Annotated in this window: 35 protein-coding genes, 1 tRNA gene and 1 riboswitch (1 of these 37 running past the window's edge); of the genes, 20 read left to right on the forward strand and 16 right to left on the reverse strand. The window is 53.5% G+C overall.

Annotated features, from left to right (window positions below; all coding sequences use genetic code 11):
* From PORUE0001_RS08695 to sprA, 3 genes are all read left to right on the forward strand, one after another.
* Positions 1 to 470: T9SS type A sorting domain-containing protein (locus PORUE0001_RS08695; RefSeq protein ID WP_007366108.1), on the forward strand; the 470-nt coding region annotated here is incomplete at its 5' end.
* 482 nt (positions 471 to 952) lie between these two features.
* On the forward strand, positions 953 to 1,561 hold the full coding sequence (ruvA, locus tag PORUE0001_RS08705; protein WP_007366102.1) for a Holliday junction branch migration protein RuvA: 609 nt from the start codon (positions 953 to 955) through the stop codon (positions 1,559 to 1,561).
* A gap of 197 nt (positions 1,562 to 1,758) precedes the next feature.
* Entirely contained in the window at positions 1,759 to 9,234 is a 7,476-nt protein-coding gene (gene sprA, locus PORUE0001_RS08710) for a cell surface protein SprA (protein WP_100067386.1), read from the forward strand.
* Between the two features lie 267 nt (positions 9,235 to 9,501).
* On the opposite strand, the gene PORUE0001_RS08715 is transcribed toward sprA, so the two are convergent.
* Complete coding sequence (locus PORUE0001_RS08715) at positions 9,502 to 9,942, reverse strand: DUF6078 family protein (RefSeq protein ID WP_039865843.1); 441 nt, start codon at positions 9,940 to 9,942, stop codon at positions 9,502 to 9,504.
* A 529-nt stretch (positions 9,943 to 10,471) separates the two neighbouring features.
* Between PORUE0001_RS08715 and PORUE0001_RS08720 the strand changes: the two genes are divergently transcribed.
* From PORUE0001_RS08720 to PORUE0001_RS08755, 8 genes are all read left to right on the forward strand, one after another.
* On the forward strand, positions 10,472 to 11,089 hold the full coding sequence (locus PORUE0001_RS08720; protein ID WP_007366087.1) for a TetR/AcrR family transcriptional regulator: 618 nt from the start codon (positions 10,472 to 10,474) through the stop codon (positions 11,087 to 11,089).
* Positions 11,090 to 11,152: 63 nt separating this feature from the next.
* A complete protein-coding gene (locus PORUE0001_RS08725; protein ID WP_039865844.1) occupies positions 11,153 to 13,651 on the forward strand; it encodes a TonB-dependent receptor domain-containing protein in 2,499 nt (832 codons plus the stop codon).
* 49 nt (positions 13,652 to 13,700) lie between these two features.
* Positions 13,701 to 16,025: a TonB-dependent receptor gene (locus tag PORUE0001_RS08730; protein ID WP_007366095.1), complete on the forward strand. Its 2,325-nt coding sequence runs from the start codon at positions 13,701 to 13,703 to the stop codon at positions 16,023 to 16,025.
* 169 nt (positions 16,026 to 16,194) lie between these two features.
* Positions 16,195 to 17,250 carry a DNA cytosine methyltransferase gene (locus PORUE0001_RS08735; RefSeq protein ID WP_007366083.1) on the forward strand — a complete coding sequence of 352 codons (1,056 nt, stop codon included), beginning with the start codon at positions 16,195 to 16,197 and terminating at the stop codon, positions 17,248 to 17,250.
* A complete protein-coding gene (locus PORUE0001_RS08740) occupies positions 17,247 to 18,932 on the forward strand; it encodes an ATP-binding protein (protein ID WP_007366081.1) in 1,686 nt (561 codons plus the stop codon). Before PORUE0001_RS08735 ends, PORUE0001_RS08740 begins: the two co-directional genes overlap by 4 nt.
* A 265-nt stretch (positions 18,933 to 19,197) precedes the next feature.
* Positions 19,198 to 19,872 (forward strand): phosphatidylserine decarboxylase family protein, encoded by a 675-nt coding sequence (locus PORUE0001_RS08745; RefSeq protein WP_007366099.1) that lies wholly within the window; start codon positions 19,198 to 19,200, stop codon positions 19,870 to 19,872.
* Between the two features lie 39 nt (positions 19,873 to 19,911).
* Positions 19,912 to 20,673, forward strand: coding sequence for a CDP-alcohol phosphatidyltransferase family protein (locus PORUE0001_RS08750; protein WP_007366104.1), 762 nt, complete (start codon positions 19,912 to 19,914; stop codon positions 20,671 to 20,673).
* Between the two features lie 22 nt (positions 20,674 to 20,695).
* Complete coding sequence (locus PORUE0001_RS08755; RefSeq protein WP_081454318.1) at positions 20,696 to 20,977, forward strand: DUF4834 family protein; 282 nt, start codon at positions 20,696 to 20,698, stop codon at positions 20,975 to 20,977.
* A gap of 91 nt (positions 20,978 to 21,068) precedes the next feature.
* Here the strand turns inward: PORUE0001_RS08755 and dprA are convergent, their stop codons facing one another.
* From dprA to gcvT, 5 genes are all read right to left on the reverse strand, one after another.
* Entirely contained in the window at positions 21,069 to 22,223 is a 1,155-nt protein-coding gene (gene dprA, locus PORUE0001_RS08760) for a DNA-processing protein DprA (protein WP_007366094.1), read from the reverse strand.
* Between the two features lie 17 nt (positions 22,224 to 22,240).
* Entirely contained in the window at positions 22,241 to 25,942 is a 3,702-nt protein-coding gene (gene purL, locus PORUE0001_RS08765; protein WP_007366110.1) for a phosphoribosylformylglycinamidine synthase, read from the reverse strand.
* A 75-nt stretch (positions 25,943 to 26,017) separates the two neighbouring features.
* Entirely contained in the window at positions 26,018 to 26,740 is a 723-nt protein-coding gene (locus PORUE0001_RS08770) for a 2-phosphosulfolactate phosphatase (RefSeq protein WP_007366106.1), read from the reverse strand.
* 16 nt (positions 26,741 to 26,756) lie between these two features.
* Entirely contained in the window at positions 26,757 to 28,727 is a 1,971-nt protein-coding gene (locus tag PORUE0001_RS08775) for a DUF262 domain-containing protein (protein ID WP_232501444.1), read from the reverse strand.
* 349 nt (positions 28,728 to 29,076) lie between these two features.
* Entirely contained in the window at positions 29,077 to 30,168 is a 1,092-nt protein-coding gene (gcvT, locus tag PORUE0001_RS08780) for a glycine cleavage system aminomethyltransferase GcvT (protein WP_007366101.1), read from the reverse strand.
* 267 nt (positions 30,169 to 30,435) lie between these two features.
* Here gcvT and PORUE0001_RS08785 point away from each other — a divergent pair, with 267 nt between their 5' ends.
* The 8 genes from PORUE0001_RS08785 to PORUE0001_RS08820 all read left to right on the forward strand — a co-directional run bounded on the left by PORUE0001_RS08785 (position 30,436) and on the right by PORUE0001_RS08820 (position 39,586).
* Positions 30,436 to 32,856 (forward strand): TonB-dependent receptor, encoded by a 2,421-nt coding sequence (locus PORUE0001_RS08785; RefSeq protein WP_007366105.1) that lies wholly within the window; start codon positions 30,436 to 30,438, stop codon positions 32,854 to 32,856.
* Between the two features lie 122 nt (positions 32,857 to 32,978).
* A tRNA-Ala gene (locus tag PORUE0001_RS08790) sits at positions 32,979 to 33,052 on the forward strand.
* A gap of 1,155 nt (positions 33,053 to 34,207) precedes the next feature.
* A riboswitch (cobalamin riboswitch) is annotated at positions 34,208 to 34,391 on the reverse strand.
* A 237-nt stretch (positions 34,392 to 34,628) separates the two neighbouring features.
* Positions 34,629 to 35,645, forward strand: a complete 1,017-nt coding sequence (locus PORUE0001_RS08795; protein ID WP_007366107.1) for an aspartate-semialdehyde dehydrogenase — start codon at positions 34,629 to 34,631, stop codon at positions 35,643 to 35,645.
* 23 nt (positions 35,646 to 35,668) lie between these two features.
* Positions 35,669 to 36,217 (forward strand): DUF5063 domain-containing protein, encoded by a 549-nt coding sequence (locus PORUE0001_RS08800; protein WP_007366079.1) that lies wholly within the window; start codon positions 35,669 to 35,671, stop codon positions 36,215 to 36,217.
* Between the two features lie 38 nt (positions 36,218 to 36,255).
* Positions 36,256 to 36,876 carry a 3'-5' exonuclease gene (locus PORUE0001_RS08805; protein ID WP_007366111.1) on the forward strand — a complete coding sequence of 207 codons (621 nt, stop codon included), beginning with the start codon at positions 36,256 to 36,258 and terminating at the stop codon, positions 36,874 to 36,876.
* Positions 36,877 to 36,913: 37 nt separating this feature from the next.
* Positions 36,914 to 38,134 carry a class I SAM-dependent rRNA methyltransferase gene (locus PORUE0001_RS08810; RefSeq protein WP_007366082.1) on the forward strand — a complete coding sequence of 407 codons (1,221 nt, stop codon included), beginning with the start codon at positions 36,914 to 36,916 and terminating at the stop codon, positions 38,132 to 38,134.
* Positions 38,135 to 38,137: 3 nt separating this feature from the next.
* Positions 38,138 to 39,148, forward strand: coding sequence for a tetratricopeptide repeat protein (locus PORUE0001_RS08815; protein WP_007366089.1), 1,011 nt, complete (start codon positions 38,138 to 38,140; stop codon positions 39,146 to 39,148).
* Positions 39,149 to 39,187: 39 nt separating this feature from the next.
* Positions 39,188 to 39,586 carry an OsmC family protein gene (locus PORUE0001_RS08820; protein ID WP_007366100.1) on the forward strand — a complete coding sequence of 133 codons (399 nt, stop codon included), beginning with the start codon at positions 39,188 to 39,190 and terminating at the stop codon, positions 39,584 to 39,586.
* A gap of 95 nt (positions 39,587 to 39,681) precedes the next feature.
* Here the strand turns inward: PORUE0001_RS08820 and PORUE0001_RS08825 are convergent, their stop codons facing one another.
* From PORUE0001_RS08825 to PORUE0001_RS08855, 7 genes are all read right to left on the reverse strand, one after another.
* The gene (locus PORUE0001_RS08825; protein ID WP_007366097.1) at positions 39,682 to 42,255 is read right to left on the reverse strand and encodes an adenosylcobalamin-dependent ribonucleoside-diphosphate reductase; all 2,574 of its coding nucleotides are present in this window, start codon (positions 42,253 to 42,255) and stop codon (positions 39,682 to 39,684) included.
* Between the two features lie 808 nt (positions 42,256 to 43,063).
* Positions 43,064 to 45,700, reverse strand: a complete 2,637-nt coding sequence (locus PORUE0001_RS08830) for a DUF5686 family protein (RefSeq protein ID WP_007366086.1) — start codon at positions 45,698 to 45,700, stop codon at positions 43,064 to 43,066.
* A gap of 7 nt (positions 45,701 to 45,707) precedes the next feature.
* Positions 45,708 to 47,186: an RNA polymerase factor sigma-54 gene (gene rpoN / locus PORUE0001_RS08835; RefSeq protein ID WP_007366109.1), complete on the reverse strand. Its 1,479-nt coding sequence runs from the start codon at positions 47,184 to 47,186 to the stop codon at positions 45,708 to 45,710.
* A complete protein-coding gene (locus PORUE0001_RS08840) occupies positions 47,180 to 48,550 on the reverse strand; it encodes a UDP-N-acetylmuramoyl-tripeptide--D-alanyl-D-alanine ligase (protein ID WP_007366080.1) in 1,371 nt (456 codons plus the stop codon). Before PORUE0001_RS08840 ends, rpoN begins: the two co-directional genes overlap by 7 nt.
* A 24-nt stretch (positions 48,551 to 48,574) precedes the next feature.
* Positions 48,575 to 49,039, reverse strand: coding sequence for a pantetheine-phosphate adenylyltransferase (coaD, locus tag PORUE0001_RS08845; RefSeq protein ID WP_007366103.1), 465 nt, complete (start codon positions 49,037 to 49,039; stop codon positions 48,575 to 48,577).
* A 28-nt stretch (positions 49,040 to 49,067) separates the two neighbouring features.
* Positions 49,068 to 51,089 carry a toprim domain-containing protein gene (locus PORUE0001_RS08850; protein ID WP_007366078.1) on the reverse strand — a complete coding sequence of 674 codons (2,022 nt, stop codon included), beginning with the start codon at positions 51,087 to 51,089 and terminating at the stop codon, positions 49,068 to 49,070.
* A gap of 27 nt (positions 51,090 to 51,116) precedes the next feature.
* The gene (locus tag PORUE0001_RS08855) at positions 51,117 to 52,244 is read right to left on the reverse strand and encodes a hypothetical protein (protein WP_007366098.1); all 1,128 of its coding nucleotides are present in this window, start codon (positions 52,242 to 52,244) and stop codon (positions 51,117 to 51,119) included.
* Positions 52,245 to 52,879: 635 nt separating this feature from the next.
* On the opposite strand from PORUE0001_RS08855, the gene PORUE0001_RS08860 reads away from it, so the two are divergent.
* The gene (locus PORUE0001_RS08860; protein WP_007366092.1) at positions 52,880 to 53,461 is read left to right on the forward strand and encodes an outer membrane beta-barrel protein; all 582 of its coding nucleotides are present in this window, start codon (positions 52,880 to 52,882) and stop codon (positions 53,459 to 53,461) included.
* Here PORUE0001_RS08860 and yihA read toward each other — a convergent pair.
* The 3 genes in view from yihA to PORUE0001_RS08875 are tightly spaced (at most 37 nt apart) and all read right to left on the reverse strand, a layout consistent with a single transcriptional unit that may run on beyond the window.
* On the reverse strand, positions 53,458 to 54,069 hold the full coding sequence (gene yihA, locus PORUE0001_RS08865) for a ribosome biogenesis GTP-binding protein YihA/YsxC (RefSeq protein WP_007366088.1): 612 nt from the start codon (positions 54,067 to 54,069) through the stop codon (positions 53,458 to 53,460). The two genes, PORUE0001_RS08860 and yihA, sit on opposite strands and share 4 nt — an antisense overlap.
* A gap of 37 nt (positions 54,070 to 54,106) precedes the next feature.
* Positions 54,107 to 54,667, reverse strand: a complete 561-nt coding sequence (locus tag PORUE0001_RS08870) for an HD domain-containing protein (RefSeq protein ID WP_007366091.1) — start codon at positions 54,665 to 54,667, stop codon at positions 54,107 to 54,109.
* On the reverse strand, positions 54,660 to 57,671 hold the 3' portion of the coding sequence (locus PORUE0001_RS08875; RefSeq protein WP_007366085.1) for an MG2 domain-containing protein. 2,715 nt of this gene lie beyond the right edge of the window; the window shows 3,012 of its 5,727 coding nt (coding positions 2,716–5,727); its start codon lies beyond the right edge, outside the window — the gene reads right to left on this strand; it ends in the stop codon at positions 54,660 to 54,662. The genes PORUE0001_RS08870 and PORUE0001_RS08875 overlap by 8 nt, the downstream gene beginning before the upstream one ends.

A 57,671-nucleotide genomic window follows, 5' to 3' on the forward strand; every position in this document is an offset into this window, starting at 1 on the left:
CAACGGTTGGTACCGAGGCTAAGGCTATCCAGAGCAAGGATCAGGTAGAGCAGGGTGCTGTTATTACCTTTACCGCTACGCCTAAGGAGGGCTATGAGCTAGACCACTGGATGGTCAATGGCAAGCCTGCCGTCGCTGGTGCCGATACGAAGATCGAGGGCAATAAGCTCATCGTCACTCTAGGCGACCAGGACCTCAAGGTCGAGGCTACCTTCAAGAAGGTAAATGCTATCTCTCAGATCTCTGAGGCAGAGCTAGCTGTCTATCCTAACCCCTTTGCAGAGCGTATCGTCATCACGGTACCAGCAGAGTGTATCGGTCAGACAGCCTACCTAACCTCTATGCAGGGAGAGGTCGTCTTGCAGATGACTCTAGAGCAGACTGAGACCGTCCTCTACACAGACGCGCTCAGCCAAGGCACCTACCTGCTACGAGTAGGTAGTCACTCACAGCTACTGATTAAAGAGTAATGATGCCAGACAGGCACCTTACCGTCTAAGCCCCTGAGACTGCTCTCATAGTAGTCTCTACAATACGAGGGAGGAGATACCGTATTTGGTGTATCTCCTCCCTTATTCTATATGTTCGTCGGTACAGGCGTAGCGCCCCTTCCCAGAGACTAGATGTTCCCAACGGTGGAAAGCAAACTTTCCAAGGCTGGAAAACGAACATTTCCCACGGAGACGGGATATAAAAGTTCGGAAGAATGAAATGAAACTTCGGAAGAATGATTTCGAAGTTCCGAAGAATTTGTCCGTTCCTCGGTGGATATTTCCGATTTCCTACCGAGGAAATCGGATTTTCCTCCGCATGAAAATGGATTTTCATGGGCATGAAACTAGAGTTTCTCCCGCATGAAACTGGAGTTTCTCCCGATGAAACTCTGGGGGCTTCGTACCCTTTGGTTAATTACCACTAACTTTGCGGTGATTTACCTCTAGATACTACGATTATGATTGCATACTTGCGTGGCACGATAGATACGCTTACACCGACCAATGCCTATGTGGACTGTAGCGGGGTGGGCTACGATGTCAATATATCGCTCTCTACTTATGATACGCTGCATGGGCTGGAGCGTGATGCTCCTGTGCGGCTCTGGATCACGGAGGTGATGCGGCAGGGGGAGGTGTGTGACCTGTACGGCTTCTACACGAGGGAGGAGCAGGCGCTCTTTGCGAAGTTGATCACCGTGTCTGGCGTGGGACCCGCTACGGCTCGTGTGATCCTCTCTAGTCTGGCACCGCTGGAGCTGGCGGAGGTGATCGAAAGTGGCGATGACAAGCGCCTCAAGATGGTCAAGGGCATAGGACTCAAGACAGCACAGCGCATCATCGTAGATCTCAAGGGCAAGCTCCCCGAGACGCTGACGGATCGTGACGATGTGACGGCGGGTATCGGTTCGCGGGCAGCTCGTGAGGTGGCTGAGGAGGCGATCTCGGCACTTAAGATGCTGGGCTTTGCGGAGGCCAATGTGCGCAAGGTGGTGAAGCAGATTATGACTGTCAAGCCCGACACACCTGTCGAGCAGGTGATCAAGCAGGCGCTGGCGCAGCTCTGATCTTAGAGGTTAGAAATTAGAGGTTAGACTTTAGATATTAGAGGGTTAGAGGCTTTGGTACAACAAAACGAGCGCCCGAACGTTACATAACTGACTCTATAATTATAGACAGACACTAGATGGTCCCTAGGCGCAGGATACTATGTGCATGGCTGGCTTTGCTCTGCGCATTGGTGGGTGTGGTGAGATTGCTCGCTATGCCAGCCCTCTCGGTATCTGCTACGGAGCATCCTGCGCAACCGGATAGTCTGCGCTACCCTGTGCAGCCGACAGCTCCTGAGTCGTATGAGTGGCTCGAGCAGGAGTCGCCTCTGGATCTGCGCACACCGAGCGTGGTGACGCACGAGTTCGTCTACAATCCCGCCACGGGGCTTTATCTGCTGGTCACCAAGATTGGAGGCAAGCAGGTGGGCACGCCGATCCCCTACACGCTGGAGCAGTACATTGCCTATGTGGAGCGCAATGGCGTGCAGAGCTACTTCCTGGAGCGTGCAGCGCAGGATGAGAAAGAGCAACAGGGCAAGGGATTCAACCCGTTTGACTTTGGCTTCGAGCTAGGCCCTGCGGAGAAGATCTTTGGCCCAGGTGGCGTACGGGTGCGGACACAAGGCTCTGCGGAGGTGTCGATGGGTGTCAAGAGCAATGCCACGGACAATCCCTCCATACCGATTCGCTCACGGAGACATACCTTCTTTGACTTCGATCAGAAGATCCAGGCTAATGTGCAGGCGTCGGTGGGTACGAAGCTCAACTTTAACCTAAACTACAATACGCAGGCTACCTTTGACTTTGACAGTAAGAAGCTCAAGCTAGCCTACGAGGGCGAGGAGGATGACATAATCAAGGTGCTAGAGGCGGGCAATGTGTCGCTACAGTCGAAGAACTCGCTGATACAGGGCGGTGCGTCGCTCTTCGGTATCCACAGCAAACTGCAGTTTGGCAAGCTTGACGTGGACTTCGTCGTGAGCCAGCAGGAGGCGGAGACGAAGCGCGTCTCGACAGATCGTGGGGCACAGACGACACCCTTTGAGTTTTCGGCCAATAAGTATGACGAGAATAGGCACTTTTACCTAGGGCACTACTTCCGCGACCACTACAACAAGGCGATGTCTACGCTGCCTTTTATCTCTTCGGGTGTTAAGATCAACCGCATCGAGGTTTGGGTGACCAATAAGCGGGGCAACTTTGACGAGGCTCGCAACATTGTCGCTTTTACCGACCTGGGTGAGGCGGAGCGTGTGGCGGCTCGTGGCGTCACGACGAATGGATCGACGCAGGGACTGCCTGCCAATCAGGCGAACTCGCTCTACAGCTGGCTGCTCGGACAGCCGGCTCTGCGCCAAGTGGATCAGGTGAGCCAGTTGCTAGAGGGACAGCTGCGTGGCGGTGATGACTATGCGAAGATAGAGAGCGCTCGCCGTCTGAATGCCAATGAGTACCGCATCAATGACCAGCTCGGTACGCTCTCGCTGCAGGTGCGTCTCCAGCCGGATGAGGTGGTGGGTGTAGCCTTTGAGTACACTTATCAGGGGAAGGTCTATCAGGTGGGTGAGTTTAGCTCGGATCGCTCGGATCGTACGGCGGACAATCTTTTTGTCAAGCTACTCAAGGGCGCATCGATGACTCCGACGGCTCCTTACTGGCAGTTTATGATGCGCAACGTCTACAGCCTTGGGAGTAGCGTTTACAATCTTAAGGCGGAGAACTTCAAGCTCGATGTCTTCTACCGCAACGATAGCACTGGCACCGCTGTACCTTATATCAATGAGGGCAAGGTGGCGGGGCAACTCCTCACACGGGTCTTGGGGATGGATCGTCTAGATTCGCGCAATGAGCCACACCCTGATGGCGTCTTTGACTTTGTACCAGGCTATACGGTCGATGCGGAGCGTGGGCTCGTTATCTTTACCTCTACGGAGCCTTTTGGTAGTTACTTGGCGGAGCAGATAGGAGACCCCACCATTGCCGAGCGATACGTCTATCGTGAGATTTACGATACGACGATGGTCGCAGCGCAGCAAGTGGCCGAGCGCGATAAGTTTATCTTGCGAGGCGAGTACCAAGCGGCAAATAGCGGGCAGATCTCGCTCGGGGCGATGAATGTGACCCCGGGGTCGGTGCGTGTGACGGCTGGCGGAGCGACGCTCGTGGAGAATGTGGACTACACGGTCAACTACGCCATGGGTACCGTCACGATCCTCAACGAGGCAATCCTCAACAGTGGTACGCGTGTCGATGTCTCTCTGGAGAATAGGGGCTTCCTCAACTTGCAGCGCAAGACGGTGCTGGGACTGGACCTGAACTATCACTTTACGCCAAACTTAACGCTGGGCGGTACCTTCATGTATCTCAGCGAGATGCCACTGACTGCCAAGCCTGCCATGGGACGTGAGTCAATGCAAAACAGCCTTTGGGGACTTAATCTCTCGTGGCGCACCGAGTCTCAGTGGCTGACGCGTATCCTTGACTACATTCCGCTCCTAGACTTGACCAAGCCGTCGGAGATTGCGCTCAACATGGAGTTTGCCCACCTGATTCCAGGGCACTACGAGGGACGCTACACCAAGGGACATAGCTATATTGACGACTTTGAGACTTCGCAGAGCAGCATTGACTTGCTCAATCCCTACGCCTGGATGCTCAGCTCTACGCCGTGGCACGACCCAGCGGACGGGGTGGCGGACCTCTTCCCCGAGGCTCGCATGGTCAATGATCTGCGCTACGGCAATCGGCGAGCCTTGCTCAACTGGTTTTACATAGACCCGATGCTGAATCGTGCTGGCTCTTCGCTGACGCCTTCTTATTTGCGCAACAATCCCGACATGCTCTCGAACCATTACTCGCGAGAGGTGCGCATGGCGGAGCTATTCCCCTATAGAGATGAGAACTTTGCCCAGCAGTCTTACCTTCAGACGCTCTGCCTTGCTTACTATCCCAATGAGCGTGGCCCGTACAACCTCAACAGCGATCAGGTCGGTAGCGATGGTAAGCTCGCTAACCCAACGGAGAACTGGGGCGGTATGATGCGCAAGATAGACCAGAGCGACTTTGAGGCAGCCAATATCGAGTACATCGAGTTCTGGATGATGGATCCTTTCATCTATCCCGAGACGGCTCCGACGAGTGGCAAGCTCTTCTTCAACCTGGGCGAGGTGTCGGAGGAGGTGCTGAAGGATGAGAAGAAGTTCTTCGAGAATGGTATGCCGCTCAACGATGACCCCTCGGCAACCATCGAGACGGTCTGGGGACGCGTGCCTATTCGTCAGACGGCTGGCTACTCTTTTGACAATGCTGCTGGGGCGCGTAGCAAGCAAGATGTGGGCTTCAATGGACTAACCTCTGAGCAGGAGAAGGCTTTCCCCGCTTATGCCAACTATCTCTCCGCAATCCGTGGCAAGGTGTCGGGCGAAGTGCTCGAGCAGTGGCAGGGCGATCCGATGAGTCCGCTGAATGACCCGGCGGGTGATAGCTTCCGCCACTACCGTGATGAGCGATATGACCAGCTACAGTCGCCGATCCTCGAGCGATACAAGTACTACAACGGGGTCGAGGGCAATAGTGCTGAGGCAACCAATGAGACTGGCTCCTACAGCGTGGCGAGCCGTGTCGTACCGGATGTGGAGGATATCAACCAAGACAACACGCTCAACGAGCAGGAGCGTTACTTCGAGTACGAGATAGCGCTCTCGCCTGCCGAGATGCAGGTGGGGCGCAACTACATCGTTGACGAGCGCTCGGTCAATGTGAAGCTAGCCAACGGCAAGCAAGAGACGGTCAAGTGGTATCAGTTCAAGATCCCCGTACGAGAGCCGACCCGCAGGGTAGGGGGCATAGCCGACCTCAAGAGTATTCGCTTCATGCGCCTCTATCTGACGCAGTGGGACAAGCCTGTGGTCTTGCGCTTTGGTACCTTTAAGATGGTGCGTGGCGAGTGGCGACAGTATGACCGCCCGCTACACGCTCCCTCTGTCACTCCTATATCTAATGGCACGATGGATGTCAATACGGTCAACATTGAGGAGAACGGTGACCGCAAGCCGATCAACTACATCCTTCCGCCAGGAGTCTCTCGTAGCGTCAGCCCTAGTCAGGCGCAAGCCATTCGTCAAAACGAGCAGTCGCTCAGCCTACGCATCAAGCGCCTAGCGCCAGGCGATGCACGAGCTGTCTACAAGAATACGGGACTAGACCTACGTCGCTACAAGCGTATCGAGCTATTTGTCCATGCCGAGGAGCTTCCCGAGGAGGGGACGCCCACGGGCAATGGCGAGATGACCGCTTTCCTCCGCTTAGGTTCTGACTATACGAACAACTATTACGAGTACAGCGTTCCCCTCGAGCTGACCCCCTTCGGCACTTACAGTGACAATGCTAAGGACCGAGAGATGGTTTGGCCAAAGGACAACAAGGTAGACTTCCGCTTTGACCTCCTCACGGGGCTCAAGATGCGACGCAACGCTGCGCAGGCTAATGGCGAGACGGATCTCTACACGCCTTACTCGGTGCCCGACGCTGAGCGTCCACGCAACACGGTCACCGTGATGGGTAATCCCTCGCTGAGCAATGTCAAGACCATCATGATCGGTGTGCGAAACAGCGCTGGTCAGATCAAGAGTGCCGAGATCTGGGTCAATGAGCTACGCCTGAGCGAGTACCAAGAGCAGGGCGGCTGGGCGACCAATGCCGATCTGCAGGTACAGCTGAGCGATCTAGGTTCGTTTAGCGCCCGAGGCTCCTACCGTACGGCGGGCTTTGGCGCACTCGATCAGTCACTCGCGCAGAGACAGCTAGAAGATACTGGCTTCCTCAACCTCTCGACGCAGGTAGAGCTGGGTAAGTTCTTCCCCGAGAAAGCGAAGGTGCGCATACCGCTCTACTATAGCTACCAAGACGAAGTGATTCGTCCGCAGTACAACCCGCTAGACCAAGACCTGCTCCTCACGGAGGCACTCGACAATGCTGCCAACGAGTCGGTACGTGACTCCATCAAGACGATGGCACTGACACGGACCCAGGCTCATGCGCTGTCGCTCTCCAATGTGGGGGTCAACATACAGAGCAAGACCCCGATGCCGTACGACCCAGCCAACATTACGCTCGGCTACTCAATGTCTTGGGACGAGAAGAACAGCCCCGAGATTGTCTACGACCGCAATCGTACGTGGCAAGCTACGGCGCAGTATCAGTATACGCCCGTGGTGGCTCCGTGGAAACCTTTTGACAAGCTCCAGCAAGGTAAGAACGCCTCCGAGGCTGTCCGCACGGTCACCTCGACGCTGAGAGGTTATCAGATCAACTACCTCCCCTCACGGCTTGCTTTCAACAGCTCCATCCTGCGCAACTACAGCGAGCATCAGGTGCGCAACCTCATGCCTGGCGGAGGAGCGGTGGCTGACTGGTCGCTACCAGCCACCTTCGTGCAGAACTTCGTCTGGCAGCGTGCCGCAAACGTTGTCTGGAACCCCACGACCAACCTCAAGCTCTCCTTTAACTCGGGCACCAACGCCCGCATCGTAGAGCCTCACGTACAGGTCAATCGTGAGCTAGCCCCCGACGACTACACGCTATGGCGCGACTCCGTCTGGCAGAGCATACGCAGTTGGGGACTCCCGATGCAGTACAACCAGACTGCCAATGCCACCTACACGCTCCCGCTCGCCCTCATTCCCTTTATGGACTTCGTCTCAGCCACCGCCACCTATATGGCTTCGTACAATTGGGACCGTGGTGCCTTGACCCAGCAGGGCGCCTCCATGGGTAACGTGGTGCGCAACCAGATGAAGCTCGATGGACGGGTCAACATCCTCTTCCAGACGCTCTACCGCAAGTTCGACTGGTACAAAGATTACGAGAAGCGACAGAACAAGAGCAGCACCCGAAACAACCGCTCCGTCGCTCGTCGAGATGCTCGTGCTAGTCGCTCCGATCAGGAGTCTACGGACAAAGCTTCCGCAGCCTCACAGCGTAAGAAGCCTGCGCCACTGCGCTTTACCAAAGAGGTGGTCCTGCGCCCCGATACGACGATTACCATCACCCACCAGTTGGGTAGTGCTAAGCCCGAGGTGACCGCCAAGGATTCGCTCGGACACAACTACCCCGTCAAGTATGCCGTGGTCAATCCCAACAGCATCACCGTCACAGGCACCGACTCCGTCACGATCCGGGTCAACGTCTACGCTGCCGACAAAGCTCGTGAGATGCGCATGGAGCGTCTCTACCCATACATTGATGCGGGTATCTCCTTGCTGACCTTCCTGCGTGACATCTCGCTCACCTACACCCGTACCTCGTCGCTGCACTTGCCCGGCTTCCTCCCCGACATCAAGGCTGCCGGCGGGCAGGGCTACCCGATGCAGGGCATGATGGCTCCAGGCCTTGCCTTTGCCTTTGGCTTTACAGACAATGGCTATGTTCGCGAGGCGGCGCAGCGTGGCTGGCTCCTCAAGCAGGCGGAAAACATCAACCCCGCCATGTATTCCCTCGCCGAAGATGCCACGGCACGTCTCAACCTCGAGCCGCTCAAAGACCTCAAAGTGACGCTCACTTGGGATTATCACACCAATAGAGCGGTGCAGACGCAGTATATGTTTGAGGGCGCTCCCGAGACTTACAGTGGTAACTTTACCGCTGGAACCATCGGACTCAAGGGCTTCTTCGCTAGTGCCAATGCTAGCAATGGCTACAAGACGAGTACCTTTGATAATCTCCTAAGCTACCAGCAGGAGATGGTGCAGCGATTGACCAACCAGTATAGCGCTATCGCTGGAGCAGACGCTCCCGAGGTGCGACCCAACAGTCCTGACGTACTGATCCCCGCCTTCATCGCTGCCTATACGGCTCGTGGTCTAGACGGAGCGACGCCTTTCCACTCAATCTGGCGCACCCTCCCCAACTGGAGCATCTCCTACACGGGGCTAACTAAGATTCCCGCACTGGCAGACCTCTTCCGCAACTTCTCCCTCTCCCACACCTATCGCAATAGTTATAGTGTGGCGAACTACAACTCCTTCATCTCCTGGCAACCGATCGAGCAGCAGTTACGCATGGGCTACATAGAGATGCCCGCCGATGGGTCCACGGGCGGAGCAAATGGTATGCGTCGTGTCGCCTCCTCGCCTTACGACATCACGCAGGTATCCATTCGTGAATCCTTCGCACCGCTCATTGGCGTAGAGATGACTTTGCAAAGTGGATTGGGACTCAACGCTCGCTGGAATAAGTCGCGAGACCTAATGCTCAACCTCACCTCCTTCCAGGTCATTGAAAACAGCCGCAACGAGATCTCCGTCGGGCTCAACTACAAGATTGATGACTTCAGCAAGCTTATCGGCATCAAGCGTCGGGCACCTCAGCGCACGGGAGCACAGGCGCAGGGCGGCAAAAAGGAGAATCCGCTCTTTGCCTCGGGCGGTGCTATGACCCTGCGCTGCGAGTACTCGTACAATCACTCCTCGATGCTCATTCGCAAGATACAGGAGGCTTTCACACAGGCGACCAATGGCAATGTGGCGCACGTCATCAAGCTCAGTGCCGACTACGCTCTCAGCCGTATGCTCACCATACGAGGCTACTTCGACTGGAATCTGAATCACCCGCTCGTGAGCACCGCCTCCTTCCCCGTGAACAACACCTCCTTTGGCGTCGCCCTCCGCATCAGCCTCACGCAGCAGTAACGCCACCGCATACTAATCTGTAGCCCGCTGTAGAAACGCTATCCGTGCGTCTCACAGCGGGCTACTTACATTTGTCTGAGACTGTTGCAAAAGTCAACAGTCTCACAATCTTGCTTGCAAGATTGTCTAGACTTTGCAGAAAGGATGAATCGCAAGGCGCTGAGGGTGAGGTCTGAAGGGAGCATACCTCCGTATGTGACCGAAGCCGAATCCCGAAAGCAACACAGCGATTCGCCTTTATGCAACAGTCTCGTCTACGTCCTAGGATCAGTACCAGGTGTAGCGCATCTCGTAGCTGTCAAAAGGCTCCTCGCCCGTACAACCATAAGTACGCAGTAACGCCTGTAGCTTCGCCTGCTCCGCTGGTGAGAGCGGGATGTCGCCACGCTTGATACGGTAGAACTGTGTCTTCGCGTGCTTTGCGATCAGGTAGTCGGTAAATGCCACATAGTTATTGTGGCTCATCTCACCCATTGCCCTGGTTAGTCCTCTAGCATAGCGCTCGGGGCTGTCTGAGCGGTACAGTTCGCAAGCCTTCCCCTCCTGATATTGGGGGTGGTGGCTATTGATCAGTGTGAAGGTACGCTCTCCACTTAGCACCTGAGATGCGAAGTGCGCATGCAAGCAATGCGTGCGCTCGCTACAGCTCTCGGAGGTGCAGATGGGATAGCCGGAGGGAACCTGTTCGTTTACAACTTCTCTCTTCATAGTCATCTGTAATTTTAAGAGATTTATAATTTAGTTATTGAGGAGGTTACGAGCGTAAGTGTGGCAGGTCGAGCACTTCACTGGACGATTTTCCGCACTTACGTTGCTTTCCTCATGCCAAAGGTACAAAAGATCCAGCAAAGCGAGCTAACTATCGTGCCACTAGGATGAAACTCCAGTTTCTCCCGCACGAAACTCCAGTTTCCTACCTATGAAACTCCAGTTTCTTCCGTACGAAACTAGGGATAGGGTAGGCGAGTAGTTGTCTCAAAGCGATACGTCGTTCTGTTGCATTACCGCATCGTGGCTTTAACGAGTTTCCGTTGAAACCAACAGACGCTGTAACCTTTGACCGAACGGACGCACGAGCCGTTCGTCCCTACAAGTCGCTATACATCAGTGAATTGATTCGTGTTTTATAAGATTTGCGAAATTGAACCACAGGGGTACGTTTTGTCAGTTCGTTTTTTATTTGTAATATTACGCCTAGAAAGAAAAGAACCAACCGGTACGTATTTATTCGATCGCTATGGAAGGAAAAGAGACTAAAAAGAAAGCGGCAATAGTCCGGGAGAGCTTTAAGCTCTTCCTAGCACAGGGATACGATGCTGTCAGCTTTACAGATATTGAGCGCGCTGCTCAGGTCACTCGAGGTGCTATATTTCATCATTTCAGAGGCAAAGAAGATCTGTTCAAGCATGTTGCTGACCAATTCATTGATGCATTCCTAGAGGATGTGGACTATGGTGCGGAGTACTTGACTAGTCCGACGCCTCTCAAGGATTTTATGGACAACTGCTTGGCTCTCATAGAGCGACGGATGACCTATTTCCTCAAGGATGTCGATGTGCGTGTTACTTCTGCCAGCTTTATGAGCTTCATCTTGTACCTAAAAGATCATCACGAGACCTGGAGCGAGCAAGTCCAGGAGTACGAAGCGGAAAAGATAGAGGCTTGGAGCGATGCGATCAACCTCTCTAAGGAGCGTGGCGAGATACGTCCCGACACAGATACGACAATGCTCGCAGAGACCTTTCACCACCTCTACCTAGGACTCTCTTTCGAAGGAGCAATGATTGACACACTCTCTATCCCAGCACTGCGCAAGCAATGGAAGTACCTATACACGCTACACCATATAAACTGAAAGACCAAGAAGCTACACCCGAAACCCTATCAGAGTAGAAATTAACAGAACAACAATCGTCAAATGGAACGTCTACTATCAACCCTTATCCGCAAAGCCCTTCTCGTGATGGGGCTATTGCTTGTTGCACTATCCGTCTCGGCGCAGACATCTCCTTGTCAGATCAGTGGCGTCGTCGTGGACTCCGTTCGTCACGAGGCGATAGCCTACGCTACGATTGAGTACAAACTATTAGACGAACAGTTGACAGGTGGTTCGGTGAGCAATGCGCAGGGACACTTCCAGATGGCACTGCCCCGTATGGGTAGCTACCAGTTGACGATTAGGTCGGTTGGCTTTCAGACTAAGCAAATGCGAGTCACGGCGCAGGCGGGACAGAACAATCTAGACACGATCTACCTAGCCCCCGATGCTCAGACTCTAGACGAGGTGCAGGTGGTGGCGCGTCGCAAGCTCATCAAGCTTTCTCCCAAAGGCTTGACCTATGATATGAAAAACGACGTCTTGGCTCAGACCGACAATCTCCTCTTTGCCCTGCGCAAGGTGCCCCTCGTCACTGTAGATGGAGAGGGGAATATACGTGTCAAGGGGTCGTCAAACTTCTCCGTCTACATCAACGGGTCGCCCTCTCGTGTTGCCTCGATGAACTCCACGGAGGTCTTGCGAGGCATTCCCGCCAGTAGCGTCAAGGGTATAGAGGTAATCACACAGGTAGATGCTCGCTACGACGCTTCTGCTGGAGATGCTATCATCAATATCATCACTGAGAGCAAGAGCCTAGATGGGTACAGCGGACTAGTCTCTCTGATGAGCTCTACAATCCCCAATATCAATGGTACCTCAAGTCTGACTCTCACCAAGGGTAAGCTCAGCGTAGCGCTCAACTACAACTATGACTATACGCGTCATAAGGATCAGCCTATGGATATGTCTAGACGCACATTCCAAGGGGATAAGACGACCAGCCTCTTCAAGTCCACCGCGGTGGCTGGCAGCAACGATGGTATCTTCCAAAACCATGTCGGTAGCTTGATGGGAGAGTACGCCATAGATAGCCTGAATAGTCTCTATGCTGATGGGCACCTCTTCGTCTCATCGGTCTACACCACAGGGCTGTCTCAGCAGACTTTCGATCGTCCTAATGAGCCTACACGATATGCCACATCGCTCAATCAGATGCGCTTGACCTCTGGCTCTGTAGAGGGTAACCTTATCTATCGTAATCTCTATGCAGCGGACAAGCAGCCTCGCTTCTCGATAGGTTATCGCTACGCTTACAACCCAGACCAGAGGTACAAGGAGTGGACTGAGCGTCAGTACCGAGATGGCTTCACCAGCTGGGAGAGCTCTCCCTATGATGAGACACGACGTATGGAGCGTTCACGCGGAGGTCTGAGCGAGCATGCCCTACAGAGCGACTATCAGTTCATCTGGAGCGGAGGACACGCTCTGCAAGTAGGTGTCAAGGAAGTGCTACGACTGGGTAGCTCTCGCCCTGAGTACCATCTTTGGAACGAAGGCAAGGGCGACTGGCAAGAGGTGAAGGACCCACTCTACCGTCAGGGAGACATGAGTCAGCTGCAGAGCCTTATGTCAGCTTATGCCAACTACGCTTGGCAGGGTGAACGCTTCGCTCTCTCCGCTGGGGCACGAGGCACGCTGGTCTATGACAAGATAACTTTCTCGCAAAACAGTGAGGGAGACTTTCACAAGACGGGCGTAGACCTGATCCCTACGGCTACGCTCTCCTATATGCTGACTGACCGCCAGCAGCTCTTCCTCTCTTATAAGATGAGCCCTATCCGTCCCTCCATCTGGCGTCTCAATCCTTATCGAAGTCAGATGACAACATACGACATCTCTTTTGGCAATCCTTACTTGCAGTCGGAGCTACATCACAATGTAGACCTCTCCTATACATTCTTTTCGAACCAACTCTACCTCAGTCTAACGACGGGCTATGAGCAAACCAACAATGCGATTATGCCCGTGAGGTATAGAGACCCCAAGAGTCCAGAGATACTGTATCATACCTTTGCTAATGCTGGCTTGCACCGTGTGCCGAATGCTTCGCTTTGGTTGAACTGGCGTCCTATCGTGTCGCTCTCGCTTACGTTCTTTGGTAGTTGTAGGTATCACCTCTTCGACTATCCTAGTGAAGGACTCACTCAGCGGAACTGGGAGCACATGCTCTCCGCCAATGTGGATGTCACGCTCCCCAAGTCGTGGTATCTAGGAGCTGCGTGGTACTACTATGCCAATCCGCCGACACTCCGCACGACCTACTCATACAGCCACGGGTACAGCTTCTACCTGAAGAAGAGCTTCTGGGACGACAAGTTGGATCTAACCTTGACGGCTCAGCACCCCTTCTCGCAATACATGCGCTTCGAGACAAGGCAGTGGGGCGATGACTTCGAGTATAACCAAAGGAATATGATCCAAGCGCGTGCTATCGGTCTAAAGATCACGTACAACTTCAACTCGGGCAAGAGCCGCAAAGTGACGCGCAACGAGTCTCTCGCCACCTCCGACCTAGACCAGAGGACAGGTGTGCAGTAGTATTTCAGCAAAGCATTTCGCAGATAATAATAACAAGTCAAGTTTTCGAATGAAGAAGGTAGTTTTCGTCCTCCTGCTCGTTATCGCGGGACAATGGCTTAGCGCACAGGAAGGCGCTTATGAAGTTAAGGGGAGCGTCTCCGACAGTAGCGGAGAGTCGATCATCGGTGCTACGATCACGCTACAGAGCGACACGACAGCGACGACGCTGACGGGTGCGGTGAGCAATGAGCAGGGAGCTTATGCACTACGGCTGCCCGCTTGTGGTGCCTATCTCATAGAGGTGCGCTGTATCGGCTACAAGACGCAGCAACAGAGGGTGACGATCACTCAGCCTACCACGCAGTTGGACTTCACACTAGAGGAAAACAGCGTTGAGCTCTCTGAGGTTGAGGTGGTCGCCAAGCACACGAAGCTGCAGTCGAATGGCAATATCCGTGTACAGTTTAAGGGCAATCCAGTGACCAAGGGAAAGTCTATGTCGGAAGCCCTGCGCTTCATTCCCTCCGTTGAGGTGACTGGTAACCAGCTCCTACTCAACGGCAAGGAGGACAACCTTATCTACATCGGAGACCAGCAGATTACGTTGCAACAGCTGAACTCGATACCGACCTCTATGATAGACCACATTGAGGTGGTGCCTAATCCAGGCGTTTCGCTAGGACAGCAGATCAAGGGCGGAATCATCTACATCACGCTAAGGACTGAGGCGGGACTTCTTGGATCGGTGAGCTTGCGGACGCAGTTTGACCAGAGAGGCATTGTCGATGTGGGGCCCACGCTCTTCCTACAGTACACCAAGGCTGGTGTCTCGCTATACAACACGCTACGTGGTGGTGGGGGACGCTACACTACGCTGTATGAGCGACAAAACAAGCGCCAGGGCGAAGCCTCTAGTCTCGTCACCACGATGAGCGACAGCAAGAAGAGGGACTATGCCGTGCTGGACAACTTCGGCGTTAAGTATCAGATCAATAAGCAGCACACGCTGGGCGTCTTTGGCGGTGTGATGTACGACCGTCCCAAGGAGGAGACGCTTCTAAAGGATGGCGCAGGGCAAACGCTCCTGACACAAGGGTACGACCAGCGCATTCTGAATCTCAATGGCGGTGTGAGCTATGCCGCACGGCTGGCCATATGTGAGGGGCTGAGCATCGCCTCTACAGTGAGCTATAGCCACTCGCAGAGCGATGGCTCGGCTTACTACTCGACCAATGAGGGGGAGCTGGCAGAGAGCAAGAGCAGGACGCACTATCTGACCTTTCACCCAAGAGCCACACTGGTCTTTGCGGGAGGCAATCAGCTCACAGGTGGGGTCTCTTATAACTATGGGCTGGACGACAACGATGCGGGCGGGGTGAGTAGTGGCACGTTGCCTCAGATCATTCATCGGCAGTTTGCGATTTTAGGCTTTGACTTTTCGCCTTATCTAGAGTACAGCAAGATGTTGACCCAGCGGCTCTACCTACAGGCGGGCTTGCGCTACCAGACGACGGTGGTGCACTACCGAGACTTACTCAATGCGCAGAACGATTACACTGTGCCAAATCGGGGGCTTTATCCTAACCTGCTCCTGCAGTATATGCTTAACCCCGCGAAGGCTTCGGGGATAGGCGTGGCATACCGCCATTTCTTCTCGCTACCCAACTACGGTTACTATTCGCCCGTGGCGACTTACCTGACGAAGAATCTCTACAGCATCGGTAATCAGCGACTTAAGCAGGAAACATTTGACGAGGCGGAGGTCAACTACTTCCTCAACCGTGACTGGCAGTTCACCTATCGGGTGCGCTACGGTCGCAACATCATTCAGATCATGACCTATAAGGACGAGAGTGCTCCCGACCTTTACTATACACAGCCGAGCAATGTGGGAAGTCGCTGGAGCCACTACGCATCGGGGACGTTCAATAAGAGTCTCTTCCCCTTCTGGCGAACGAATAATATCCTCTACCTACGCTATGATCAAGAGCAAATGCCTGGGCGGTCGGTACAAAGCTTCTCGGTGGGTGGCACCTCAACGCATCAGTTTACTATCACCAAGATGGTTGGTCTGAGCGTAGCCTTCAGTGGTGAGACAGCTCGCCAGCAGCTCGGCTACACGCTCGGCGGTCGCTACGGGCTGGACTTAGGTTGCTATGCCTCCCTACTGCATGATCAGCTGCAGCTCAGTCTCTCGCTGAGCAATCTCCTCCACAGTCGGGATCGGATCACGATGAGGATGGGGGATACGACCGAGCAGCTTCGTCTCGATCTCTCGCCACGTCGGCGACTGGCGCTGACCATCTCGTATGCCTTCTCGGCTGGTGATCGGGTCAAGCCCGTACGCACCGAAAGCGCAGCGACGCTCTCACTCGAGCGACCTGTCTTGTAGCAGCGCAGTTTGTCGGTGCATTCCTGTAGCGGGCTACACGTTGGATCGTTACTCGTGAGATTTGTAGAGTTGAATCTACGGCTTCTCAACCAGTTGCTCTTACAAGGAGGAAAATCGTACCTTTGCGAAAAGGATCCTAATCCTGTTGATAAATGAGCTTGCAGTAGTAATGCGAATAGGTGTAGTAGACTTGTTTTGTGGCATAGGAGGACTGAGCTATGGTCTTAGAGAGGCAGGACTTCAAATCTTGGCTGGCTATGACCTTGATCAAACCTGTGCTTTCGCCTATGAAAGGAATAACAATGCTCAGTTTATCTACAAGGACATTCGGTTGGTTTCGGGCAAAGAAGTTTCAACGCTTCTAGCAGAAACGGATGTTAAAGTCTTAGCAGGCTGTGCTCCTTGTCAGCCATTTTCTTCTTATGCATTCAAGAGCAAGAAGAAAGATCCTAACAAGTATGATTTGCTGTACGAATTTGGACGTTTAGTAAAAGAAGTACAGCCTGATCTGGTGACGATGGAGAACGTCTCTCAGATTTTGACTTTTAAGGAAAAACCCGTTTTAGAAGACTTTGTCTCCTTGTTGAAAGACGAAGGCTATTTCGTCTATATGAATAAGATATTCTGTCCAGATTATGGAATCCCTCAAAATAGAAAACGTTTGGTCCTGTTAGCATCTAAGTTTGGTGAGATAAGTCTGATTCCTCCGACTCATAAGCCATCGAATTACCTCACAGTAAAAGATGCTATTGGGGACTTACCCGCTCTTAGAGCTGGGGAGGTTGACAGGTACGATCCCCTTCATCGATCCAAGTCATTGTCTCCACTCAATCTAAAACGTATCCAACGCACCCCTTATGGAGGTGGTTGGCAAGATTGGCCAGAAGACTTACGTCTAGAGTGTCATAAGAGAGAAAATGGCAAAAGCTTTGGTAGTGTATATGGGAGAATGGTATGGGAGAAGCCTGCACCCACAATGACAACTCTCTGTACTGGGTATGGTAATGGTCGTTTTGGACACCCAACGCAAGATAGAGCTATCTCTATAAGAGAAGCCGCATTACTCCAGACTTTTCCCAAGTCCTATCAGTTCTTTTCTGACGAAAAAGACGTTTCTATAACTAAAGCCTCAAGATACATTGGTAATGCCGTTCCTCCGAAGTTAGGAGAGGTTATTGGTAATAGCATTATCAAGCATCTATTTCACAGTAAAAACGCCGTATGAATACTTCCTATACATTCAACATTTCATTAAGTGTCCTCAATCACTTAGGACGAAACCTTTACAGAAGCTTCATCACCATATTGGGCGAGGCTATATCTAATGCTTGGGATGCAGATGCCAAGCGTGTTTCTATTACGATAGATCGCGACAAGAGTTTATTGATTATCAGAGATGATGGCATTGGGATGACTTCTAAAGATTTCCAAGACAAATTTCTGAAAATAGGATATTCAAAGCGCCAATCAGGCGATTCAAAAACGCCAGATGGTCGACCCTTTATCGGTCGCAAGGGCATTGGAAAGCTCGCCCTTTTGTCGTGTGCTAAAAAGATCTCCGTGATAACGAAGGCGTGTGGTTCAGATTGGGTTGGAGGTGTTATAGACAATTCGTCGCTGGATAAGGCTATTAGTGATGATATACCTTCTTCTGGTTATAAGCTAGGTGTACTCCCTCCTTCTATACTCACAAAGTATACATCTTCTTTTATAACGGAGGGCTCTGGCACAATCCTCATATTTGAAGACATTAATGAGGGTATTCGGAATAAAATTGAATATATTCGCCAGCAGATCGCTTTGTCCTTCCGGTTTTCGTTGCTTGATCCAAGCTTTTGCATAACTCTAAACGAGGTAGATGTTACAATAAATGACCTGCAAGAGCTGATAAACAACACTCAATTTCTCTGGAAAATAAACGAACAAACCAAAGACGAATATATTGTAAGGCTTGAAGAAAAGGCAACCCCTGAGTTTAGAACCAAAACTTTTGACGTAAATCAACTTCCCATCTCAGGCTTTATTGCTTCTATTCAAAAACCTTCAATGTTGACTATTCGAGGAGCTCAAGAAAAGGTTAGCTTGGATTTATATGTCAATGGACGACTGAGGGAAAAAGACATTTTGAGACATATCTCTTTCAGTCGAGTGGTGGAAAACTACCTATATGGGCAGATACACTACAATGACTTAGATGATGAAAAAGATAGATTTACAAGCAGTCGTGAAGGAGTTATTCCCAATGATGACAAATACAAAGCCTTGCTAGAGTGCCTCAAAGAAGAGGTGATGCCAAGTATTATTAATGATTGGGATAAATGGCGTCTAGAATTAAAGCAGGACGGAGATCCCGATAATACAACATCCCTGACTACTCGGGAGAGGAAATCCAAGGCTTTATTTGACGAGCTTTCAAGGGGATTTGTTAACGGAGTCCAGCCTACAACTCAACGCAAAATAGATGCCTGGATTCAGGATTTAGAGCCAGATGCAAAATTCAACTTGCCTGCGTATGGAGAATGCTTTTTAGCAGAAAATCTTCTCAGAAGGTATATTGAGGAACAACAGATTCCTCTCTCTTCCAAGCAGAACAACATTGAGAAATGGAGAAAAAATGCAATTGAGGCTCAAAATAAGGCTGGAATTAGCATTCGAATAAGAGAAATTGACACTGATATATATTATTACGACATGCAACTACTGTCCGAGTTATCTGATCCCGAAAGAGATAGAGGATCAAAAGCTTGTTTGTCTAGGGATGCTTTGACGTACAAGCCTATGCGAGATGCTATGGCTCATACCTCTCGACTAACAAAAGACGCACAAAATCTTCTTACAACAACTTTCGCAAACATCAAAGCTCGCCTTATCAAATTGCTTGGCAGCTCTTCTCAAAACGAGAGCTAGCCAAAAGTTTTGTCACGCCAAAAGCTTTGATTACCTTTGCACTGTGTAGAACCTGCCAAGCCTCTCAACGATGCTCAAATTGGCAGGTCGTTTTATTTTACACCTCTCATGAAAAGGTCATTTCACAAAGCCTGCTTTATCTATTGAAGAGCATACAGGCTAATTCCTATTTTGAGGTGCTGGGGGAGTGGGGTAGAGCTTTGGGGGCTATTTTGTATCTTTGCCTATCATAATTACTGCCGATTCCTATTCTACTTAATCCATAATGAAAAAGGTACGACTACATCGCGAGGGGGTGGGACTCCTCGTCTCTTTCTTCCTCATATTGACGTTGGCTTGCTGGGCAACCTTTGTCTTTGTGCCCTTTAAGGGGGTATTTATCTTGACCCTACTGGTGTCGCTCACGGTGATGGGGCTAGCGCTAAACTTCTTTCGCTTCCCCAGACGTAGCAATAGCGAGGCGGCCAATAGACGCCTCATCGTAGCGCCAGCCGATGGCAAGGTGGTGGTCATGGAGGAGGTCGAGGAGCCTGAACTGCTGGGACGTCGCTGTCTCAAGCTCTCAATCTTTATGTCGCTCTACAATGTACATGCTAACTGGGTCGCCTGCAATGGTACGATCACTCATGTGGAGCATCAGAGCGGTGCTTACTACAAGGCGTTTCTCCCTAAGAGTAGCGTGCTCAATGAGCGCTCGGCGGTGATCATTCGTACGGATGGTGGCCATGAGGTGCTAGAGCGTCAGATCGCTGGAGCTGTGGCACGACGTATTGTCACTTACCCGAAGGTGGGCGACGAGGTGACGGTCGAGGACTTCCTCGGCTTCATCAAGTTTGGCTCACGCATCGACCTTTACCTGCCTCTGGGTACGGAGATAGCGATCAAGATAGGCGACGAAGTGGTGGGCGGTGAGACAACGCTGGGCTATCTGCCCCAGTAGGCACGCTTCTTGCTGTATGAAGATCAAAACCTCGTTGTCATGATAAAACGACTAATCCCCAATCTCCTAACGCTGTGCAATATCCTCTCGGGTGCGGCAGCGATCATTTCGATCCTATATTATAAGGAGTACCAGATGGGTGCCATCTGGATTGCTGTGGGTGCTTTCTTTGACCTGCTCGATGGTATGGTAGCGCGGCTCTTGCATGCGACCTCTCCGATAGGCGCTGATCTAGACTCGCTCTCAGATGTGGTCACCTTTGGCCTAGCGCCTGCACTACTAGCTCTCTGCACGATGGAGGGGAGGCTCTTGGCAAGTGGCTACGTAGCGTCTACGGCTCTGATGATGTCGCTACCTTTTCTCTTGATCCTGCCGTTTGCAGCCTACCGCTTGGCACTCTTTAATAATGATACGGGGACGAGCAACTACTTCCGTGGGCTACCGGTGCCCGCCTCTGCGCTTTTGTGGATTGGCATCTCGCTCTCCTCTTGCGCCTGTGCGGTGGATACGCTTTCGCTAGTGACTAGCTATGGGCTACTCCTCCTCTCCTGTATCCTGATGGTGAGCCGTGTGCCGATGCTCTCGCTGAAGCATCTAGGTGCACAGATGAAAGCATCTCACGGTACGGTCATCCTCATCGCATGGGGCGCTATCCTAGTCCCGGCGGGCTGTATCTATATGTGGCTGGGCTCCGTGGCGAGTACGCTACGCCTAGCGATGCTACTCTATATCATCGTCTCGCTTGCTATCGGTCGGCAGATCAAGAGCAATTCGGACGCGATTGATGCCACTCAACAATAACACCTTAATCTACACCTGATACATGGAATTCATACTTGGTCTGATCATCGTTATAGGGCTTGCGTACCTGCTCATTAGACGCTTTGCTTCTCGTATATTGTACTGGATGGTGAGACGCTACATACAGCAGGCTGACCCGCACACTAAGTCACGAAAAGCGCCACGCAAGGGGTGGCACTCGGCCGCTTCACAGCAAAGCTCCGCAGATGCACAGTCACAGCAGGGTAAGCTGGACATGAAGGATATAGCGAAGAAGAAGTTTGAGAAAGACCAAGGCGAGTACGTAGACTTTGAGGAGGAGTAAGCACTCTATTCAGTTATTACAAGGAAGTCTTGATTAGAACTTTGGGCTCTAGTCAAGACTTTTGATTTTGTTTATGGGCGGGGACGTGTGGCTAGATCTGTAGCTTGTAGCGCCCATCGGGCTGGAGCGAGACGGCGCCGTCGCTCTCGAGGAGGAAGAGTCGGAAGCTTACCTCGTCGACGCCCATGAGCGTCTGGTCACAGATAGCATCTATAGAGAGGCCATCACCGCTCTCTATGAGTAGGTCGAGGAGGGGACGTGTCTTAGGCTCTAGGCGAGCACGCAGAGCGTTGAGCTTGCTCTCGTGAGACATGGAGCCGACGGCACTGCGCGCCTCATGGTCGGGCTTCTTCCACTCGAGGTCTTCGCAGAGGTGAGTGGCTGAGGTGATGAGCTTGGCGATATTGTTGTAGATAAGGTTGTTGCACCCTTCGTTTTCACGATCTGAGGGGCGTCCTGGGAGTGCGTAGACGGCACGGTCGTAGTCGAAGGCTTGGTGTGCCGTGATGAGCGAACCGCCACGCTCGGCAGACTGTCCGACGAGGGTCGCCTGCGTAAGCCCCGCCACGATACGATTGCGCAAGACGAACTGATGTCGCTGAGGCTTGACACCAGCAGGGTACTCGGAGAGTAAAGCTCCACCGTGAGATACGATGCTGCGAGCGAGGTTGCGGTGATTGCTCGGATAGATCATGTGAAGTCCGTGCGCCAGCACAGCAACGGTGGGCAAGCCCGCCTGCAGCGCCGCCTTGTGTGAGACAGCGTCTAGCCCAAGAGCCAGTCCGCTGACGATGGTCACGCTGTCGGTCACGCTGGGCAGATGGCTGATGATCGTCTGCAGATCCTCGACACCATGCTGCGAAGGTTTGCGCGTACCAACGACGCTGAGCGTCTGCTCCGCATGGAGTGGCGCTAGGTCGCCTAGATAAAAGAGTATCAGTGGCGCATCGGCACACTGTAGGAGTAGAGGTGGGTAGTCGGCATCGTAGATGCTGACCATTAGAATGCCTAGGTCGGCGGTGCGCTGTAGTAGCGCTTGCGTTTCCTCAAGCTTAGCCCGATCCCGTAGGAGCGGGTAGAGATGCGTGTAGACGTGGCTGTTGAGCCTTGCCAGAGCTTGTGGATCAGCCCATAGTGCTGTGGCTGATCCAGCAAACTCTATCAGATGGCGAGCGAGCTGTAGCGATACGCCCTTGAGCTGTGTCAAGGCATAGATACAGAGGTGCTCGCGACTTATCTCAGGCATAGGCTAGGTGGCGGGGACTACTGCTGGGCGAGCCACTCGTAACCGTTGCGGAAGAACTGTATCCACGGTGAGACCTGATCCTCCTGGCGACGCTCCTCGGGGTAGAAGCTACACTGCCAGGTGAGCGTAGCACGCTCAGGGTGAGGCATCATAGCTAGGTGACGGCCATCGCTACTGCAAAGTGCTGCGATGCCACGCTCAGAACCATTAGGATTGCCGGGATAGGTGTCGTAATGGTAGCGCGCTGCGATCTGCTCATCAGGTATCGTGGGGCAGACGAAGCGACCCTCGCCGTGAGCCACCCAGACACCGAGCTGACAGCCCTCGAGACCTTGTGTCAAGATAGCACCCGTGTCGGCTATGTCTACGGTTAGGAAGTTGGACTCAAACTTGTGCGAGGCGTTGTGCTCCAGCTTGAAGAGGCTTTCGCCCTGAGCATCCTTGCCGAGTAGCCCAAGCTGAGCCATGAGCTGACAGCCGTTGCAGATGCCGAGTGAGAGGGTGTCGGGACGAGCGTAGAAAGCTTCGATAGCCTTGCGAGCCCGCTCATTGTAAAGGATGCCCGCAGCCCAGCCCTTGGCAGAGCCTAAGACATCGGAGTGCGAGAAGCCTCCACAGTAAACGAGCATGCGAACGTCGGCTAGGTCGGTGCGTCCCTCGATGAGATCGGTCAGATGGACGTCCACCACGTCAAAGCCTGCGAGGTGCAGTGCGTAAGCCATTTCACGCTCACCGTTGGTGCCGTTGTCACGTAGGATAGCCGCCTTGATGCCAGATGCCTTCGTGCGATGAGGCTCTAGACCGAGACCCGCATAAGTGCCAGCGAAAGCGTGCGGGAAGCGCCACTGTACGGGCTGCTTGCCAAGGTTCTCGTAGCGACTCGTTGCTGGAGCTTCGCCACTCTGGAAGCAGTCTAGCAGGTAAGATTTGTTTGCCCAGCACTTGCGCGCGGCATCAATGTCGATCTCGTACGTTTTGCCCTCCTGATGGATCATCAGCAGGCGAGACTCGGTGGGTGCGCCTAGGTCGGCATAAGCGATCTCGTACTCCTCGAGGATACGCTTCGCCTGCTCTGCCTTAGAAACCTGTAGGATGACGCCCGGGTTCTCGCTATAAAGTGCCGTGACGAGGTCCACATTGGCGAGTGCGTCTAGGCTGATCTCAGCGCCACCCTGCGTATTGGCAAAGCACATCTCCAAGAGCGTCGTGACCATACCGCCTGCCGAGATGTCGTGACCAGCTAGGACTAACCCCTTATGGATCAACTCCTGAACGGCCTCAAAGGCGGTGGCGAAGTAGTCGGTGTCGCCGACTGTGGGGAAGCTGTCCCCCAGCTGTCCCAATGCTTGTGCCAAAGCTGAGCCACCGAGAGCCATCGGAGCAAAGCTAAAGTCTATGTAGAGCAGACGGCTCTGCTTAGCCGCCTTGAGCTCAGGCGTCACGATGCCCCTGACGTTACTCACGGGAGCTGCTGCGGTGATGATCAGTGTGCCTGGGCTCATCACCTGCTTTCCGTCGGGATACTTCTGCGTCATGGAGAGCGAGTCCTTGCCCGTCGGAATGTTGATCCCTAGATCTATGGCAAACTCGCTACAAGCCTGCACCGCCTGATAGAGACGTGCGTCCTCGCCCTTGTTGCGACAAGGCCACATCCAGTTAGCGCTGAGCGAGATGCCACGTATGCCACCCTCGATGGGCGCAAAGACAATGTTCGTCAGAGCCTCTGCGATAGCCATCCGAGAGCCAGCCCCAGCATCGATGAGTGCCACCTGAGGAGCATGTCCTACAGCAGTAGCCATACCGCTCTTGCCGTCATAGTCTAGTGCCATAGCACCGAGGTCGGAGAGCGGTAGCTGAAGTGCACCGACGCACTGTTGCTGTGCTACACGACCCGTCACGGAGCGGTCCACTTTGTTGGTCAACCAATCCTTAGAGGCGACCGCTTCGAGGGTCAATACTTTGTCTAGATACTGGCGCCAGAGCTCTTTGTCATAGCTTACTGGTGCAAATTGGTGAGCGACCGTCTCGTCTTCCATAACGGTCTTGGGCGACTGCCCCAGCAGGTCGGACACGGCTAAGTCAATGGCAGCGCGTCCCTCCCGCTCTGTGCTAAAGAGGAGGCGCTCATCGTCGGTCGTCTCGCCTACCTTATATATAGGGCTGCCCTCACGACGTGCTATCTGCTCCATCTGCGCGTATTCACGCTCCTGGATGAGCAGACCGACACGCTCTTGGCTCTCATTGCCGATGATCTCTCTAGCGGAGAGTGTCGGGTCACCTACGGGTAGTGCGTCAATGTCAATGCGTCCTCCCGTCTCCTCGATCAGCTCGGTGAGACAGTTCAAGTGTCCGCCAGCGCCGTGATCGTGGATGCTCACGATCGGGTTGTCGCCCTGCTCGCTGATGGAGCGGACCACGTTGAGGACACGCTTCTGCATCTCAGGGTTGGCACGCTGTACCGCATTAAGCTCTATACCGCTACTGTACTCGCCCGTAGCGACAGAGCTGACGGCACCGCCACCCATACCGATGCGGTAGTTGTCGCCACCGAGTAGTACGACCGTCTCGCCAGGTTGTGGCGTCTCCTTCTTAGCATCCTCTTGGGGAGCGTAGCCCATACCGCCAGCCAGCATGATCACCTTATCGTAGCCGTAGAGCGTACTGTCGGAGCTCTCCTGATGCTCGAAGGTCAGTAGCGAACCGTTGATCAGTGGCTGACCAAACTTATTGCCAAAGTCACTAGCGCCGTCGCTCGCTTTCGTCAGGATCTCTTGCGGAGACTGGTAAAGCCACGGACGTGGGGCTAGCTTGGCGGGGCTAAGCTTCTGATCCTTCTCTAGACGTGGGTAGGAGGTGATGTAGACGGCACTACCAGAGAGTGGTAGCGATCCCTTGCCACCACACATGCGGTCGCGGATCTCACCGCCCGAGCCAGTAGCCGCTCCGTTGAAGGGTTCGACCGTTGTGGGGAAGTTGTGTGTCTCAGCCTTTAGCGCTAAAACTGTATTGCGCTCCCGTAGTGTAAAGAGCGAGGGCTCCGTCGCGCTCGTTGGCGCAAACTGCCAGACGCGGGGACCCTTGACAAAAGCCACATTATCCTTGTAAGCCGATACGATGCCGTTGGGGTTCTCCTTGGAGGTTTGCTTGATCATCGCAAAGAGCGAATCGTTTTGTCGCAAACCATCGATGACGAATGTGCCGTTGAATATCTTATGACGGCAGTGCTCTGAGTTGACCTGTGAGAAGCCAAAGACCTCAGAGTCAGTCAGCGGGCGACCAATGCGTGCCGAGACGCCCTGTAGGTAAGCTATCTCTTCCTCGCTTAGGGCTAGTCCCTCCTCCTCGTTGTACACCTCCAGGTCCGTGATCTCACGGATCGGCTGTGGCTCAGCGGTCATGGCGAAGCTCTCCTGACCTAGCCCCTTGTAGATCGCTTGGAGCATCGGGTCGTAGTGTGGCTTCGCCTCGTGAGTACGTGTGAGCTGCTCAATACGATCGATGCCAGCGATGCGCATGTTTTGCGTTATCTCCACAGCGTTGGTGCTCCATGGGGTCACCTGCGTAGGACGGGGGCCCACAAAGGTTCCCTCGAGATGAGACTCGGGAGCCAGCTGCGCTCCGCCAAAGAGCCACGAGAGACGCTCGCAGGTCTCCTCGCTGAGAGCTGAGGTGTGTGAGACGGCATAAATCGTATCACCAAGGACAAAATAACTAATCATAGCGGGTGTTGTGTATAATGGGTCTGAAACTACTTACGTTGCAAATGTACGGAAATTAGCGCTGAGGGCAGTGGTTTAGACATAGAGTTGCCCAGCTTCGTTGAGCGTGGGAATGTGTATCGAGCAGTCTTGCTCGAGGCAAAGACGTAAGCTCTCGGGATAGCCACGCTGTATCAGACGCTGGTTGTGATCGCAATTGTAGAGGTAGTCGTAGAGATGGGCACGGTGCTGGCGGTACAGCTCTAGCGCTGTGCGGCTACTGTCGGTGAGTCGGTAGGTTGTGCCCAGCTCCTCTAGTTTGTCTAGGAGCGCTGCGCCGTAGAGCGTGTCCTCGATGCAGAAGCTGTTTTGCCAACCAGAAGCGAGTACCGTCACGGCACGCCCCGAAGCTTGGCAATGACGCGCCACGGCGGTGAGATTGCTAAAAGCGCCTACGATGATCTCCGCTGCGCCAGCCTCCCGAGCTGCGTGAATGGCTTGGGTACCGTTGGTCGTCGTGAAGACGATGCTACGTCCGCCGATCCGCTCAGCGGTAAACTCGGAGGGGTCGTTGCCCAGGTCAGCCCACGGGCAACGCATCGCATTACGCTCGGCAGCTACCACGTAGCCCTTGCCGAGGAAGCTCTCCGCCTCCTCGGTCGTCGCCACGGGAATGATCTCCTTAGCGCCATGGTCAAAGGCTGCCACCATCGAGGTGCCAGCACGCAGTATGTCCACCACGACCACCTCGCTGTCCTCCTGATGGTAGTAAGGGTAGAGCGCAGGGCAAGGACAAATGTCAAAAGTTACTTCTCTCATAAGTGTGTCTGCTCATTTATAGTTTAATGATGACCTCCTCGGAGTCCAAGTCTAGCAGTCGCATCACTCTAGCAATGCGGTCGATGAGGGCTTGCGTATTCAACGTCGCATTGATACAAATGCAGTCATCAGCAATGTCGCTCGTTTCCTTATAGCAGTCCTTATTATCTATTGTCTTGTAGAGGTGCTTATAGCTTACCTGCTTTGACTTCAAATCCTTCCAAAGGATTAGAGCATCGGCTCTCCCAAGAACCTCTTTTTGATTGTCAAACAAGATACTCTTGGCCTGAGGGTGTTGATCGAAGAGATTTTTGAAAAAGAGAAGTAAGAGCGTCCTCCAAGACTTGACTTCAATTTTACTGCCAAAGAGCACGACGGCTTTGGGCTTGCACCCCGTGAGGATTGTCGGATCAGACTCCAGTGGGTAGAAGAGCATCTCCGTCATTTGCTTGTCGGCGTCCCTCCAATTGTTAGCCAGCTTGTATTCATCGGGCAGTGCGAAGGTGTCTAGGAAGAGACTAACCATACGATTCTGATGGTCAAGGATGCTCTCCTCACACCACTGCTCATACTGACAGATATCATGGCTGTATCGTATGGTCGAGGTGGAGAGTTGTGCCTTCTTGTCGGCAAAAGACTTATTGCCCATCTCACTATTGAACTCCGTGAGTATGAGGTTGCCGATATTGTGCAGATAGTGCTGGTGCACCTCCTCAGCCTTCTCCTCGCCCAGCTCGGAGCACCACACCTCGTTGAGCGTCTGTGGCATAATATGCTCAATGGTGATTGCCTTATCCCTAAAAGGAACCGCCACCTTTGTCTGTCGCTCCTCCATCTTGCCTAAGATAAACTTGCTGTAGCTCCGCAGATCCTTGTAAAAAGCGATGCGCTCCAACGTATCTCGCACCTCCTTGTCATTGGGAAGACGTAGCTGGTAGAATTGTTTGGTTAAAACGTCCATGAGCGAAGTTTGCTGATTCGCTATGGCTGGAAGGTAAGAGGTCAGTAGGGGAATGTTCATATTCTCTCCGATAGTCAAGCTTAGAACACGTCGACGAATCAGATAGGTACGTATGCTCTTTAGGGTCTCTATCAGCAGGGCACCACTGATGGTGGTCGCTGGAGCCTTGGCTTGATACATGTGCAGTAGCTCTAGAACAACAGGCTTAAAGGCTTCGCTCGTGATATCTTCGAAGATGTTGCGCAGGAGCTCTCGGATGGTCTCGCTGTCCGGCGTTGCGTCCTCGTAGTGCGATGGGTCTATGATGCTTAGGTAGCACGGCACATAGGACTGTATGTCCTTTATAAAGGAGTCTCGGCTGGTGAAGGTCTGCTCGACAAACTCTTTGAACTGGTAGTATAGCTCTTTGGTATTGTTGTCGCTGACCACCTTGTAGGGCTTCTTGTCTCGGCACTGGAGGTAGTCGCGAAAAAACTTAGAGAGATAAGCTTCGCCGAGTGGCTTCTCTATCTTAGGCTGCCACACCTCATCATAAGCCTTAGTCTGCTCCTTGCTAGGCATCCCGAGTAAGATGTAGTTGCGGATCAGGTCCGACAGGGTGAGTGGCTTGCCGAGCGAATTGAGCGTCTCAAAGATAACCTGAGGATCCTCCCCCTTGTAGGGCCTCTCATCGAGCAGGATGGTGACCACGTTGATCCGCTGCAGAGCTGTGATGAAGTGCCGTATGGTCAGTCCCTCGTTCTGGAGCTTAGGGGTCAAGAGCCTGATGAAGAGCTTGTATGCGTTGGTTACTTTACCAGGGATTGTCTCCTCATCGCCTCTCACCAGTGCTCGATAAGCTTCGAAGTCTGCCGTGACCTGCTTGAGCTTGACACGATCTTCAAATGAGGAGTTGCTACTGGTTAGCAATGTATTGGTTATGCTCGCCTTCTCTTGTGGATCAGTAGCGAGGTCGCGCAGAGCGATGCAGAAGAGGAGCGAGGTGGTGAGTCGCTGCTGTCCGTCGATGATGACATTGAGATTGATAAAGGAGCCCGTCGGCTCTGACTTGTAGACGAGAGTCCCGAAGAAGTGTTCTTGCTTATCTTTCTGCCTTGGGGTCTAGCTCGGAGCGAACTAGTCTCATGACATCATCGAAGAAACGATATATCTGCTCCTTCTCCCAGGAGTAAGCTCTCTGGTAAGGAGGTATAAAGAATAGAGAGGTGTCAGGACTAAGAGCGTTAAAAATGGAAGTATCTGATGCCTTCATCGGATGGATTAGCGAATTGGTAGGAGAGTAGGTTGTATTGTCAAAGCCCTCCACGAGTGAGGGTGAGTTGCTCAGTGGAGGGCTTTGTTTAGCGTGCTGCTTGTAGCTTAGCGCAGCATGTGATTACTTGCGGAAAGGGGGCTTGACCACCTTAGCCTCGAGGTTACGCTTGCGGACGGCGATGTAGATCTTGCTGTCTATCTTGCTGTACTCCGTAGAGACGTAGCCCATACCGATGCCAACCTTGAGTGCGGGAGACATAGTACCAGAGGTGACGACGCCGATCTTCTCACCAGCCTCGTTGACTATGTCGTAGTGCTGACGGGGGATGCCCTTGTCGACCATCTCAAAGGCAACGAGCTTGCGTGTTACGCCCTCAGCCTTCTGCTTGAGTAGCGCCTCACGACCCACGAGAGCGGGCTTATTGTCCGTAAGCTTGGTGATCCAGCCTAGGCCACTCTCTAGTGCTGTGTGCTGATCGTCGATATCATTGCCGTAGAGGCAGAAACCAGCCTCCAGACGGAGCGTATCGCGTGCACCCAGACCAGCTGGCATGATGCCCTCGGGCTTGCCAGCCTCAAAGATAGCGTCCCATATCTTGTCGGCATACTGAGGAAAGAAGTAAAGCTCGAAGCCTCCGCAACCCGTGTAGCCCGTATTAGAGATGATCACGTTAGGGCAGTCTGCGAAGGTGCCTACCTTAAAGTGGTAGTAAGGGATGTCGAGTAGATTGATGTCCGTCAGACGCTGTAGGACTTGTGTTGCCTTGGGTCCCTGTACGGCTAGCTGTCCGACCTTGGCAGAGCCATCCTCTAGGTCAGCGCCCATATCGTTTTGCTTGAGGCACCACGCCCAGTCCTTGACCACGTTGGCAGCGTTGGGTACGAGCATGTACTTGTCCTCCTCGTAGCGATATACGAGGAAGTCGTCTAGCAGTGTGCCCTGCTCCGTCGTGAAGCAGCTGTACTGTATCTGACCCACCTCCAGCTTGGAGGCATCGTTGCTTGATACTTTCTGTAGGAATTCGAGAGCCTTCGGTCCCTTGACCCAAAACTCTCCCATGTGTGACACGTCAAAGACGCCGACGCCGTTGATCACATTCATATGCTCCTCAAGGATCCCCGTAGGGTACTCGATAGGCATATTGTAGCCTGCGAAGTCGTGCATCTTAGCACCCAGTGCTATGTGTCGCTCTGTAAATGGAGTAGTCTTCATAATGGTATGATGTTATTGATTGATCTGTATTAAAAGTGAGCTAAGCTCGTTCGTTCCCCAAAGATAGTGAAAATGGAGATACTAACCTTTTAGAAGTAAAAAACAACCTGGCAGAAAGCACTCAAAATGTGTGGTGCTCTACACTTATACCCTTCCGAGGTTGTGGCTTATACGACAGAGGAATAGAGACTTCTGAGGTGTATGTGTCACACGTTGTTAACATCTTTGGAGTACTTTTGCGAGTGAAACCAATCTTCTCAAACTCGTATGAGACATCTTACTAAGCTCGTCTTACTTATCATTACCCTTGCATTTACCGCTTATCTAAATGCTCGGTTGAATGCTCAGGAGCCCTTTACACAAGAGGTGCGCGGAGAGGTCATCTCCGCAGTTCCTGACGACACGATCGTTGGAGCTTCGATCATATTAGTCGGTAGTGATCCACTCGTAGGGACAACGACGGGCTCGGATCAGAAGTTCTCTCTACGGCTACCTGTAGGGCGTAGCTCTCTGCAGATTAGTTGTGTAGGTTATGAGTCTCAGGAGGTAGATCTCCTCGTTGTCGCAGGCAAGCAGAGCGTGCTGCATATAACCTTGACTCCGTCAGATACCAAGCTCGATGCTGTGGTTGTGACAGCTCCGTATGACAAGAGTACTCCTACGAATAGGCTTAGCCTAGCTGGAGCGCGTAGCTTTAGCGTCGATGAGGCGTATCGCTTTGCTGCTTCTCTAGGAGATCCAGCTCGTATGGTGCGTAGCTTCGCTGGTATCATGCCGGTCAACGACTCTCGCAACGATATCATCATACGAGGTAATTCGCCCTCTGGGGTGCAGTGGATCCTAGATGGTATCGAGATTAGCAATCCCAATCACTTCAATACAGGTGTCGGTATGACTGGAGGTCAGGTGAGCTATCTCAACACTAATCTGCTGACGAACTCGGACTTTCACCTGAGTGCTTGGCCAGCTCCTTATGGCAATGCGCTCTCGGGTATCTTTGACTTGCGTCTACGTCGTGGCAATCTCGAGCGACATGAGTTCTGGCTACAGTCAGGCTTCGGGGGGCTAGAGTTAGGGGCTGAGGGCTACCTGCGCAAGGGGAGTCAATCGTCTTACCTTGCTTCTTATCGCTACTCCGTTCCTGACATCATGCATGCTCTAGGCTTTAAGATGCCAGTGGTGCCACGCTATCAAGACTTCACGACGAAGCTTCACTTTGACCTAGGACAGGGGCATACGCTCTCTTTCGTCGGACTATTTAGCAAGAGTCACATACACTTTGCCACAAACGAGCTGGGAGACAGTTTTGAATATGCCGACTATGACTTTAGTAAGCTATCCTACGCACAGCGCATAGCGGTCAATGCGACAGCCTACATAGCAGGGCTGACACACAGTGTCCAGTTTTCTTCCCATACGTCACTCCGTACGCAGCTCTCCTTCGTTCGCTCTGATACGAGCGTGCCTGTTGATACGATGGACCTGAGAGGATACAAGCAGTCTCCACAGTGGCATCTCTTGTGGTCGGAGATGGCACAGGAGAATAGGTGGACCCTACACTCTGATCTTACATGGCATCCTACTCGGGAGGGCTTGCTCGTGGCGGGAGTCCGAGGCGATCTTTTTGATGCGCACTACTTGGAGCAGGCGGCTGATGGTACGTTTGCTCAAGGTGTGCGGACAATTGCTGAGGAGAGCCCACTCTATGGCTTGATCCGAGCCTATGGACAGTACCGTCAGCGCCTAGGAGACTACTGGACAGCTACAGCGGGACTACATAGTATGTGCCTTACGATCAATGATCACTATGCTATCGAGCCCCGTATGGGTGTGCAGTATCAGCCAGCTCGCTCTCACACGATCGGTCTTGCTGCGGGACTGTATAGTCAGATGCTCCCTCGCTCCTTCTACTTCATCCGTTACTATGGACCGCAGGGTATCGAATATCGTAATAAGCGGGTTGACTTCACACGTAGTGCGCAGGTGGATCTTTACTATGACTGGGCTTTTGCGCCCAACTGGCATGCTAAGATAGAGGGATACTATCAGGAGCTATACAAAGTGCCTGTGGTCAATGATCCAAACTCTATATGGACGCTCCTAGAGATAGGGGGCGCTGGACAAAACTACATAGAGCGTCAGAGTGATCTAGTCAATAAAGGACGTGGTAGAAACTACGGCGTAGAGCTTACGGTGGAGAAGTTTTATAGCAATAACTACTACCTTCTCTTCAACGCTTCGCTCTACAGTTCGACCTATACGACAGGATTTCAGAAAGAGTGGTGGAGTACGGTCTTCGATGGTCGATACCTTGTCAATCTAACGGGTGGATATGAGTGGAAGTTGCCGAAGCACTGGGCGCTCTTTACCGATCTCAAGGCCTCCTATGCGGGGGGCATCCGCTACACCCCGATACGAGAAGATCTGTATAAGCAGAGCGGTCGCATAGAGCTTGACAAAACACAGGTCAATGCTCGTCAAGCCAAGGATTACCTCCGAGCAGACTTAAAGATAGGCGCTCGTCAGATAGGTCAGCGCATCACCCAGGAGTGGGCTGTGGATCTGCAGAATGTGACAAACCGTAAGAATGTCATGTCTCTCCTCTTCGATAAGGGTGAGTACTCGACGATGTACACGCAGGGCTTTATGCCGATGGTCACTTACAAGCTCTTTTTTTCTGTGAGATAACGAGGGGAGGCGGTCAGCTGCTTTGTGAAATCTCGTGGTCGGCTAAGTGGAAAGTTTTCATTACCTTTGCAGTAGTTCGTGAGACACCCTGATAGGGGGAGAGGTCTTGCTTTCGGACTCTTGGGGCATTAGCTCATCTGGCTAGAGCGCGACACTGGCAGTGTCGAGGTGATCGGTTCAAGTCCGATATGCTCCACTACGGGAGGATGGTACTGGGTTACGGTATCATCCTTTTTGTTTATGGTGATAGAGCGCTGTGAAAGTGCGGTTCGTTGCCTTTGTCAATGGAGACTTGCAGATTGAAAGCCATACTTACATAAAAAAGAGAAGTCCACACGACACGTACTCAGCGTACTGCGTGTGGACTTCAACTATTCGAAAGCTCTTGGCTTGCTATACTGTCACGTGGTGTGAGGTATAGCTTCTAGCGGGGTAGTACGCTTTGTGGCGACTTCCCTAGAGTCCATTGAACTGGTCAACGGAACTCTCCTAGAGCGGAACAGTGACCACGATGCTCATCTGAAGAGAGATGTGGGCTACGTGAGACGCTCCTATAAGGAGAGTAGGGTGGTAGTGGCTGGCCTTTTTCAACACACACTTAACCTATGACCAGTGGTACGCACCATACCTGTCTCTTCGTAGCGGATCCTCTTAGCTTTACGGTGTGAGGTTGTGGCCTCACCGTAGGACTCGCATCATGATTTGCTCGGGGTGGCAAGAGGATCTATTTGTCTATCTCCTAGTCTTGGGTAGACTGACTAGAACCTACAGCTGCTCCTCAAGTGATAAGTATGTACAGTGGTCGCTCTGCGCAGAGTCTGCGGTGACACAGACTGATCTAGTTCGCACGCACTAGTGTAGTGTGATATTAGGGACAGTGGCATAGACGAGAGCCTGCTGTATGCTTCCCCTTGTAGTGACGATCAGACGCCTAATAGATCTCGTATGGCACGGGTGCTATAGTAGCACGCATACCTTTATGGTACTCATAGAGATCGTAGTAGCAAGACATTGCTCAATCACTTTATCGAAAACGTTCCCCTATTTTAAAGTAAATGTCCTCCTATCTAGTCTCGTATGGGCATCCAAAGAGTCTCCTAGGTGCATTGCTGTGACCAAAGCTTTTTGACTCGGAAGATTGTGTCACAGCTACTTCTCGTCGAGAAAGCTGGTAGGCACTCAAGATGTCCCACATACTACGCATCGTGGTGTGATGCCTAGATGCATCGCTCGCATTGTAACATACATCTCCCGTCGCGCTCGACTAGGAGTAGCGAGGAGCGTACAGCTGGGGGAATAGGAGTCTCAGACTAGGATCTGAAAGTCGACGATTATTTCCTTATGCTATACCTCGTAGCGCTTCAAGCCTTGCAGGTCTTCTGACTTACCTCATACAGACATCCCTTCCCACACCAATTATACAAGGTGCAGTGGTTATGATGCCTGCTTTGCGAGGATTACAGCAGCGGGACTGTTCAGGAATTTCACCTGATTCCCTTTTAAGCCTTGAGGACTCCGAGACCCTACTCGAGGGTGAAGAAAGTGCTCTCAGCACAAAGCCACCACAAAGGTACGACAACTTTCCAAAATATCAAAGCGTCGACTTGCCTTTTTTGCGAAAAATGAAACTCTATCCTCGAGGGGATGTGTGGTGCGGGGAAAACTTTTTGCCGATTGCGGTAGATTGGGTACTTTTGCATTGGAGCTGGAGACAACTCTCTGAGCTTACGGTCGTATAGACCTCAATTCTAACTCTACAGAACGATAATAATATGAAGATAGCTATAGTAGGTGCCAGTGGGGCCGTGGGGCGTGAGTTCCTCCGTCTTTTGGAGCACCGTGACTTCCCAATTGATGAGCTGAGACTCTTTGGCTCGTCTCGCAGTGCGGGCAGTGAGATCACTTTCCGAGGTAAGGAGTACAAGATAAAGCTCCTAGCTCAAAACGATGACTTCAAGGATATTGACATCGCCTTCGTCTCTGCTGGTGGACAGACGGCACTAGACTTCGCCAGCACGATCACGAAGCATGGCGCTCTGATGATCGACAATTCGAGTGCCTTCCGTATGGATCCCGATGTGCCTCTGGTTGTGCCCGAGGTCAACGGCGCTGATGCGCTACACCCAGCTAAGAGAATCATTGCTAACCCGAACTGCAGCACGATCCAGATGATCGTGGCGCTGGCTCCAATTCATGCGCTGAGTCCGATAGAGCGTGTGCATGTGGCTACCTACCAAGCTGCGAGCGGTGCGGGTCATGATGCGATGCTTGAGCTGGAGGGGCAGGTGCGTGACCAAGCGATGGGCAAGCCACTGCAGACGAAGGCTTTCGGCAATCAACTCCTATATAATCTCATTCCGCAGATTGACATCTTTACGGACAATGACTATACGAAGGAGGAGATGAAGATGTACAATGAGACCTGCAAGATCCTGCACAACGATGAGATACGTGTCAGTGCCACCTGCGTGCGTGTCCCAGTCCTGCGTGCCCACAGCGAGGCTATCTGGGTGAAGTGTGCTGAGCCGCTCACGGTGGAGGCGGTGCGCGAGGCGATGTCGCAGCAGAAGGGGCTACTCCTGATGGACGATCCCGCCAAGCGTAGCTACCCGATGCCCCTACATTGCTCTATGCAAGAGCCAGTCTATGTGGGACGTCTGAGGGCTGACCTTGCCGAGCCAGGCTGTGTCACTTTCTGGTGCGTGGCTGACCAGATTATGAAGGGGGCTGCGCTTAATGCTATTCAGATTGCTGAGTACCTGATTCAGGAAGGTGCTTTTGCTAAGTAAAGTCTTAATCCATTAGAGTGCATATGGAGCAAACGAGCGAGAGCAATCCGCAGGAGCTAGTCGCCTTTCTCACGCTGTGCAAGGACTACTGCGCGCTCATAGAGCATGCGTCTGAGTATAGTCGTGCGGACTTTGTAAGGCGTACCTACGGCTATTTGCCAGAGATCTTTAGCTACTTATCGCAGATGCCAGCTACCTCTACGGAGGAGCTGGAGGAGTGGCTCACGGGCTACACGCAGATGATCTCGGATGAGACGGTGAGCTACTACGAGGAGCAGGTGCGTGCGCTACTGGGGGAGGAACTGGATCTCTTCCTCCACTACCCAGTGGGTGTGACGCAGGATGGCGAGCTACAGCCTGAGCGTCTCTCACGGCTCTTGGTACTGATCTACCGTGAGCTGGGTACGCCATTGCTGGTGCTTAGAGAGGATGCTGGCGAGCTACTCATTGCGACGCTCGCGATACTGCAATACGCTTTTGACACATACCTAGGCGATGCGCTCCTCTCTGCCCTGCGCGTGCTACACTATCACAAGAATAGCGAAGCTCTAGAGGAAGATACTGACTGCTGAACCACAGGAAGCATACATTATATAAAGAGTAAACAATCGTGCTGTCATCAATTACTAAAGAGGAGATAGGCAAACTAGCCAAAGCGACCTTCACAGGTGAAATCGTTGTCGTGGACTCGCTCCCGCAAGTGGAGTCTGCCGTAGCAGCTCTAGAGCAGTGTGCTATAATCGGTATGGACACAGAGTCTAAGCCTGTCTTTAAGAAGTATGAGCGTCAGTCGGTAGCACTTATTCAGCTGTCGAGCGAGAGTTGCTGCTACCTCTTTAGGATTAACAAGATAGGCATCCCGCCACGCCTACAGGGACTACTGGAGCGTGAGGACATACTCAAGGTGGGGCTAGACCTTTGCGGGGATCGGAGACAGTTGAGGAGGTTTTCGCCAGAGCTACATCCACAGGGCTTTGTAGACCTGCAGCGTCTCACACCTGCCTACGGTATCCACGACTTGGGTCTGCAAAAGATCTATGCGATACTCTTCGCTGAGAAGATTAGTAAGCGTGCTCAGCTAAGCAACTGGGAGGCGGCTACGCTAACGCCTGCGCAGCAAAGCTACGCTGCACTAGACGCATACGCTTGTCTCCGCATCTATCATCGTCTTGAGTCGGAGCCGATGCCACTACTGCACCACTTCGGACTCTGCCCCGAGCAACCATCCTAGGACTTTACCACAAGAGCTACAACCTACCACCACTCCTATGTATCAGTTATACCTCAAGCCTCATCGTGAGGAGCCTCTCCTCAGACACCATCCATGGGTCTTCTCAGGCGCACTGCAGCGCAGCAAGGAGAGCATACCGCTAGGCGCGACAGTGACTATCCTTAATCATGATGGCTCTCAGCGACTAGGTCAAGGCGTTTACGAGGGCGGTACGATAGCCGTCCGCATGCTGACCTTTGGCGAGGAGGAGATAGGGGAGTGGCGTGCCTTTTTTACCACACGTCTGAGCCAAGCGCTGCAGCTTCGCAAGACGCTCATCCAGAGCCAAGACGGGCGAACGACAAACTGCTGGCGTCTATGCTATGGCGAGAGCGACTTCATACCAGGGCTGGTCATCGACATCTATCGAGAGGTGGCTGTGATACAGATACATGCGCTGAGTCTCTACCCGCTACGTCAGTTGATCGCTGAGGTGCTGTGCGAGCTCCCAGAGCTAGGCGTGCACTACGTCTACGACAAGTCTGTTGAGACGCTCCCAGCGCAGACACCTAGCGACTGGATTATGCCGAATGGCTACCTAGGCAAGGCGCCCTCGGCGGAGTATGATCGGACGGTGCAGGAGTACGGTTACAGTTTCCTGCCAGACTGGGAGCGAGGACAGAAGACTGGCTTCTTCGTAGACCAGCGTGACAACAGACGTCTTGTCGAGTCGTACGCTCGGGGGCGCAATGTCCTCAACATCTGCTGCTACTCGGGGGGCTTCTCCGTCTATGCTCTCGGAGGGGGTGCTCAGCGCGTCGTCTCGATAGACAGCTCTGCACGAGCTATCTCACTTTGCGAGGAGAGTGTGGCGATCAACTTCTCTTCAGATCCAGAGACGCTGCAGAGGCACGAGGCAGTCGTGGCTGATGCTTTCGACTATCTCTCTGCGATTGAGCCAGGAGCCTACGACCTGATCGTCTTAGATCCACCAGCTTTTGTCAAGCAACGCAACCATAAGCAGCAAGGTCTGGGAGGGTACCGCCGATTGAACGAATCAGCCCTCAGAGCGATCGCCCATGGTGGACTGCTCTTCACCTTTAGCTGCTCGCAGGCCGTCACGATGGAGGAGTTTACCCTAGCGGTGATGACGGCTGCCACGCTGGCGGGGCGAGAGGTGCGTATCCTCAAGCGTTTGGGGCAAAGTCCCTGTCATCCGATCAACATCTTTTACCCAGAGGGGGAGTATCTCAAGGGATTGCTCCTCTACGTCTCTTGATCCATGCCCTCTAAGTCCAAAGAGTCTAGCTCAGACCTACTCTCGCCACAGACGACCAGTGCCGTGGCTGGCGGTATTGACTGCGAGCAACTCTTTGCCTTGATGACGCAACAGCTCACCCTTGTCGTTGATACGAGACGATCGGGCAAGCTTTACAGTCTTCTGCAGAAAGAGCTAGAGGCTCCGACCGATCATCTCAAGTATCTGCAGACAGAGGGGCTACACTGGCTACATCGTGCGGCTCGTCACGACTCGCTCCCTGCGATAGACTACTTAGTTAAGCTCTATCAGCCACACTCCGACAGGACTGCGCAAAACTGTCTGAGGCGCTACCTGCGCCAGAGGGTAGCCCTGCGGGGAAATGTGGAGGATCTGTACGCTCTGGCACTACACTTGACGAGCCCGCAGACGGGACTAAGGAAGAACTACCGAGAGGCGAGCGACTACTTGCGTATGGCGATTCAGCTAGGCCATCCGAAGTCTCATCTCCTCTTAGCGCAAATGTATCAGAGAGGCTTGGGCGTAGTGCGTAGTCACGAGCAATATCTCTATCACTTAGAGACGGCTGCCGAGGCGGGGCTCGTGGAGGCTCAGATAGCACTCGCAAGAGCTTACGCACAGGATGGACTCTTCGCTCAGATGGAGCGGGTGGAGTACTGGCTCACGGTAGCCTTGAGGCAAGATGCGCCCGAAGCGTGCTACCTGCTCGGCAAGCTGTGGTATCACCAAGATGGGGACTGCTACAGCTCTCGTGTCGTCTCCTTGTGGAAGCGAGCTGCTGAGGCCGGCATCCCCGAGGCGTGCTATGAGGTAGGGCGGATGCTCCTGACAGATCCGCTGCAACCCGCTCGTCGTACCGAGGCTATCCGCTACTTGTGCCAGGCAGCGCAGAGCGGGGTCTTTCTAGCCACCCAGCTACTCTATCGACATCATTATGACGCTAGTGGACGATACATCGGGATGCTTCGCGAGTCCCTCTCGGAGTATGTCGCTGAGGAGCAGATGCTCTTTTAAGTCCTAAGGAAGTCTCACTTTAATAAACGAACAAACAATATGAAAACACATCTAATCAAGCAGGGAGCTTATCTCTCGCAAATTGATAATCAACGAGGAAACAGCGTAACCGTTGACCTCCCCGTCGCTTCTGGCGGTACGGCCCAGGGACCTACCGCCTTCGAGCTCCTCGCCATGTCGCTCAATGGGTGCATCGCGACGATCTTCACCACGATGGCCGAGAAGAAGCGCCTCACCATCGAGCATCTAGAGATAGATCTTGAGGCAAAAACGACGGAGGGCGAGATGGAAGCGATCGACTACACGCTACGGGTCAAGACGACCGCCACGGATCAGGAGTTGGAGAAGTGCCTTGAGCTGACCGAAAAGGTCTGCCCCGTGGGACGACTCTTCCACCGTGCTGGAGTCCCCTTCACCCATCGCATCGAGCGAATGTAAGGAGCGCACGTTTTACCCCCTGCTAGCAAAAGAAAAACCCCACCATTGTATCCGTACAATGGTGGGGTTTTCCGTTGTTTAGCGCTTATCTGTGACTAGCCACACTTTGAGGAGCCGCAGTTGGTGCAGATGAGGCAACCCTCCTGATAGACCAGCGTGTGCTGTCCGCAGTTAGAGCAGGCGGCAGTTACGGCTGTACCGCTAGGGAGGTAGCTCTTGAGAGCACGAGCCACACCGTTCTTCCAGGTGTTGATACTTTCATCGTTGAGCTCCATGCCTTGGACCAAGTTGATGACCTGATCTATCGGCATCTGGTAGCGTAGGACGCCTGAGATGAGCTTCGCATAGTTCCAGTACTCAGGGTTGAACTTCGTGTCTAGCCCCTCTACCGTAGTCTTGAAGCCACGCTTGTTGTGGAACTGGAAGTCATAGTGCTTCGTGCCGTCCTCGTCGTAGCTACGGATGATCTTACCCTTCGTCACGCTCTTGGGAAGCATGATACCCTCGTCATCGTCAGCGATACCTGTGAAGACCTCGTAAGGCTTACCGTCGAGCAAGCCGACGAAGGCGATCCACTTCTCCTTATTGTTCTGAAAGCGTACGATGTCAGCATCTAGTACCTTGGGACGCTTGTGTACAGCCTGAGGCATAGTCGTAGGCTCTACGGGAATTTCCGCAGCTGCCTCTTGCTCAGCCTTCGCTTGCTTCTCTTTCTTCTGCTGCTCCTCCGAGATGAGCACGCCTGAGCGAGAGCCCTCACGGTATACGGTACAGCCCTTGCATCCAGCCTTCCACGCCTCAATGTAAAGCGTAGCCACCATCTCCTGAGAGATGTCCGAGGGGAGGTTGATCGTCACGCTAATGCTGTGATCCACCCATTGCTGTATGCGTCCCTGCATCTTGACCTTAGCGACCCAGTCCACATCGTTGGCAGTAGCCTTGTGGTAGGGCGACTTAGCGACCAGCTCCTGTAGCTCTTCGTGCGAGTAGTTCTTCTCGGGGTCGTAGCCGTTGATCTTCATCCAGGTGAGGAAGTTGTGGTGGTAGACCGTGTACTCCTCAAAGGTGTCGCCCGTCTCGTCCGTGTAGTCCACCTTGACGTTCTTGTCGTTAGGATTGACCTTGCGTCTGCGTTTGTAGACTGGCATGAAGACTGGCTCGATACCTGACGAAGTCTGCGTCATCAGGCTCGTAGACCCTGTAGGAGCGATGGTCAGCATCGCTATATTACGACGGCCGAACTTCTTCATCTCCTCATAGAGCTTCGGATCAGCCTTGGCAATGCGCTGGATAAAAGGATTGTCCTTCTCACGCTCTGTGTCATAGAGGTCAAAGGCTCCGCGCTCCTTAGCCAACTCTACTGAGCTAGCGTAAGCTGATAGGCAAAGGGTCTTCTGCACCTCCTCTGCAAAGCTGATAGCCTCGTCTGAGCCGTAGCGCATACCCATAGCAGCGAGCATATCACCCTCGGCTGTGATGCCGACACCTGTACGACGTCCGAGGAGGGTCTTGCGCTTGATCTTGCGCCACAGCTCACGCTCAGCTGCTTTGACCTCTTCGGTCTCCGTATCTGAGGCGATCTTCATGAGGATTGCATCGATCTTCTCCGCCTCTAGGTCAATGATGTCGTCCATGATGCGGAGCGCCTTGGCAACATGCTCACGGAAGAGATCAAAGTCAAACGAAGCCTCTGCCGTAAAGGGGTTGCGCACGTAGCTATACAGGTTGATCGCCAGCAGACGGCAACTATCGTACGGACAGAGAGGTATCTCTCCGCAAGGATTGGTCGAGATAGTCTTGAAGCCTAGATCAGCGTAGCAGTCGGGCACAGACTCACGGATGATCGTGTCCCAAAAGAGCACCCCTGGCTCAGCACTCCGCCAAGCATTGTAGATGATCTTGTCCCATAGCTGGCGCGCCTGAATGGTGCGGGTAAACTTAGGCTCTGCAGAGTGGACGGGGTAGGTCTGCAGATACTCTTTGTCCTCTACGACCGCCTGCATGAAGGCATCGTCGATGCGTACTGACACATTGGCACCCGTCACCTTACCCTCGGTCATCTTAGCATCGATAAAGGACTCGCTGTCAGGGTGATTGATCGAGACCGTGAGCATGAGTGCACCACGACGACCATCTTGCGCCACCTCACGCGTGGAGTTGGAGTAGCGCTCCATAAAGGGTACTAAGCCCGTAGAGGTGAGGGCTGAGTTCTTGACGGGCGAACCCTTAGGACGTATGTGTGAGAGATCGTGTCCCACGCCACCACGGCGCTTCATCAGCTGTACCTGCTCCTCATCAATGCGGATGATGCCACCGTACGAGTCGGGCTCACCGTCTAGGCCGATGACGAAGCAGTTTGAGAGCGATGCGATCTGGTAGTTATTGCCGATGCCAGTCATCGGGCTACCCTGAGGCACGATGTAGCGGAAGTGATCCATCAGATCCATCAGCTCACTCTCAGAGAGCGGGTTGGGGTAGTTGTGCTCTATGCGGACCAGCTCCCGAGCTATGCGCTGGTGCATGTCGCGAGGGGTCTGCTCATAGATATTGCCGTAGCTGTCCTTGAGGGCGTACTTGGTCACCCATACCTTGGCGGCTAGTTCATCACCGCCGAAGTAGTCCAATGTGGCTTGATAAGCCTCATCAAAGGAATATGTCTTTTGCTTCACTTGAATAGATATATGAAGGGTTACAAGATTAAGTCTAGTTGAGATGCTCTGTCATGATGTCATTATAATCCTGAGCTTCTCGTAATTCGTTTGCAATATTACAACCAATAATTGACGTGGGCAAATAAATCAACTAGAAAACATTCAATTGTTGATAAGTTGTCCGAGAAAAAATCGTAACTCACTTATAGTTAGTGTTCTCTGTTTTTGCTGTATGATCGAAAGTTTACCGTTTTGAAAACTGAGTCTAGTGTCAGACAGTCCGATGCTTGTCTATTTGGTTGACTAGATGGGCGGAAGGCGCTTATTCGTTGCGATTCTTTTGAGCTCTTCTTCTAGATCTTCCTCGCTCCGATTCGGACATGAAAACGTTTTCTCCCTAAGAATTTCCCAATAGCTCGGTGGAAAACGAATATTCTCCACGGAGACGGGAAATAAAAGTTCGGAAGAATGAAATGAAAGTTCGGAAGAATGAAATCAAAGTTCCGAAGAATTTTTTCGTCCCTCGCTGGAGAATCAAAAAGCTCCACCGAGGAATTGTCTGATTTCCTTCGACGTGCTCCGACGAACACGTTTATATCATTGCGTCGTCTTGCGGGTGAAATATTTTTCCTCCTGATGAAAATGGATTTTCATGGGCATGAAACTGGATTTTCTCCCGTATGAAACTGGATTTTCACCTGTATGAAACTGGAGCAACGCTAGGGAAAGCGACACGAGTGAGGGGGGACTGCTGAACTATTCAACAACCATTTAGTGGTTGCTTAAGGGGAACTTAGCGGTCGTTTAAGAGGCGCTGAGTGGAGGGTCAGAAGGAGACGGAGATGCCTAGGCGGACGGAGTGGCGCTGGAGCGGGGGGATGCCTTGGCCAGTGATGCGGTAGAAGTATTGGACGGAGAGTACCTTGAAGATGTTGCTCAGTCCTGCCGAGAACTCGAGGTGTAGGTCATTGCGCATTGGCTCGGCGTAGGTGGGGAGGAGGATCTGCCCAGGTCGCGGGGTGATGTGCCGTGGCGACGTGTCGCCCCAGTAGCCGTGGATGCCGACGAGCTCTCGCAGTCCGAGTCGCTTGACGAGCGGGATCCGGTTGAAGAGCAAGCCCTCCATACGATAGAGGAACTTGAAGTCGAGGTATTTGTCGGCGATGAACTCTAGTGGCTGGATGGTCTGGAAGGCATCGGGGACGAGTAGCCAGGCGCGATTGCCATAGGGCGTGAAGAGCTGTGACTGTGGGGTATTGCCTAGAGCGATGCCACTCTGGAGGGTTATGTCGAGTGCGCCAAATATGCTGAGATACAGTCTCTGGCTGTAGGCGAGATGGAGCGCACCGTGGGTCTGGTCGTTGCCCCATAGGCCTCGTGGGTAGACCGATCCAGTGATTGTGAAGGATGGCTTGTAGATGTCTGCCGAGACGATGCTACCAGGCTTGCGCCCTGAGTAGGGCGTGCGTCCAGGCGTCCAACTGAGTGAGGCTCCGATCTCGGTCTGTCGTAGTTCGTGGACTTCGTATTGCTTGCCCTCGTCATCGATCGTATAGTAGTGGAGCGTGCCTGTGGGGCGCTGGCGTTGGTAGTCGACCCATATATGGGAGTAGAGGCTAGGCAACCAGTCGATCTCGTGCGAGGCCTCTATATCTAGTCCGTAGTAGCGACGTGTGATGGTGTAGGTGCCAAAGATAGAGGCGATGCCATCTTTGTAAAGTCCGTAGCTTTCCTCCCCAGGGAAGAAGAGGTCGTTGCGTATGGAGAGCGCAAAGTTGTTTCGTGGGTAGCTGTGGGGGTGTAGCTCTTTTGGCTTAGTGGCGTAGGTGAGACGAGCGTAGTACTTCCACTTTTTGTCCTTAAAGCCATAGGTGACATATCCCTCGGCAAAGAGCTGGTTGTGCAGTTTGGCCGTGGTCATACCACCAAGTCGCAGCCGTACGCCCTCGATTAGGTTGGCACTGATGAGGGTCTCTAGGGGACCAATGTCTAGATAGACACGCTCACGGTGTAGTGGCTCGGCAGGTATCGGGATAAAGCCTACGGAAGCTATCCTGGCGCATAGCGAAAAGAACTTGTACCCAGGGTCGTGGAGGATATAGTCGACGAGCTGTGTGGCGCGCTGCTCGGTGGAGTCTATTGGCTCGGGGCGAACGACCAGACCGTAGTCGTCGATAACGCGTGTCATGAGTTGCTGGAGCGTATCAGCGGGGAGGAGGAGACGCGGGTCGAGCACCTCTGGTCGTAGCGCTGTGGCGCCTGTCGCATAGTGGCTGTAGATGGAGGTGACGCGAGCTAAGGCGGAGATGTTTAGTCGCTTGGATACGCGAAAGAGTGCATCGAGGCGCTGTCGCTCGGGGAGCCATAGGGTGTCGGACCGACCGTCTGGTCGTGTGATGCTCTGCGGGGTGTAGTCTATAGTAATCTCTAGGCGGTCTACCCAGTTGACATTGGCGGTGGTGGGGAGGCGCATCTCTACTCGGTGGATGCTGTAGTCCACGGTGTCTACTAGTAGCGTACCCGAAAAGCCTGCGTCACGCAACTCAATCGGTACGAACTGTATCTGATAGCAGGGATTGCCCGAAGCGTCTGGAATGGTGTCTCGTAGATAGTACTTGTAGAAGGTGATGCCGAGCTGGGAGTGTAGGGGGCCTATGATCTCTTTGGAGAGGAGTGGCAGATCGTTGTCGTAGATGTCTACGGGAGCGAGGAGGGCATCTATATTGCTCGATAGCAGTCCCTCGTCAACGACCTGCTCGACCCCACAGTGTCGTGTGCCGAGAAGTAGCGGGTTCTCTGGGTGCCCACCTTGCTGTGCGTAGACGATGTGTCGCTCACGTAGAGAGAAGGGGAGGATGGGTGTCCTGGCGAGTGCAGAGCTGTCTGCGAAGCTCTTCATGCGCCACTTGGGGATGCCCCAGTAGCCTTTGCCTCGTGTGATGTCGCCCTGAGCGAGGAGGGTCTTTTGGTAGAGCTGGTAGGAGTAGTCGGGCAGGGCGGATAGATGGTTGCGCTCTTTGTGCTGCATCACCTGGCGCATGATGGTTACGGCAGGATTGCCCTTGCGTCGGTAGCGCTCTTTCTTGGGCTTGACGATGATCGTCTCCATGACCGTTTCTTTTCGGAAGAGGGGGATGCGACCTAATTCGTGATTCTGGTATTTGTCCAAGAGCAGTGTGCGACCTTCGTAGCCCAGACAATTGATCTGTAGTGCGATGGAGTCTGTGGCGATGAGCTCTTGCTGTAGCTTGATGGTGAAGGCTCCTTTGTCATTACTGGCGGTACCCGTGACGCTCTGGAGGGTTTCGGTGGAGATGGTGGCGTAGGGGATCGGCTCTCCGGTCTCTCGGTCGTATAGGAGGCCCGTGATGGTGGTGCTCCTGATGATCTGTGCGGGGAGCAAGGTGGGGAGGAGGCACAGGAAGCTCCAGAGCAGGAGACGGTAGCTACGCTTGACAGGCATGAGCGGGTTACTTAGTCAGCTTGCGACGCAGGCGAGCCGTGGGGAGCCCGAGCTGCTGTCGATACTTGGCGGTGGTGCGGCGCGCTATGTCGTAGCCTTGGCGTGAGAGCTCCTCCGTGAGTTGGTCGTCTGTGAGCGGCTGGCGTGGATCTTCCCCATCAATGATTTGCTTGAGGCAATCTTTGATCACTTTGGTGGAGACATCGCTACCGTCCTTTGCCTGCATGCTTTCGCTAAAGAAGAACTTGACGGGGTAGATGCCCCACTGGCACTGTACGTACTTGCTATTGCTGACGCGTGAGATGGTGCTGATATCTAGTCGGGCTAGCTCGGCAACGTCCTTGAGGATCATGGGGCGCAGGTCTATGATGTCGCCCGAGAGGAAGAAGTCTCGCTGCAGCGTCATGATGATGGTCATGGTCGTGCGGAGGGTGTCGTAACGCTGCTGCAGAGCGGAGATGAACCACTCGGCGTCCTTGACTCGGTCGCGGGTGTACTGAATCGTCTCCTTGAGCTTGGCTCGCTCGCTGGTTGAGGCATCTCGGTAGTCGGCGATCATCTGCTTGTAGCTTGGCGACACGGTGAGGGCGGGTATCTCGCGCTGATCGGTGAGGGTCAGGGTGAGCTCGCCTTCATGCTCGGTGATGATGAAGTCGGGTGTGACTTTCGAGAGGAGGGTCTCTGCAGAGGAGTCAAAGCCGTTGCCTGGCTTGGGCGAGAGCTGGTGAATGAGCGACGACACGGCCTCAAGTTGCTTTTGATCAAAGCCTCGCTTGGTGAGTCGCTCGAACCGTTTGTAAGCAAAGTCATCAAAGTAGCTAGAGACGATCTTCTCCGCATTGACCACAGTCTCGCTCTGCTCCATGCGGTGTAGCTGTAGTAGTAAGCACTCTTGTAGCGTCCTAGCTCCTACGCCTGGCGGATCTAAGCTCTGAATGATCTGAAGTAGCTCGGCGAGCTCCTGCTCGGAGGCGTCGATGCCCTCTTTGAGGAGCAGATCCTGAGCGATGAGCGGGAGCGAGCGGTCTAGGTAACCGTCCTCACGGAGGTTCCCTACTATATAAGGTACGAGCAATTGTTGCCGCTCGGTGAGCTCTAGGGTGGAGAGTTGGTTGTCAAGGTAGTCCGTGAGGGAGAGTCCGTGAGCGGCAAAGGGTATCTCCTCGCGCTGCTGCTCTCTTTCGGCGATCATCCTCAGCCGATAAGCTGGTATCTCGTCGTCATTGCCGAACTCGTTGCGTGCTTCGAGCCGATCTTGGTCGGACTGGCTTAGGGAAGAGTCGACTTGCTCGTTGGTTGCGTTGCTTTCATTGGAATCGTCACGAGCAGTGTAAGCCTCTTCGAGGGCGGGGTTGCGCTCGATCTCAGCACTGATGCGCTGCTCCAGCTCGGTGACAGGTAGCTCCAGCAGTTGTATCTGCTGTATCTGCCGGGCGGTGAGGGTCTGGCGCTGCTCTAGCTGCTGTTGCTGGCGATTCTTTAGCATAGCTCCGCAATGGACGAGAGGTGGTGCGAGTTAGAGCCTTTGATCAGGATAAAGCTGTGCTGCGGTTGGTGTCTGGTGAAGTATTGCTTGAGAGCGGTCGCTGAGGGGAAGAAGATGAAGTGTTCGTTCCCATAGTGTCCCTGCAGAGCAAAGAAGTTGGGCCCGCAGAAGTAAGTGACCATCTTAGGGTAGCGCAGGAGGTAGCTCCTTATCTGTCTGATGACGGTGATATGCTCGCTCTCGGCAGCATCGCCGAGCTCGTTCATGTCACCGAGGATGAGCATGCGGTTGAGCCCCTGCGAGTCCATCGTGAAGTAGCTATTGAGCGCCACCTCCATGCTAGAGGGGTTGGCGTTGTAGCAGTCGAGGATGACGCGGTTGCCTTGCGCTGTCGGGGGAAGGACTTGCGACCGCTCATTGTGTGGCTGGTAATTGGTCACGGCCTCATTGATCGTCTTCGGATCTAAGCCGAAGTGTAGTCCCACGGTGATGGCTGCGAGTATGTTGTTGAGGTTGTAGTCGCCGACTAGCTTTGTCGCTAGCTGGTAGCTTTCGCCAGTCTCCTGGTCACGCCACTCTATCTTTAGCAGACCAGTCTCATCGGTGGGGAGTACGGAGCCTGTGATGCGTGGCGAAGAGGTGCCGTTGTAGTAGACCGTGGGCAGTCCATTGAGGTTGCTGATGAGCGTCTTGTCCTCGCCATTGCAGAAGGCTTGTCCGTCATGCTCTCGCAGATAAGCGTACAGCTCGCTCTTAGCCTTGACCACTCCCTCGGGCGTGCCAAAGCCTGAGAGATGAGCCCGCCCAACATTCGTAATGATGCCGTACTGTGGCTGAGCCAGCTTGCAGAGCGAAGCGATGTCTCCGATGTGTGAAGCACCGAGCTCGACGATGACAAACTGATGCTCGGGGCGAACTTGTAGCAGGGTAAGCGGGACGCCTATTTCGTTGTTGTAGTTCCCCTGCGTAGCATGCACCCGATACTTGGCGGACAAGACCGCAGCGACCAGCTCCTTGGTAGTCGTCTTACCATTGGTCCCCGTGATCGCTATGAAGGTTGCCTCGGACTTTGCCCTATGTAGGAGCGCCAGCTCGTGGAGCGCCTCAAAGCCTCCGTCCTTGTAGTAGATGAGTCTCTCCCGAAGGTCGGCTTCCTCGACCGCATCTATATAGCTAAGGTCGTCAACGAGAGCGTACTTGCAGCCCTGCTTGAGCGCATCCGCAGCGAAGCGATTGCCATCGAAGTGGGCTCCTCGTAGCGATACGAAGAGCGAGTCAGGACGCAGATGTCTCGTGTCGGTGCAGATACCGTCGCTCTGGAGGAGTAGGTCGTAGATATGATTGATGTCAGCTGATTGTCGCATAGTAAGAGGATAGGAGATAGCTAATTAGTCAAAAGTCAAAGGCATGCCACTGGGTACGTAGTCAGATACATCTAGCCCCCAGCTCAGGAGCTCCCGTACCATAGAGCTAGAGATGTGGAGCAGTCCTTGCGCTCCAAAGAGGAGTACGGTCATAGGCCCGTTTAGATGGTCATTGATCTGGGAGATACTCTGCTCGTACTCGAAGTCGCTCGTGGAGCGTACGCCACGTATGAGAAACTGTGCGCCACACTGCTTCGCCGCTTCGATGGTCATGCCGCTATAGCTGACTACTCGGATACGAGGCTCCTGCGCATAGACGGTCTCTATCTGTAGAGTTCGTTGCTCGGCGGTGAAGCATGGCTTTTTCGTCGGGTGCGTGCCGATACCTATGACCACCTCGTCGAAAATCTTGAGAGCACGTGCCACAATGTCCGCATGCCCTAGTGTGAAGGGGTCAAAGGAACCCGCAAAGAATCCGATACGCTTCATATCTGTCTGCTAAGCTAGCTGGGGAGACTTAGACGATCTCCTCGTCGATGACTAGGTTGTCTATGATAAAGTCTTGACGGTCGGGCGTGTTCTTGCCCATGTAGAAGTGGAGCATTCGCTTGAGATTGTCCTCCTTGCGGAGCGACACCTGACGGAGCTTGATGTTTTCCTCCGTGATCAGCTCCTTAAACTCATTGGCGCTAATCTCGCCCAGACCCTTGAAGCGGGTGATCTGAGCCGAAGCTCCCATTCGCTCGACAGCTGCATTGAGCTCCTGGTCACTGTAGCAGTAGGCTGAGGTCTCCGTCTCAGACGCTGGCTCGATGGTCACCTTCTTGCCGCCCTTCTTCTTGCCCGCAGAGGCAACACGTGCCGTGATACTCTTCTTGCGCTTGGCTGGGAGCGAGACACGATAGAGCGGTGTCTCCAATATATATACGTGTCCACGCCGCACCAACTCGGGGAAGAACTGCAAGAAGAAGGTTAGCGTCAGGAGTCGTATGTGCATACCGTCGTCATCGGCATCGGTAGCGATGATCACACGGTTGTAGCGCAAGCCGTCGAGGCCGTCCTCGATGTTGAGCGCAGCCTGGAGGAGGTTAAACTCTTCGTTCTCATAGACCACCTTCTTGCTCAGCCCGTAGCTGTTGAGCGGTTTGCCTCGCAAGCTAAAGACCGCTTGGTAGCGCGCATCTCGGCTCTGCGTGATCGATCCACTAGCCGAGTTACCCTCCGTGATAAAGATACTGGTCAGCTCTGGGTTCTTAGCCTTCGGATCGTTGTAGTGCTCGGTGCAGTCACGCAGCTTCTTATTGTGCAGGCTCGCCTTCTTAGCACGCTCACGCGCCAGCTTGGTCACGCCACTCATCGCTTTGCGCTCTCGCTCGTTGGCTTGGATCGTCTGGAGCATCACCTCGGAGATCTCGGGGTGCATGTGGAGGTAGTTGTCGAGCTTCTCCTTGAGGAAGTCACCGACAAACTTCTGTACCGTCACACCCCGCAGTGGTTCATGCTCAAACATCGGGTCTTGCGGCACCATCTCTTTGGAGCCTAGCTTGATCTTCGTCTGACTCTCGAACTCAGGCTCGATGATGCGAATGCTGATCGCTGCTGCCATGCCAGAGCGAATGTCCCCATACTCAAAGCCCTTGCCCGAAAACTCCTTGATCACACGAGCCACCTGCTCGCGAAAGGCTGTCAAGTGGGTACCTCCCTGTGTGGTGTACTGACCATTGACAAAGCTGTAAAACTCCTCTCCGTACTGCTCAATGTGTGTGATAGCGACCTCTATGTCGGGTCCCGTGAGACGTATGATCGGGTAGAGCGGATCGCCCGTGATGGTGTCTGAGAGGAAGTCCTGTAGCCCGTGACGGCTTACATATTTCTTATCGTTGAGGTAGAGTGTCAGCCCCGTGTTGAGGTAGCAGTAGTTGCGCACGAGCGCCTCCACATGGCGCAGGTCGTAGTGCGAGTTGCGAAAGACCTCAGCGTCTGGCGTGAAGACGACCAAGGTGCCGTGCTCCTCCTTGTCCTCCCACGGCTCCGCTGGTGTATGAGCGATCATCTCAGCCCGCTCGTAGGTGACGGAAGAGGTCTCTCCCTCGCGCCAGCTCTGGACGGTAAAGGTCGAGGAGAGCGCATTGACCGCCTTGAGACCGACACCGTTCAGACCGACCGACTTCTTGAAGGCTTGCGAGTCGATCTTAGCACCCGTATTCATCTTAGAGGTCGCATCAACGAGCTTGCCGAGTGGTATGCCACGACCGTAGTCTCGTATCTGCACCTCGTTTGTCTCGCCGTCTATCGTGATGCGTATCTCACTACCCACACCCATGACAAACTCATCGATCGAGTTGTCTATCACCTCCTTGATAAGGATGTAGATACCGTCGTCCGCCTGCGTACCATCTCCGAGCTTACCTATATACATACCAGGACGCTTGCGGATATGCTCGCTCCAGGAGAGCGTCCGAAAGTCATCCTCGGTGTACCCCGCTACGGCGCTGGGGGATAGCTGGTCTGGGTTATTTAGTGGTTCTTGTATCGGCATGGAGGTGAGGGTAAATAAAGGAAGAGATTAGAGCTCCTTGATGAAGACACGGCGCGTCTTGTGGTGCTTACGCTCGAAGTAGCTCCACTGTAGCTGTACTGCCACATTAGTCTCCAGCTCAGGATTACTCTCAGCGGTCTCGACACCTAACTTGTTGTAGATCGGTATCAAGTCGGCGAAGATCAGTGCATTGATCCCCTTGTTTTGATACTCAGGCAGGACACCGATGAGGTAGAGGTCGACCACCTTGGGCGGGGTCTTGAGCGCATTCAGTAGAGGTATGAAGCCAAAGGGGTAGAGCCGTCCCTTGGCAGCCCGCATCGCCTTGCTCAAGTTGGGCATCGTGATGGCGAAAGCAATCATCTGCTCGTCACGCTCTCGGACGATAGCGGTAAAGAAGTCTAGACGCAGTAGAGGCAGGTAGGCTTTGGCATAGTACTCCATCTGTGCGGGCGATAACTCGCTAAAGCCATAGAGCGGTGCGTAAGCCTTATTGAGCGTGTTAAAGATTTCTTCAGCGTGAGACATAATCTCCTTGCGGCTCTTGTACTTAACCACTTTGAGACCATACTTCTCCTTCACTAGATTGGCGATGCGCTGATGCTTCTCTGGGATCTCCTTAGGGATCTTGATCAGGTACTCCTTCCAGTCGGTACTCTTGGCGTAGCCTAGACGCTCCAGTTGTTTGGGGTAGTAAGCGTAGTTGTAGAGGCCTACGGTCGTACCCATCTGGTCAAAACCCTCCACGAGCATCGCCTCCTGATCCATATCGGTGAAGGACATCGGCCCGTGTATGTAGTCCATTCCCTTGTTGCGACCCCACTGCTCTACAGTCTCAAAGAGCTTGTCGACCACCTCGTCATCATTGATGAAGTCAGCGAAACCAAAGCGAGCGTAGTTTTGATTCCACGTCTCGTTTGCCTTATGGTTGATGATACCTGCGATGCGCCCTACGATCTTACCATCCTTGTAGGCTAGGAAGTAGGCCGCCTCACATACATCGAAGGAGGGATTCTTGTCCTTATCCAGTAGGTCTATCTCATCCTTGATGATGCCAGGGACGTGGTAGGGATTGTTTTTGTACAGCTCAAGGTTGAACTCAACAAACTTCTTCAGTTCCTTGCGCCCATCTATTTGTCTGATTTCTACTGCCATGGTTTGAGATTCTGGTTTTGATTGCTACAGTTACTGCTCTGGCGACAAAGTTAGCAAAATAAGCGATACAAATAGGCTCCCCGACTAAGTAAGCCCGCTATCCGATGCTGGTAAACTGACCTTGTAAAGCTTCGAAAGTGTGTGCGATGAGATGTGACGCTTTACTCCCGCTAAAAGTCAATCTCCACGGAGAAACTTCCAAATAGCTCCATGGAGAATGCTTATTTCCTCCGAAGTTTGAAATAAAAGTTCGGAAGAATGAAATGAAACTTCGGAAGAAAGATTTCGAAGTTCGGAAGAATTTGCCGTTTGCTCCCTGGAGCATCTCAATTTCCTCGGTAGAAAGTCCGTTTCTTCGTCAAGTCTCCGAAGTAGGTCCAGGATAGCTCGCCGCCATAAACACGAGGAAATGTAATTCCCATCGGATGAAAATCCATTTTCATACAGGAGAAAATCCATTTTCATACGGGAGAAAATCCATTTTCATGGGTAAGAAAATCCATTTTCATGGGCATGAAAATAGTTGATCACCCCGAGGAAGCGATCGATAAGGTGGGTGTTACCGTTATATTGGTATTGCTTTTCTCCTAAAAGATTCCGACCTTTGTCGCCAATAATCACATATACCTCTAAACATGAAGAGACTATTCACACTTTTCGCAGGGCTACTAGCCCTCCTCTGGAGCTGCAGCTCTCTGCAGGCGCAGACCACAACGGACGAGCACGAAGACCACGCATCGTGGTTCGTGGGCGGTGTCGCTAGCTTTTGGGTTAATAGCGATGCCAAGACGACGTCGCTAGAGTTTCACCCAGAGCTAGGTTACTTCTTCAACGACACCTGGGCCGTGGGACTGATGGCTGGATATGGACTGAAGTCGTATGAGATGACTAGCCAGAAGGCGCTACAGCACGAGTTCTCGCTCTCACCTTTCGTCCGCTACTACTTCCTACACAGAGGCCCCTTCAACCTCTATCTAGACGGCAATGTCGGCTACAGCTATGAGAGACAGGGCGAACATAGTCACCAGGGCTTTGAGGTGGGCTTGCGTCCAGGCGCTTGTCTAGACCTTGCGGATGGCTTGTGCCTCTGTATGCGTCTGGGATTCCTAGGCTATCGCAAGAGCTTCCATGGTGATGAGCCTGGCGTGCCTTCAAATGGATTCGGACTATCCTTCACGCCAGAGCATCTGATGGTCGGACTGGAGCTAGAGTTTTAGCTCTCCTGCTCAGCTATCATACGGTTGAGCTGATCAATATAATCGAGGAGTTCGTCACGCCCCATGCCAGTCGACGCACTGGTCACGAAGAGGGGCGGTAGCTCCTCCCAATCTTCTAGTAGACGAGATCGGTAAGCCTCTACAGCCTCCTGCTGTACCTGCTTGCCGATCTTGTCCGCTTTGGTGAAAACGATACTGAAGGGGATGCCTTTTTCGCCCATCTCGTTGATAAACTCTAGGTCGATGCGCTGCGGCTCATGGCGTATGTCCACGAGGACAAAGAGATTGACCAAAGCCTCGCGCTTAGAGACATACTGGGTGATCAGCTTGCGAAACTGCTCTCGCTGCTCGAGGCTTCGGCGTGCGTAGCCGTAGCCAGGCAGGTCGACGAGATGCCACGATTGATTGATCAGAAAGTGGTTGATGAGTTGCGTCTTACCAGGCTTTTGCGAGGTCATCGCTAGCCCTTTGTGACCGGTGAGCATATTGATGAGCGAGGACTTGCCCACGTTGGAGCGCCCGATGAAGGCGTACTCAGGGAGGGTGCTCTGGGGACAGGACTTGACTGAAGGACTGCTCTGTACGAAGGTGGCGGAGTGTATTAACATTGTTGTTTGGGTCTTGGTAGATGAATGAATAGGTGCTTTAGACTAATGTATTGGGCACCTGAAACTGCTCGTGCATTTGGTCGAAGCGGGCTAAGGAGTCAGCGCCAAACTTGGCGAGCGAGGTGCGCACCTTCTCCAGGGGCTTCTGGTGCTCTAGCTGGGTCTTGGAGTAAAATTTGTCGGCATAGCAGATGATGCGCTCCTCGATGCTCTGGGGCATATAGAGGCGGTCGGTCGGGAGATCTAGTCCACGAGCGTGGATGGTCTCACTGTCTAGTCCTGTGCCAGTGTGGCGCTCGGCAACTTGTGCGTGACGCTCCAGACCTAGCTCACGTAGTAGCTGGCCACCAAGGTAGCCGTGCCGTAGGTAAGGCTCGGTGCCGTAGCACCCGATCGTGGGGGCGTCGGTGAGATAGATGCCGATGTCGTGGAGCATGGCGCCCTCGTAGACAAATCGCTCGTCGCACGCTAGCTCGGGATGCTGATGTACAACTTCAAGCGCCAGCTCGGCAACCTGCTGGCTGTGGGTCAGCAGGATGCGGTAGCCGAGCGTGTCGGTAGGGTAGTAACGCTCGATGATCTGTATGGGGTCAATCATTTGCTATTACGATGTAAGGGGTTGGCATAGCGGTCTGGGCGGAGTACTCGGTGGCATAAGCGCACTGAGCCTGCGTGATACCACGCTGGTAGGTGCCTGGACGTACCACGCTCTGCTCGTAGCTAATCTCGTAGGAGCCACGGAGTAGACTATTGATATGGTATATCTGCGCATAGTTCCGCGCCTCGACATAGTAGCCTAGACCACGCTGCCACTCGTAGTGACTGAGCTGCTCTAGCGGTTCGCAGCATGCGGAACGCATGTCTCGTATGGTGACGAAGTCTAGGTCACGACGGGTTGTGATGCGAAGCTTCGTGATGAGGACAGTCCCGACGGTGAGCTTTTCGCCAGACTGGATGGGACGCTCTTGCAGTTGTCCGTTGATCTCCTCACGAACGTAAGTTTTGCTCTCGATCATCAGTTCGCCTTGTCGCTCGGACACTTCGCTAAGTGGTTTCTCGCCAACGCTTAGGATGCCACCCCAGAGGATAGCTTGCGGGTCGCTGTGCGTGATGACGATGCTACCCGTGCGGTCTAGTTGGCTAGGCTTGTATTGTAGTCCGCAGTAAGAGTCGGTCTCGATGCGCTTGGTCGTACCATCGGCAAGAGGTATGGAGATGGTCACCTGGTCGTGCGTAGCCGTTTCCCCAGCGCCGTCCTCTAGGAGCGTGAGCAGGAGCTCTAGCTGCGTGAGGTTGGAGGCGCGCAGATTGGTGCGTAGGTACTCCATTGCCCAGCGACGCATCTGCTGTACCGTGTCGGGGTAGATACCCAACAGCTCGAAGAGCTCGATAGTCTCACGCTGTAGCGACATAGAGCGGTCTCGCCAGAAGTAACCGCCAACGAGGGTGTTGGCAAAGAAAGCTCCCTGAGCCGCTTCGTAGGATAGATGGTCGTGCAGGATCTCGGCGAGCTGTCGTGCTTGCGCTAAGTTGCCCAGCTTGTAGAGCGTGTAGGCTGCTTGCGGTAGGGCGTAGAGGGGGAGTTGCTGCGCCTCCTTGACGAGGAGTGGCGTGAGGTAGTCGACGAGTGCCTTTGTGGTCTGGTCCTTTTGCAGAGCCTTAGCGTCACGCCAGCGGTAGGAGAGGTAGAGCCACTCGGCACCCCATGCGGGGAGGGTAGGTTTCCGCTTGCTCTTGGCTAGCTCTTTCTTCATCTCTTGCATCTGCTTGGTCGTGGTGCGGTCGTAAGCCTGCCAACCACGAGTGAGCATGGCGGTTATCTCTTCGTTTTGCTCTAGCTCACTGACAGCTGCGAGGTAGTCGAGGATGAGCGGCGTGAGGTAAGAGGAGCCTGGCATGTCGGGGTACCACGACCAGTCTCCTGAACTGGTCTGTAGGTTGCTCAGCTGCGCTATGTCCTTGGTGGCGGAGCGCTTATTGGGCGCCTTGAAGAGTGTCCAGAGCTGTTCCTGCGCACCGTCGAGCCATCGCTCGGTAGCACGCCAAGGAGTCTCGTCTAGCGGGAGGAGTGTGGTCTTACGGTTGCTGGTCAACTTGTTGGCGCCCTCGGTTGCTTTCGCCTGAGCTTGTGCCTGAACCCACTGAGCTATCTCTGGCTGGCGTAGCAGTTGCTGCGTGCGGGTCAAAGTGTAGATGCGGAGAACCGTATTGATCGCGTCTCGCTCCTCATTGTTAAAGAGGATCGGCAGTTGCTGCAAGGCGAAGTAATGGGGATTGCTCCAGAGCTGTAAGTGTAGCGAAGCTGACGGATCGCTTGCCTGCCCGAGCAACGCGCTGAGCGGGTAGGAGTAGCTCGCCTGCTTGTCCCAAGCGAAGGGGATACTCTCGACGGTGCGTACCGTCGCTGGCTGTACGGGGATGAGGTACTCCTCGCCATCGCTGAGTGAGCCGCTGACGAAGTAGACCTGCACCCGCAGTGCCGAGAGATCTGGCAGAGCGGGTAGGGCGATGGCGTAGGGCGTCACGCCACTGGCGGGAACGGTGAGAGCGAGCTCCAGCGTGCCGTCGGCAAGCGGTGTCGCCGTGCTGTCCGCCGCCAGAGCATCGTAGAGGACTAGTCGAAGGGTGCCACGGAGCGGCTCCTCGGTGAGGTTACGAATCGACCCTGTCAAGTAAGCTTGGTCTCCCTGCATGAGGAAGCGTGGCTGCAGCGTCTCGACCATCAGCTGGCGGTAGCTCTTGATGTCGGCCGTTGCGGCGCAGTCCGTCAGTCGGCTGTCGTAGCCAAAGAGCGCTAGGCGATAGCTGGAGAGTGCCTCGGGCATCTTGCCCGTAAAGGTGACAACGCCCTCGTCGTCGGTGTAGAGGTCCGCTAGGAAGAAAGCGGTCTGAGAGAAGTCTTTTCGCAAAATAGGCGCGGCGAAGCCAGTGACCACCACCTCGTCTAGTCTGTTGCTGCTCTCTTTTTTTGCTCCGGCTTCGTCATAGGCGAGGTCTAGATCATCTTCTACTAAGGATTCGTTCTTAGCAAGAGCCATCATCGGTGGAACGCTTGCTCTAGCACCATAAACCGCACCAGAAATCGCACCATAATCCATTGGCGTGAGCTTCTCTAGACCGAATCGGAAGCAAGGGTTAGGACTGACATTCTGAAGGTAGAGCGGTATGTATTGAGCCAAGCGATAGATGCTGTGCGAGCGCAGGCTCTCCAAGGCAGCGTCATACATCCACGCCATGACGGGGATGCGACGAGCAGGCGTGCCATCGCTGTAGGTGAGGCGAGCTTGCCACGTGTGTGTCTCGCCAGCGAGGAGCTTGTCGGGCATCTCGATCCACGAGAGTTGCAGGGTCGGCTGGTCAGCCGTATAGTGATACTCGAAGCTCTGAGAGCTGTAGCGTCCGTTGCGTACGCAGTAGAGCTCTATGCGGATCTGCCCCTTCGGGTCAATACTCTTGGGGAGCGTCGGCTGCCAGCGACCCACCTGCTGGGCGGGGAGCGCAGGGAGCTGTCCGTAGATAGCGGGCTGGTCTACCGTATTGATGACGTAGTAGATAGACTGCAGGCTCTCGTTGCTGGCATAGTATATCGTAGGTGCGCCACC

The organism is Porphyromonas uenonis 60-3 (assembly GCF_000174775.1).
Classification (GTDB): Bacteria; Bacteroidota; Bacteroidia; order Bacteroidales; family Porphyromonadaceae; genus Porphyromonas; species Porphyromonas uenonis_A.

What these genes read in the sequence shown, in the direction of transcription:
- PORUE0001_RS08750 (WP_007366104.1), top strand. Translation starts at nt 19,912, where the DNA reads ATGATAAAACGACTAATCCCCAATCTCCTAACGCTGTGCAATATCCTC.
- PORUE0001_RS08770 (WP_007366106.1), bottom strand. Translation starts at nt 26,740, where the DNA reads ATGAGAGAAGTAACTTTTGACATTTGTCCTTGCCCTGCGCTCTACCCT.
- PORUE0001_RS08725 (WP_039865844.1), top strand. Translation starts at nt 11,153, where the DNA reads ATGGAACGTCTACTATCAACCCTTATCCGCAAAGCCCTTCTCGTGATG.
- PORUE0001_RS08830 (WP_007366086.1), bottom strand. Translation starts at nt 45,700, where the DNA reads ATGCCTGTCAAGCGTAGCTACCGTCTCCTGCTCTGGAGCTTCCTGTGC.
- PORUE0001_RS08800 (WP_007366079.1), top strand. Translation starts at nt 35,669, where the DNA reads ATGGAGCAAACGAGCGAGAGCAATCCGCAGGAGCTAGTCGCCTTTCTC.
- rpoN (WP_007366109.1), bottom strand. Translation starts at nt 47,186, where the DNA reads ATGCTAAAGAATCGCCAGCAACAGCAGCTAGAGCAGCGCCAGACCCTC.
- dprA (WP_007366094.1), bottom strand. Translation starts at nt 22,223, where the DNA reads ATGCCTGAGATAAGTCGCGAGCACCTCTGTATCTATGCCTTGACACAG.
- PORUE0001_RS08715 (WP_039865843.1), bottom strand. Translation starts at nt 9,942, where the DNA reads ATGAAGAGAGAAGTTGTAAACGAACAGGTTCCCTCCGGCTATCCCATC.
- gcvT (WP_007366101.1), bottom strand. Translation starts at nt 30,168, where the DNA reads ATGAAGACTACTCCATTTACAGAGCGACACATAGCACTGGGTGCTAAG.
- PORUE0001_RS08840 (WP_007366080.1), bottom strand. Translation starts at nt 48,550, where the DNA reads ATGCGACAATCAGCTGACATCAATCATATCTACGACCTACTCCTCCAG.
- purL (WP_007366110.1), bottom strand. Translation starts at nt 25,942, where the DNA reads ATGATTAGTTATTTTGTCCTTGGTGATACGATTTATGCCGTCTCACAC.
- PORUE0001_RS08755 (WP_081454318.1), top strand. Translation starts at nt 20,696, where the DNA reads ATGGAATTCATACTTGGTCTGATCATCGTTATAGGGCTTGCGTACCTG.
- PORUE0001_RS08735 (WP_007366083.1), top strand. Translation starts at nt 16,195, where the DNA reads ATGCGAATAGGTGTAGTAGACTTGTTTTGTGGCATAGGAGGACTGAGC.
- PORUE0001_RS08815 (WP_007366089.1), top strand. Translation starts at nt 38,138, where the DNA reads ATGCCCTCTAAGTCCAAAGAGTCTAGCTCAGACCTACTCTCGCCACAG.
- PORUE0001_RS08740 (WP_007366081.1), top strand. Translation starts at nt 17,247, where the DNA reads ATGAATACTTCCTATACATTCAACATTTCATTAAGTGTCCTCAATCAC.
- PORUE0001_RS08870 (WP_007366091.1), bottom strand. Translation starts at nt 54,667, where the DNA reads ATGATTGACCCCATACAGATCATCGAGCGTTACTACCCTACCGACACG.
- PORUE0001_RS08730 (WP_007366095.1), top strand. Translation starts at nt 13,701, where the DNA reads ATGAAGAAGGTAGTTTTCGTCCTCCTGCTCGTTATCGCGGGACAATGG.
- PORUE0001_RS08860 (WP_007366092.1), top strand. Translation starts at nt 52,880, where the DNA reads ATGAAGAGACTATTCACACTTTTCGCAGGGCTACTAGCCCTCCTCTGG.
- coaD (WP_007366103.1), bottom strand. Translation starts at nt 49,039, where the DNA reads ATGAAGCGTATCGGATTCTTTGCGGGTTCCTTTGACCCCTTCACACTA.
- PORUE0001_RS08795 (WP_007366107.1), top strand. Translation starts at nt 34,629, where the DNA reads ATGAAGATAGCTATAGTAGGTGCCAGTGGGGCCGTGGGGCGTGAGTTC.
- sprA (WP_100067386.1), top strand. Translation starts at nt 1,759, where the DNA reads ATGCCAGCCCTCTCGGTATCTGCTACGGAGCATCCTGCGCAACCGGAT.
- PORUE0001_RS08855 (WP_007366098.1), bottom strand. Translation starts at nt 52,244, where the DNA reads ATGGCAGTAGAAATCAGACAAATAGATGGGCGCAAGGAACTGAAGAAG.
- PORUE0001_RS08810 (WP_007366082.1), top strand. Translation starts at nt 36,914, where the DNA reads ATGTATCAGTTATACCTCAAGCCTCATCGTGAGGAGCCTCTCCTCAGA.
- PORUE0001_RS08745 (WP_007366099.1), top strand. Translation starts at nt 19,198, where the DNA reads ATGAAAAAGGTACGACTACATCGCGAGGGGGTGGGACTCCTCGTCTCT.
- PORUE0001_RS08820 (WP_007366100.1), top strand. Translation starts at nt 39,188, where the DNA reads ATGAAAACACATCTAATCAAGCAGGGAGCTTATCTCTCGCAAATTGAT.
- PORUE0001_RS08720 (WP_007366087.1), top strand. Translation starts at nt 10,472, where the DNA reads ATGGAAGGAAAAGAGACTAAAAAGAAAGCGGCAATAGTCCGGGAGAGC.
- PORUE0001_RS08850 (WP_007366078.1), bottom strand. Translation starts at nt 51,089, where the DNA reads ATGCCGATACAAGAACCACTAAATAACCCAGACCAGCTATCCCCCAGC.
- yihA (WP_007366088.1), bottom strand. Translation starts at nt 54,069, where the DNA reads ATGTTAATACACTCCGCCACCTTCGTACAGAGCAGTCCTTCAGTCAAG.
- ruvA (WP_007366102.1), top strand. Translation starts at nt 953, where the DNA reads ATGATTGCATACTTGCGTGGCACGATAGATACGCTTACACCGACCAAT.
- PORUE0001_RS08785 (WP_007366105.1), top strand. Translation starts at nt 30,436, where the DNA reads ATGAGACATCTTACTAAGCTCGTCTTACTTATCATTACCCTTGCATTT.